The organism is Paraburkholderia sp. JPY465 (assembly GCF_050436725.1).
Classification (GTDB): domain Bacteria; phylum Pseudomonadota; class Gammaproteobacteria; order Burkholderiales; family Burkholderiaceae; genus Paraburkholderia; species Paraburkholderia youngii.
In genome coordinates this window covers 55,390-111,360 of the sequence record NZ_JBNDMT010000005.1, presented here as the reverse complement: position 1 = coordinate 111,360, position 55,971 = coordinate 55,390, and the positions used below count along the sequence as shown (strand labels likewise).

51 protein-coding genes, 16 pseudogenes and 4 other annotated features (2 of these 71 cut by a window edge) are annotated in these 55,971 nt (G+C 59.0%); of the genes and pseudogenes, 27 read left to right on the top strand and 40 right to left on the bottom strand.

Features of this window, described 5'->3' with window-relative positions; genetic code table 11:
• The 8 genes from QFZ94_RS33310 to QFZ94_RS33275 form a co-directional block, all read right to left on the bottom strand.
• A protein-coding gene (locus QFZ94_RS33310) for an IS3 family transposase (RefSeq protein WP_429458928.1) occupies window positions 1-657 on the bottom strand; the annotation gives its coding sequence in 2 pieces (ribosomal slippage) (window positions 1-354 and window positions 354-657; 1,239 coding nt in all); it reaches 581 nt to the left of the window's first position.
• Window positions 251-367: a sequence feature (AL1L pseudoknot), on the bottom strand. It overlaps the preceding gene by 117 nt.
• Window positions 608-1,000: a hypothetical protein gene (locus QFZ94_RS33305; RefSeq protein WP_429462216.1), complete on the bottom strand. Its 393-nt coding sequence runs from the start codon at window positions 998-1,000 to the stop codon at window positions 608-610. The genes QFZ94_RS33310 and QFZ94_RS33305 overlap by 50 nt, the downstream gene beginning before the upstream one ends.
• A 421-nt stretch (window positions 1,001-1,421) precedes the next feature.
• Window positions 1,422-1,961 (bottom strand): hypothetical protein, encoded by a 540-nt coding sequence (locus QFZ94_RS33300; protein WP_410852421.1) that lies wholly within the window; start codon window positions 1,959-1,961, stop codon window positions 1,422-1,424.
• Between the two features lie 54 nt (window positions 1,962-2,015).
• Window positions 2,016-3,242, bottom strand: coding sequence for a helix-turn-helix domain-containing protein (locus QFZ94_RS33295; protein ID WP_429462214.1), 1,227 nt, complete (start codon window positions 3,240-3,242; stop codon window positions 2,016-2,018).
• A gap of 189 nt (window positions 3,243-3,431) precedes the next feature.
• On the bottom strand, window positions 3,432-4,067 hold the full coding sequence (locus QFZ94_RS33290; protein ID WP_429462211.1) for a DUF7486 family protein: 636 nt from the start codon (window positions 4,065-4,067) through the stop codon (window positions 3,432-3,434).
• Window positions 4,068-4,245: 178 nt separating this feature from the next.
• The gene (locus tag QFZ94_RS33285) at window positions 4,246-5,343 is read right to left on the bottom strand and encodes a ParB/RepB/Spo0J family partition protein (protein ID WP_429462208.1); all 1,098 of its coding nucleotides are present in this window, start codon (window positions 5,341-5,343) and stop codon (window positions 4,246-4,248) included.
• Window positions 5,336-6,415 carry a ParA family protein gene (locus tag QFZ94_RS33280; protein ID WP_184143811.1) on the bottom strand — a complete coding sequence of 360 codons (1,080 nt, stop codon included), beginning with the start codon at window positions 6,413-6,415 and terminating at the stop codon, window positions 5,336-5,338. Before QFZ94_RS33280 ends, QFZ94_RS33285 begins: the two co-directional genes overlap by 8 nt.
• Window positions 6,416-7,052: 637 nt before the next feature.
• Window positions 7,053-7,787 carry an IS6 family transposase gene (locus QFZ94_RS33275; protein ID WP_429462106.1) on the bottom strand — a complete coding sequence of 245 codons (735 nt, stop codon included), beginning with the start codon at window positions 7,785-7,787 and terminating at the stop codon, window positions 7,053-7,055.
• A 43-nt stretch (window positions 7,788-7,830) separates the two neighbouring features.
• Between QFZ94_RS33275 and QFZ94_RS33270 the strand changes: the two are divergent.
• A pseudogene (locus QFZ94_RS33270) lies at window positions 7,831-8,607 on the top strand (CpaF family protein); the annotation flags it as partial.
• 19 nt (window positions 8,608-8,626) lie between these two features.
• Window positions 8,627-9,019, top strand: coding sequence for a conjugal transfer protein TrbC (locus tag QFZ94_RS33265; RefSeq protein WP_429462205.1), 393 nt, complete (start codon window positions 8,627-8,629; stop codon window positions 9,017-9,019).
• Window positions 9,020-9,163: 144 nt separating this feature from the next.
• Here QFZ94_RS33265 and QFZ94_RS33260 read toward each other — a convergent pair whose 3' ends face one another.
• A complete protein-coding gene (locus QFZ94_RS33260) occupies window positions 9,164-9,883 on the bottom strand; it encodes an IS6 family transposase (RefSeq protein ID WP_429462203.1) in 720 nt (239 codons plus the stop codon).
• 413 nt (window positions 9,884-10,296) lie between these two features.
• Here QFZ94_RS33260 and QFZ94_RS33255 point away from each other — a divergent pair.
• From QFZ94_RS33255 to istB, 5 genes and pseudogenes are all read left to right on the top strand, one after another.
• Window positions 10,297-10,412, top strand: a pseudogene (locus QFZ94_RS33255) (IS5/IS1182 family transposase); the annotation flags it as partial.
• A 45-nt stretch (window positions 10,413-10,457) separates the two neighbouring features.
• Complete coding sequence (locus tag QFZ94_RS33250; RefSeq protein WP_429462179.1) at window positions 10,458-11,192, top strand: IS6 family transposase; 735 nt, start codon at window positions 10,458-10,460, stop codon at window positions 11,190-11,192.
• A 56-nt stretch (window positions 11,193-11,248) separates the two neighbouring features.
• Window positions 11,249-12,010 (top strand): annotated as a pseudogene (tnpC, locus tag QFZ94_RS33245) (IS66 family transposase); the annotation flags it as partial.
• A 374-nt stretch (window positions 12,011-12,384) separates the two neighbouring features.
• On the top strand, window positions 12,385-13,902 hold the full coding sequence (gene istA / locus QFZ94_RS33240; protein WP_429462201.1) for an IS21 family transposase: 1,518 nt from the start codon (window positions 12,385-12,387) through the stop codon (window positions 13,900-13,902).
• Window positions 13,903-13,908: 6 nt separating this feature from the next.
• The gene (gene istB / locus QFZ94_RS33235) at window positions 13,909-14,697 is read left to right on the top strand and encodes an IS21-like element helper ATPase IstB (RefSeq protein ID WP_429462199.1); all 789 of its coding nucleotides are present in this window, start codon (window positions 13,909-13,911) and stop codon (window positions 14,695-14,697) included.
• Between the two features lie 107 nt (window positions 14,698-14,804).
• Here istB and QFZ94_RS33230 read toward each other — a convergent pair.
• The 9 genes and pseudogenes from QFZ94_RS33230 to QFZ94_RS33190 form a co-directional block, all read right to left on the bottom strand.
• Window positions 14,805-15,212, bottom strand: a pseudogene (locus QFZ94_RS33230) (IS6 family transposase); the annotation flags it as partial.
• Window positions 15,213-15,297: 85 nt separating this feature from the next.
• Window positions 15,298-16,089 (bottom strand): N-acetylmuramidase domain-containing protein, encoded by a 792-nt coding sequence (locus QFZ94_RS33225; protein WP_429462197.1) that lies wholly within the window; start codon window positions 16,087-16,089, stop codon window positions 15,298-15,300.
• Between the two features lie 135 nt (window positions 16,090-16,224).
• Window positions 16,225-17,390 (bottom strand): IS3 family transposase gene (locus tag QFZ94_RS33220; RefSeq protein WP_429462195.1). Its coding sequence is split into 2 segments (ribosomal slippage): window positions 16,225-17,138 and window positions 17,138-17,390, totalling 1,167 coding nucleotides; the frame shifts between segments, so codons are not numbered across the junction.
• A gap of 90 nt (window positions 17,391-17,480) precedes the next feature.
• The gene (locus QFZ94_RS33215) at window positions 17,481-18,062 is read right to left on the bottom strand and encodes a hypothetical protein (protein WP_429462193.1); all 582 of its coding nucleotides are present in this window, start codon (window positions 18,060-18,062) and stop codon (window positions 17,481-17,483) included.
• Window positions 18,063-18,570: 508 nt separating this feature from the next.
• Window positions 18,571-19,458, bottom strand: coding sequence for a caspase family protein (locus QFZ94_RS33210; RefSeq protein ID WP_429462191.1), 888 nt, complete (start codon window positions 19,456-19,458; stop codon window positions 18,571-18,573).
• Window positions 19,459-19,467: 9 nt separating this feature from the next.
• Window positions 19,468-19,665, bottom strand: coding sequence for a hypothetical protein (locus QFZ94_RS33205; protein ID WP_429462189.1), 198 nt, complete (start codon window positions 19,663-19,665; stop codon window positions 19,468-19,470).
• A 1,217-nt stretch (window positions 19,666-20,882) separates the two neighbouring features.
• Window positions 20,883-21,602 carry an IS6 family transposase gene (locus QFZ94_RS33200; protein ID WP_429462187.1) on the bottom strand — a complete coding sequence of 240 codons (720 nt, stop codon included), beginning with the start codon at window positions 21,600-21,602 and terminating at the stop codon, window positions 20,883-20,885.
• 238 nt (window positions 21,603-21,840) lie between these two features.
• Window positions 21,841-22,293, bottom strand: coding sequence for a hypothetical protein (locus QFZ94_RS33195; RefSeq protein ID WP_429462185.1), 453 nt, complete (start codon window positions 22,291-22,293; stop codon window positions 21,841-21,843).
• 272 nt (window positions 22,294-22,565) lie between these two features.
• Window positions 22,566-22,682 (bottom strand): annotated as a pseudogene (locus tag QFZ94_RS33190) (IS5/IS1182 family transposase); the annotation flags it as partial.
• Window positions 22,683-22,818: 136 nt separating this feature from the next.
• Here QFZ94_RS33190 and QFZ94_RS33185 point away from each other — a divergent pair.
• The 9 genes and pseudogenes from QFZ94_RS33185 to QFZ94_RS33145 all read left to right on the top strand — a co-directional run.
• Window positions 22,819-23,512: pseudogene (locus tag QFZ94_RS33185) on the top strand (IS6 family transposase).
• Between the two features lie 230 nt (window positions 23,513-23,742).
• A protein-coding gene (locus QFZ94_RS33180; RefSeq protein ID WP_429458928.1) for an IS3 family transposase occupies window positions 23,743-24,980 on the top strand; the annotation gives its coding sequence in 2 pieces (ribosomal slippage) (window positions 23,743-24,046 and window positions 24,046-24,980; 1,239 coding nt in all).
• Window positions 24,033-24,149 (top strand) — a sequence feature (AL1L pseudoknot). It overlaps the preceding gene by 117 nt.
• 248 nt (window positions 24,981-25,228) lie before the next feature.
• The gene (locus QFZ94_RS33175; protein ID WP_429462183.1) at window positions 25,229-25,657 is read left to right on the top strand and encodes a hypothetical protein; all 429 of its coding nucleotides are present in this window, start codon (window positions 25,229-25,231) and stop codon (window positions 25,655-25,657) included.
• 202 nt (window positions 25,658-25,859) lie between these two features.
• Window positions 25,860-27,031, top strand: a protein-coding gene (locus QFZ94_RS33170) for an IS3 family transposase (RefSeq protein ID WP_429462181.1) whose coding sequence is annotated in 2 segments (ribosomal slippage) — window positions 25,860-26,115 and window positions 26,115-27,031 — 1,173 coding nt in all. Because the reading frame shifts where the segments join, the coding sequence is not laid out codon by codon here.
• A 73-nt stretch (window positions 27,032-27,104) separates the two neighbouring features.
• Window positions 27,105-28,341 (top strand): annotated as a pseudogene (locus tag QFZ94_RS33165) (IS3 family transposase).
• Window positions 27,395-27,511: a sequence feature (AL1L pseudoknot), on the top strand. (Overlaps the previous pseudogene by 117 nt.)
• Window positions 28,342-29,262: 921 nt before the next feature.
• A pseudogene (locus tag QFZ94_RS33160) lies at window positions 29,263-29,613 on the top strand (transposase); the annotation flags it as partial.
• Between the two features lie 39 nt (window positions 29,614-29,652).
• A complete protein-coding gene (locus tag QFZ94_RS33155) occupies window positions 29,653-30,387 on the top strand; it encodes an IS6 family transposase (RefSeq protein WP_429462179.1) in 735 nt (244 codons plus the stop codon).
• Between the two features lie 55 nt (window positions 30,388-30,442).
• Window positions 30,443-30,676: pseudogene (locus QFZ94_RS33150) on the top strand (integrase core domain-containing protein); the annotation flags it as partial.
• Between the two features lie 41 nt (window positions 30,677-30,717).
• Window positions 30,718-30,837 (top strand): annotated as a pseudogene (locus QFZ94_RS33145) (IS66 family transposase); the annotation flags it as partial.
• A gap of 113 nt (window positions 30,838-30,950) precedes the next feature.
• Here the strand turns inward: QFZ94_RS33145 and QFZ94_RS33140 are convergent.
• From QFZ94_RS33140 to QFZ94_RS33110, 7 genes and pseudogenes are all read right to left on the bottom strand, one after another.
• A complete protein-coding gene (locus tag QFZ94_RS33140) occupies window positions 30,951-31,172 on the bottom strand; it encodes a hypothetical protein (RefSeq protein WP_129964327.1) in 222 nt (73 codons plus the stop codon).
• Window positions 31,169-31,933 carry an ATP-binding protein gene (locus QFZ94_RS33135; protein WP_429462176.1) on the bottom strand — a complete coding sequence of 255 codons (765 nt, stop codon included), beginning with the start codon at window positions 31,931-31,933 and terminating at the stop codon, window positions 31,169-31,171. Before QFZ94_RS33135 ends, QFZ94_RS33140 begins: the two co-directional genes overlap by 4 nt.
• Complete coding sequence (locus QFZ94_RS33130) at window positions 31,920-32,585, bottom strand: Mu transposase domain-containing protein (protein ID WP_429462174.1); 666 nt, start codon at window positions 32,583-32,585, stop codon at window positions 31,920-31,922. Before QFZ94_RS33130 ends, QFZ94_RS33135 begins: the two co-directional genes overlap by 14 nt.
• A gap of 71 nt (window positions 32,586-32,656) precedes the next feature.
• Window positions 32,657-33,287, bottom strand: a pseudogene (locus tag QFZ94_RS33125) (IS6 family transposase).
• Window positions 33,181-35,256 carry a replication endonuclease gene (locus tag QFZ94_RS33120; RefSeq protein WP_429462172.1) on the bottom strand — a complete coding sequence of 692 codons (2,076 nt, stop codon included), beginning with the start codon at window positions 35,254-35,256 and terminating at the stop codon, window positions 33,181-33,183. The pseudogene QFZ94_RS33125 and the gene QFZ94_RS33120 overlap by 107 nt, the downstream one beginning before the upstream one ends.
• The gene (locus QFZ94_RS33115; RefSeq protein WP_429462170.1) at window positions 35,228-35,473 is read right to left on the bottom strand and encodes a hypothetical protein; all 246 of its coding nucleotides are present in this window, start codon (window positions 35,471-35,473) and stop codon (window positions 35,228-35,230) included. Before QFZ94_RS33115 ends, QFZ94_RS33120 begins: the two co-directional genes overlap by 29 nt.
• A 3-nt stretch (window positions 35,474-35,476) precedes the next feature.
• A complete protein-coding gene (locus QFZ94_RS33110; RefSeq protein WP_429462168.1) occupies window positions 35,477-35,659 on the bottom strand; it encodes a hypothetical protein in 183 nt (60 codons plus the stop codon).
• A 290-nt stretch (window positions 35,660-35,949) separates the two neighbouring features.
• On the opposite strand from QFZ94_RS33110, the gene QFZ94_RS33105 reads away from it, so the two are divergent.
• On the top strand, window positions 35,950-36,348 hold the full coding sequence (locus QFZ94_RS33105; RefSeq protein ID WP_429462166.1) for a helix-turn-helix domain-containing protein: 399 nt from the start codon (window positions 35,950-35,952) through the stop codon (window positions 36,346-36,348).
• A gap of 24 nt (window positions 36,349-36,372) precedes the next feature.
• Here the strand turns inward: QFZ94_RS33105 and QFZ94_RS33100 are convergent, their stop codons facing one another.
• The 7 genes and pseudogenes from QFZ94_RS33100 to QFZ94_RS33070 form a co-directional block, all read right to left on the bottom strand.
• On the bottom strand, window positions 36,373-37,062 hold the full coding sequence (locus QFZ94_RS33100; protein WP_429462220.1) for an IS6 family transposase: 690 nt from the start codon (window positions 37,060-37,062) through the stop codon (window positions 36,373-36,375).
• Window positions 37,041-37,586, bottom strand: coding sequence for an IS630 family transposase (locus QFZ94_RS33095; protein ID WP_429462164.1), 546 nt, complete (start codon window positions 37,584-37,586; stop codon window positions 37,041-37,043). The genes QFZ94_RS33100 and QFZ94_RS33095 overlap by 22 nt, the downstream gene beginning before the upstream one ends.
• Window positions 37,513-38,043 carry a helix-turn-helix domain-containing protein gene (locus QFZ94_RS33090; protein ID WP_429462162.1) on the bottom strand — a complete coding sequence of 177 codons (531 nt, stop codon included), beginning with the start codon at window positions 38,041-38,043 and terminating at the stop codon, window positions 37,513-37,515. The genes QFZ94_RS33095 and QFZ94_RS33090 overlap by 74 nt, the downstream gene beginning before the upstream one ends.
• A 69-nt stretch (window positions 38,044-38,112) precedes the next feature.
• Window positions 38,113-38,184: pseudogene (locus tag QFZ94_RS33085) on the bottom strand (IS6 family transposase); the annotation flags it as partial.
• Between the two features lie 819 nt (window positions 38,185-39,003).
• Entirely contained in the window at window positions 39,004-39,549 is a 546-nt protein-coding gene (locus tag QFZ94_RS33080) for a RolB family protein (protein ID WP_429462160.1), read from the bottom strand.
• A 735-nt stretch (window positions 39,550-40,284) separates the two neighbouring features.
• The gene (locus QFZ94_RS33075) at window positions 40,285-40,629 is read right to left on the bottom strand and encodes a hypothetical protein (RefSeq protein ID WP_429462158.1); all 345 of its coding nucleotides are present in this window, start codon (window positions 40,627-40,629) and stop codon (window positions 40,285-40,287) included.
• Window positions 40,626-40,919, bottom strand: coding sequence for a toxin-antitoxin system TumE family protein (locus QFZ94_RS33070; protein WP_429462156.1), 294 nt, complete (start codon window positions 40,917-40,919; stop codon window positions 40,626-40,628). Before QFZ94_RS33070 ends, QFZ94_RS33075 begins: the two co-directional genes overlap by 4 nt.
• A 294-nt stretch (window positions 40,920-41,213) precedes the next feature.
• Here QFZ94_RS33070 and QFZ94_RS33065 point away from each other — a divergent pair.
• Window positions 41,214-41,907 (top strand): annotated as a pseudogene (locus QFZ94_RS33065) (IS6 family transposase).
• Here QFZ94_RS33065 and QFZ94_RS33060 read toward each other — a convergent pair.
• Window positions 41,882-42,364, bottom strand: coding sequence for a hypothetical protein (locus tag QFZ94_RS33060; protein ID WP_429462154.1), 483 nt, complete (start codon window positions 42,362-42,364; stop codon window positions 41,882-41,884). The pseudogene QFZ94_RS33065 and the gene QFZ94_RS33060 sit on opposite strands and share 26 nt — an antisense overlap.
• 899 nt (window positions 42,365-43,263) lie before the next feature.
• Window positions 43,264-43,699 (bottom strand): annotated as a pseudogene (locus QFZ94_RS33055) (PRC-barrel domain-containing protein).
• Window positions 43,700-43,997: 298 nt separating this feature from the next.
• On the opposite strand from QFZ94_RS33055, the gene QFZ94_RS33050 reads away from it, so the two are divergent.
• From QFZ94_RS33050 to QFZ94_RS33035, 4 genes are all read left to right on the top strand, one after another.
• Window positions 43,998-44,573 (top strand): HdeD family acid-resistance protein, encoded by a 576-nt coding sequence (locus tag QFZ94_RS33050; RefSeq protein WP_429462152.1) that lies wholly within the window; start codon window positions 43,998-44,000, stop codon window positions 44,571-44,573.
• 183 nt (window positions 44,574-44,756) lie between these two features.
• Window positions 44,757-45,392, top strand: coding sequence for an Hsp20/alpha crystallin family protein (locus QFZ94_RS33045; protein WP_429462150.1), 636 nt, complete (start codon window positions 44,757-44,759; stop codon window positions 45,390-45,392).
• A 135-nt stretch (window positions 45,393-45,527) separates the two neighbouring features.
• Window positions 45,528-45,668: a hypothetical protein gene (locus QFZ94_RS33040; protein WP_429462148.1), complete on the top strand. Its 141-nt coding sequence runs from the start codon at window positions 45,528-45,530 to the stop codon at window positions 45,666-45,668.
• A gap of 187 nt (window positions 45,669-45,855) precedes the next feature.
• Window positions 45,856-48,690, top strand: a complete 2,835-nt coding sequence (locus QFZ94_RS33035) for an ATP-dependent Clp protease ATP-binding subunit (protein WP_429462146.1) — start codon at window positions 45,856-45,858, stop codon at window positions 48,688-48,690.
• 65 nt (window positions 48,691-48,755) lie between these two features.
• On the opposite strand, the gene QFZ94_RS33030 is transcribed toward QFZ94_RS33035, so the two are convergent.
• On the bottom strand, window positions 48,756-49,028 hold the full coding sequence (locus QFZ94_RS33030) for a UBP-type zinc finger domain-containing protein (protein ID WP_429462144.1): 273 nt from the start codon (window positions 49,026-49,028) through the stop codon (window positions 48,756-48,758).
• A 55-nt stretch (window positions 49,029-49,083) separates the two neighbouring features.
• Window positions 49,084-49,554, bottom strand: coding sequence for an NAD(P)/FAD-dependent oxidoreductase (locus tag QFZ94_RS33025; protein ID WP_429462142.1), 471 nt, complete (start codon window positions 49,552-49,554; stop codon window positions 49,084-49,086).
• 87 nt (window positions 49,555-49,641) lie between these two features.
• On the opposite strand from QFZ94_RS33025, the gene QFZ94_RS33020 reads away from it, so the two are divergent.
• A protein-coding gene (locus QFZ94_RS33020; protein ID WP_429462140.1) for an IS3 family transposase occupies window positions 49,642-50,879 on the top strand; the annotation gives its coding sequence in 2 pieces (ribosomal slippage) (window positions 49,642-49,945 and window positions 49,945-50,879; 1,239 coding nt in all).
• Window positions 49,932-50,048 (top strand) — a sequence feature (AL1L pseudoknot). Its footprint overlaps the gene before it by 117 nt.
• A 429-nt stretch (window positions 50,880-51,308) precedes the next feature.
• Here QFZ94_RS33020 and QFZ94_RS33015 read toward each other — a convergent pair.
• A pseudogene (locus QFZ94_RS33015) lies at window positions 51,309-51,867 on the bottom strand (IS5 family transposase); the annotation flags it as partial.
• Window positions 51,830-52,078, bottom strand: a complete 249-nt coding sequence (locus QFZ94_RS33010) for a hypothetical protein (protein WP_429462138.1) — start codon at window positions 52,076-52,078, stop codon at window positions 51,830-51,832. The gene QFZ94_RS33010 and the pseudogene QFZ94_RS33015, both read right to left, overlap by 38 nt.
• Here QFZ94_RS33010 and QFZ94_RS33005 point away from each other — a divergent pair.
• The 4 genes from QFZ94_RS33005 to QFZ94_RS32990 all read left to right on the top strand — a co-directional run bounded on the left by QFZ94_RS33005 (window position 52,044) and on the right by QFZ94_RS32990 (window position 54,540).
• Window positions 52,044-52,439, top strand: a complete 396-nt coding sequence (locus QFZ94_RS33005) for a hypothetical protein (protein ID WP_429462222.1) — start codon at window positions 52,044-52,046, stop codon at window positions 52,437-52,439. The genes QFZ94_RS33010 and QFZ94_RS33005 overlap by 35 nt on opposite strands.
• Before the next feature lie 188 nt (window positions 52,440-52,627).
• Window positions 52,628-53,050, top strand: coding sequence for a hypothetical protein (locus QFZ94_RS33000; protein ID WP_429462136.1), 423 nt, complete (start codon window positions 52,628-52,630; stop codon window positions 53,048-53,050).
• 321 nt (window positions 53,051-53,371) lie between these two features.
• Complete coding sequence (locus tag QFZ94_RS32995; RefSeq protein WP_429462134.1) at window positions 53,372-53,728, top strand: hypothetical protein; 357 nt, start codon at window positions 53,372-53,374, stop codon at window positions 53,726-53,728.
• Complete coding sequence (locus tag QFZ94_RS32990; protein ID WP_429462132.1) at window positions 53,725-54,540, top strand: patatin-like phospholipase family protein; 816 nt, start codon at window positions 53,725-53,727, stop codon at window positions 54,538-54,540. The genes QFZ94_RS32995 and QFZ94_RS32990 overlap by 4 nt, the downstream gene beginning before the upstream one ends.
• A gap of 40 nt (window positions 54,541-54,580) precedes the next feature.
• Here the strand turns inward: QFZ94_RS32990 and QFZ94_RS32985 are convergent.
• Window positions 54,581-54,793 (bottom strand): annotated as a pseudogene (locus tag QFZ94_RS32985) (IS6 family transposase); the annotation flags it as partial.
• A protein-coding gene (locus QFZ94_RS32980) for an IS5 family transposase (RefSeq protein WP_429462130.1) crosses the window boundary here: on the bottom strand, window positions 54,762-55,971 show its 3' portion. The gene runs 113 nt beyond the window's last position; only the last 1,210 of its 1,323 coding nucleotides appear in the window; its start codon lies off the right edge, out of view; it ends in the stop codon at window positions 54,762-54,764. The gene QFZ94_RS32980 and the pseudogene QFZ94_RS32985, both read right to left, overlap by 32 nt.

Genomic DNA, 55,971 nt, shown 5'->3' with positions numbered 1-55,971 from the left:
CTGTCGTACGTACCGTCTTGCCCCGCACCACGCCGCGCAGGCCCATCTGCTTCATCAGCCGCTCGACCGTGCAGCGCGCCACGACAATGCCTTCGCGCTTCAATTGCGTCCAGACCTTGTCTGCGCCATAGACCTGGAAGTTTTCTTCCCACGCGCGCCGGATCTCATCCTTGAGCATCCTGTCACGCTGGGCCCGCGGCGGCACCAGGTCAGGATTGGCGCGGCGAGCCACATGGGTGTAGTACGTCGACGGTGCGATTGGCAGCACCCTGCAGATCGGCTCGACCCCGTAGACGTGCCGGTGATCATCGATGAACGTGATCATCACTTCGGTCGGCGGTCGAGCTCCGCCTGTGCGAAATACGCTGACGCCTTGCGCAGGATTTCATTGACCTGCCGAAGCTCACGTACTTCCCGCTCCAGTTCCTTGAGCCGATCCTGCTCCTGCGTACTCGTGCCCGGGCGCAAACCCCGATCCCGCTCCTCCTTGCGCACCCAGCTACGCAGCGTCTCGCCCGAGCAGCCAAACTTCGCCGCAATCGACGCGATCACTTTCCATTGCGATTCCCGGTCGCCTTGATGTTCCAGCACCATTCGCACAGCCCGCTCACGCACTTCCGGCGAGTATCTTGGGGATTTCTTCTTCGTGTTTTCCATAGCTCCATTTTCTCAAGAAGTGGAGTCTCCGGAAAACCCGGGGCGGTTCATAGTTTCCGTCGCGATCAGACCGACCAGCGCCAAGAAGACAGTAAAGCACGTCGCGCTCGACCTCATGTGCCGCCACAGTCCGGGGTGGCACCAAGAAATTAAAATCCCATTCGTCAAGCAGCGCACGGGCTTCAAGGGCTTGGTCGCTATCAGAAGGTGCGGTAGCGCTGGCGGATGAAGGAAGCGTGATGATTGCAAGTTCCGGCAGCTGCGGGGTCAAGAACACGGTCGTAGTGAAAAAACCAACCAACTCGACGCCAGGGGTATGGTGGACATTAACGTTAGCGGTCACGGCTCCCTCCTCTTCCTCGTCCGGCAACGGCGGCGGCGCAACCACCCTATCTCGGCAGAAATGGCGCACTGGTCTTTAGCATAGGCGCGCGCAGCTTCACCATCAAAAACGAACTCGAGGGTTGCGGACTGAAAGTCGCAAAAGCAGCCGCAGTAGCGGCCCTCCCCTTTGACTGCTACCTGGCGCGAAAGCGCTCACTATGCGCAGGCGGGCAAATTCAGTATATAAGGCCACGAGGGTCGCTAGCGGTCGACCTCCCTGTCAAGCTAATCACCAGCTTGTTGGTTATACAGTCGCCCCCCAACTGACAGAAAAGTGCCAGTAATCTGTCAGTTGCGTTCCATTCCGGTCGGCTCCCGTTAAACCATCAGATAAGTGACACTTTTCTGTCAGTTCCGTAGTTCCCGGCTCTTGTGTTCACTCACCGGACATTGCTTCCAAGCACGGCGTTTATAACGTCCTCCAGTTCCTTCAGACGCGGAGCAACTAGCGCAATGTTTGGTACGTCGATCCTGATGTATTTAGCATTTCCGGCAACAATGCTGACCCGGACAGCTCGCCGCGGGGCCTTCTGGCCCGTCGAGAGTATGGCGAGAATGTCCGCGACTGGCGTTCCAACAGGTATCGCGCTCGCGCGCTTGATGACCTCCGCCTCACCAAACTGTTCGACGAGCACATCAAGAGTCGATGCATTCCTGAAAGTGAGGGTCCGGGTACTGAATAGCGCCAGAACTTCATTGGGTAGGCGGGCAGCTGCGACCGTTCGACAGACCTTAACGGTCGATACACCAAGCTCTTTGGCCATCGCCTTTTGGCTACCCCATATCCCGCGATCCAGTACCGCGCAATAGAAGCGGCCCAATTTGAGCATGGGCGCGTTCGCATCGCACAGCCGCCTGTGCACCGCAATTGCCGTGCGCCGATTCGAAATCACCCCGGGGGAAAACTCTGTGTTGTCCATGTCTTTTTCCGAGCTAGCACTACCGACTACAACCGTAGCGTGCGTGCACCAATGTCAAGCACGAACCTGCCGTCTGAGCCGATCTCGCATAGCTGTCCAGGCAGAGTTGGTCGCGCGCGGCACGGTCTCGCCATCTCCCGCGAAGCGCATAGCGAGACTTTCACCGGTGCAAGCGGACCACGTCCCGTCGGTGATAGCCGCAACAGCCTCGCGAGCCAACGTGAACGGCACGCTACCGGCCCGGTCCCGTGCACGAACAACGAATGCCCCTTCCTCGACCTGCCAGCGCCCGCCGCGCGGATCGGAAAACGTACGCCCTCTAACGGCAGCGAGCTGCCGGAGTTGAGCCTCGAATTGCTCAGATTCCAGACGCTTCTGATCTCGTATGCGTGCCTGCTCCTCCCTGACACGCGCAGTCCGGTCGAAATCGATGGGCTGGGCGATAAGTGACGACAGGTACGCAAACAGCTCTCTTCCTGAGAGGGCAGCGAGGCTGTGTGCGCAATGGCCGACTACGTTTGACAGCTTGGTTCCGGCCTTCTTCGCCTGGGCCATCAGTTTGAACATGCCACTCAAGCTCAGGCCGTTCTTAAGATGGAGCCATGCAAGATCCGAGGGGACTGTCTTCCCGGCAATTTTGCAAAACGGTCCCATGGTGGGCTGTTTCTTCAAAGAAGACTGCTTAGGGGCATTGTTTACGTCTTGCACCGGTGCAAGATCGGGAGCTCGCTGGTCAGTGCCAGGCGATTCGGTGGCTGATTGACGCGGTGCAGCGAAAAACCCGAAGCGAGCTAGCGCACCCGCGGTCAGCCGGATGGTGGCTATCGCTTTTACCGCCCTTCCCTTCCGTCCCTGATCATCTCGCTCGATGATCCCGGCGGCCTCCAATGCAGCAAGCCCGCGATAGACGGTCGCCTCGTTGACTCCGATCTTTGAAGCAATCGATGATTTCTTAATGAAAATGCTTCGATTCGGATCGTTCAAGTTGACGCCGAACCTGATCAAGCAAGCCAATACTCGACGATGATTTTCAGAGAGGTTGATCTCTTTCAAACCTTCGTACACCAAGACCAGTGCATTGGCAATTTTGCCAGGCAATGCATTTGGATCGTTACCAAACGGTCCACTTCGCGTCGCTTCGGTTTCGGCAATATGGGTTGGAGACGCCTCGTTGCAGAGGTGTCCACTTAAAGTTGTGTTGTTGCGGTCAAACTTAGTCGAGCACGGGCGAGCATCACCAGCCGCGAGACTGTCATTGGATGACAGACATAGCGAGTCCATTTCACGCATCCTTTTCGTGAAGTTTTTGTGGAATGCGTTGACAGCTACAGGGACTCTTCCTACACTCTCAATTGCTTACGTTGAGGTGGGGAGAGGGCGCCAACCCTCTTTTGGTCAGAATCCAAGTGCCGCAACATTGCAAAAGCCAAGAACGCCAATTCTTGGCTTTTGTTTTTTCAAGAGCCGTTTTCAGGTCATGGAACTTCTCCAGTCAATTCGACGTAACAAAAGAAAAGGGCCCGTTAAGTCGGGCCCTTTTCTTTTGCTTCTTCCCCTGCGGTGGGGAGGTCGGTAATCCGCAGTACCAGGTGGTGTTTGCACCGGTGCAAAAGCACCGGCCTCTGCCATAGCTTGCACCGGTGCAAATGCGACAGCCTTCGCCAGAGCTTGCACCGGTGCAAATGCGGCAGCCTTCGCGAGAGCTTGCACCGGTGCAAAAGCACCGGCCTTCGCCAGAGCTTGCACCGGTGCAAAAGCACCGACCTTCGCCAGAGCTTGCACCGGTGCAAAAGCGCCAGCCTTCGCCAGAGCTTGCACCGGTGCAAATGCGGCAGCCTTCGCGAGAGCTTGCACCGGTGCAAAAGCACCGGCCTTCGCGAGAGCTTGCACCGGTGCAAAAGCACCGGCCTTCGCCAGAGCTTGCACCGGTGCAAATGCGCCGGCCTTCGCCAGAGCTTGCACCGGTGCAAATGCGCCAGCCTTCGCCAGAGCTTGCACCGGTGCAAAAGCGCCAGCCTTCGCCAGAGCTTGCACCGGTGCAAATGCGGCAGCCTTCGCGAGAGCTTGCACCGGTGCAATCGCGCCAGCCTTTGCTGGAACCTGCATCGATGCAAATCCGCGCGCATTCGTGAGGCCTTGCATTGAGGGAGATCGCGCAGACTTCACTGGACGTCGCACTGATTTAACGGAAAGTTTCGAATCAGTTGATGCCACGGCCGTGACCGAGCCGTCCGAAACCTCGAACGCTCGACCGGCTGCGGTACGCCGCATAAACGGGGCCATATCAGGCGTCGCTCCGAAGTCTGGAAAGCCGAGCCTCCAGCTCCCGCAGAAGATCCTCATGACCGGTGCTGATCAATTCAGAAACGGTTTCGAGGACATCGGAGAGAGCCTTGTGGTTTTCTTGGGACAGACTGGCAGTCGTTGTGAGCTTGAATTCGAGCGCACCACTTTCATAAGTGCGAAACGAGCCGACTTGTGCTGTCCCCGCTTTAATGGGTATCGCGATGAGCGCAGCCTTTCGAGGCTTGCGTTCCCCGTCAGCCGTTTTGACGCTTTTGACCAACGCTTCCACAGCACGACGGCCCTGCTGTGAATCCACAACCTCCTGACACTTCGCCAGGATTTGCTCTTCTGACAGTTCCTCGTCGACGAGCTGCGCTAAGACAGCCGCGACGGAGTAGGGGAACCGGTCCGCATGCGAATGCATGAAGTCCAGAACGGTTGGAGAAAACTTCTTGTATGCGAGCATCCGCGATACTGTCGAAGGTGCGAGCTCGAGCTTTTCCGCAATTGCAGACGCTGTCGCATGTCCTTCTTCAATTAGCATCGCCCACTTGATGCCTTTGTCGATCGCGGAGATAGCCTCCGTTGCGTCTGTTTGCTTAACCGACGCACCGTAAAAGTCGAGCGGATTATTGGGATCGACATCGACTTCGAGAATCCAGGCGGTTTTCTTATTGAGGAGCTTGAGGCCGCGCAGGCGCGTCTCACCATCCACAACGAAATATCGACCTGGTGCATCAGGATTGCGTGTGACTGTAATCGGATGCAACTGTCGGATGGCCGCGATCTGACTTGCGATCTCACGCACTCGTTCAGCAGATCGGTGGACGCGCGCGTTCCAAGGATGAGTGTCCAATAGATCGATAGGGACAATTCGTCCCAACTCACCGCCTTGCGAACCGGAGTCTTCATGCTGATTCGGTTGCGCGTCGGCCGCAGGTGACGGCGAACTCGCGTCGTTGTCCGCGATCAAGTCGTCCAACGAGCGATTTGGCCTTGTCGGAGGCGTATGCAGCACCATACCCTGCTCGCTGCGAGCGCTGTTTCGGCTTCGCAGTTGGGCAACGAAATCCGCGTCGCTTGTACTCTTACCCATCGATGAGTCCCATTCGGTTCAGAAGGGCGTCGGCACTTTCGCGAAGCTCGGCTGCTGCCTGGCTGCTAGGCTTCGAAAGCACGAGCGGGAGCTCAGACTCTCCAGTCAGCGCTTTTGGAAAGTCCTCGCTTCGGCGGATGGAGCGGTCAAGCCAGGAATCGCGGTAGGTCTGGGTAATGGTCATCAATTGACCCATGACCCGCACCCGATTAGGGTCGAAAAAATTCCCAACGATGATAAGTTCAGGACTCCTATCAAACTGATCATGCATGTCCGTCAGAACGCTGGAAAGATACGACAGAGCCTTCGTCGAAAATTTTTCCATCGAGACGGGCGAGATCACATAGTCAGATGCAAGCAAGGCACCGCGAGTAATACGGTTCTTCGCCGGTGCCGCATCGAACAGGATGACGTCATATTCAGAAACGTCAAAGTGTCGATCTTTCTTGGCGAGCCCTTCCTTTACCAGCTTCGCAACAATAAGGTCGGCATTGCGGCCTTCTAGCGTTTCGTACGTCAACATCGTGTCCAGGCGGTCCAGATTGAGGTCAGCCGGAACGACGTGAGGGCCGTATTCGCCATACGGTTTTTTAAGTGCTTCTTGCAGGGTCACACGCCCTGTCGGGTAGTTCGGAATCAGATTGCCGAAGTGATATTCGACGATTCGAGACTGGCTGATCCCAGCCTCGACTGCTTCCTCTGGCGTCAGTTCAGAGTCGTAGCCGAAACTGAGCGTGAGGTTTGCCTGAAAATCGAGGTCGATAATGAGTGTGCGGAGGCCCTTGAGCGCGAAGATGGTCCCGAAGTTACTCGCGAGCGTCGTCTTGCCGACACCGCCTTTCGGCGCGTAGACGGTGGCTACAACCTGCTTTCTCTTTGTCGTCTTGCTGCGCCGGTTTGCGCGATACCGCGCGAGCTCGAAGATATTCTCGATTGAGAACAATCTAGTCTTCGGACCAGCCTCTTGTCGAGCGACCTCAATGCCGGATTCATCCACCATTCGGCGAACTGTATCGCTCGTGGTGGCAAGCAACTGGGCGGCTGCCTGAACCTTAAAGGGCTTTGTCGACAAGGCGTACCTCGAAGCATTATTAATGTTGGCTCGATTGTGTCGCCTGGTAGTTTTTTCTGCAAGGTTTTTCTTTGTTTTTTCGAAAATATCCTTGCACGCAGAGAAAATCTTGGCCGCCGGTACTCCGCTTTGGGTTCAATGGCGTCCCTAGCAAACAGGCGGAAACCGGGAAAGGCAGGAGTTTGGCTAGCGGATTTATGCAAAAATCGCTTTAATAATCCAGCGACCTAGCTAGTTTGTCCATCATCTTTGCAAAGTCGGCAATATGGTGTCTGAGCCGGCTCAGACACCTTTTCGGGTCAATAGCCCGCTTCTGACTGACTGCAGTGCACCTAAGTGTCTGAATAATCGGCGAAACGTTGTTGCACAACCGGCACACATAACCGGAACCATGTCTGTGCAACGCGTGCAATCGCTAATGCAGCCGAACTGCGTCAGTCTAGCGGCGCATAGAGTATGAGAAAGCATTAAAAGCTCACGAATTTCTGCGCCATTCCGCGGTATGTGCCTGAGCCGGCTCGGCCGTCCGTGACCCTCTTGGGCAGCACCGAAAAGCGGTGATAAATCGCATCTCTTTCGCAGGCACTGTCACGTTAAATTGCTCGCGACGTAAAACAGTGAGGGGCAACGCGCTTGCTCAGAAAACGGGCGGAACTTGGGTGATCTCTGTGAAGCGATGCCAGGCGGCGAAGCGTGTAGCAAGCTGTTTGCGATAGAGCGAGGCGCGTAGCAGGTGTCGCTTCAGCGCGAAGTGCTGCCGGATCGGACCGAAGCTCGATAGGAAAGCCTGCGTGCGCTCTGGATCGCGAAAGCCACGCATGCGTCGCTCGCGTTCGCGGGTCGGCTGATGACTGTTTTCGGCCCGGTTATTGACCCGCGCGCTGGCTTTGACAAAGATGTGCTTGACGCAAGCCAGTGCGGGAATCTCGGCTTTCGCCGCCCGATAGCTGCGCAACTGGTCAGTAACGATCTTGCGCGGTACCTCAGAGCACGCGGCAAGCACGCGCCTGAAAAACCGCTTCGCTGCTGCCTTGTCGCGGTGCTTCTGTAGCAGGATATCGAGTTCAGCACCGTGTTGATCGACGGCGCGCCACAACAGGTAAGGCTCACCGCGCAACGTCACAAATACTTCGTCAAGGTGCCATGTGGTGCCGGGCTTGCGACGCCACGCTTTCACACGGTGTGCGAAGCACGCGCCGAACTTATCGCACCAGCGTCGTACCGTTTCGTAGCTGACGATAACCCCGCGCTCGAACAGCAGCTCTTCGATATCGCGCAGGCTGAGCTGGAACCTGAAATGCCAACGCACCGCGCAACTGATGACCGATGCGGGAAAGCGATGACCGTGGTACAGCGATTTTGCATTTTTCATCATGCGATCTTACCCGACCATCTCGATAACGTGACAATGCCCGCAGGGGATCATCAACGCAGGTCACAAGAACCTGCGTATCGCATCGGTGATGCGGCCCACCGCGATCGACGGCAACGCGCTTTCGATCCGCAAGCATCGCGACAAGCACCTCTCGCTGCACGACTACGTGGACATGGGCGCATTCTCGCTCCTGAACGCCCGCAAGGAAAAGGAACTCGACCTCTTCCCGCCGGGCATCCAGGACCACGCTCTGCGCGAGGCGCTGAGCGCGATGGTGCGGGCACGCCGCAATGTCCTCGTCGCCGGCGGCACCTCGTCGGGCAAAACCACGTTGCTCAACGCGCTCAATGCCGAGATTCCTGAAGACGAACGCGTCATCACGGTCGAGGACACGATGGAACTGAAGCTGACCGCGCCCAATCGCGTGCGGCTTCTGTCGAACCCCGACAAGGGCGTGACGACGCAACTGCTCGTGGCCCTGTGTCTGCGCTTCCGGCCCGACCGCATCATCGTCGGCGAAGTGCGAAGCGGAGAGGCCTATGACTTCATCCAGGCGCTGAGCACCGGCCACGACGGTGGGATGGGCTCAATCCACGCCAACGACGCGCGTGGCGGTCTGAGCCGACTCGAAAGTCTCGCGATGCTCGGCGTGCCGCCTGGCAGCCGGTGGGAACTGGCAGATATGCGCAAGGCGGTGGCCGACTGCTTCCACTACGTCATTCATCTTCGCCGCACAGGCGAGCTGCGTCACGTTTCCGAAATCCTCGAAATCAAGGGTTTCAGGGACGGCGACTACGTTCTCAACCGCGTTTTCTAACCCATCGGAGTGACATTGAATGAAGAAGTATCTGTCTGAATTTCTCGCTACCGAGCGCGAGCGCACGCAAGCGTTGAGCCGCTTTATCTGGACACGCTTCCTCACCCGCCGTGAGCTGCGTTCGACCGTCGTTGCTGCTTCGCTCGCCGCATTCGCGCCGTTCGCGTCGGCCGTCGACCTGACCGACCTCGGCTCCGCGACGGACGTCATCTGTCTGATCTCGTCCTACATTAGTGGCCCGTGGCTTTACGGCATCGGCATCGTGCTGATCATCGTCGGCGCGGTCGCGATCGGCAACTCGGAAAGCACCATCGGCAAGATCATTTCGACGGTCTTCGTCGGACTCGGGCTCGCGGCGTGTGCGATCCCGATCGTGAAGAACCATCTGCACATCAACTACACCTGTACCTGAGCTCACATGCGTAAGCCCACACGCGTGAGCCGTTCGCTTTCGCTGCCGCGCCAGATGGGTGGGGCAGATCGTGGTCTCGCGATCGCCAACGGCACTGTCACGTTAATTTGCTCGCGACGTAATAGTGGGGGGCAACGCGCTTGCTCAGAAAACGGGCGGGACTTGGGTGATCTCTGTGAAGCGATGCCAGGCGGCGATGCGTGTGGCAAGCTGTTTGCGATAGAGCGAGGCGCGTAGCAGGTGTCGCTTCAGCGCGAAGTGCTGCCGGATCGGACCGAAGCTCGATAGGAAAGCCTGCGTGCGCTCTGGATCGCGAAAGCCACGCATGCGTCGCTCGCGTTCGCGGGTCGGCTGATGACTGCTTTCGGCCCGGTTATTGACCCGCGCGCTGGCTTTGACAAAGACGTGCTTGACGCAAGCTAGTGCGGGAATCTCGGCTTTCGCCGCCCGATAGCTGCGCAGCTGGTCAGTAACGATCTTGCGCGGTACCTCAGAGCACGCGGCAAGCACGCGCTCGAAAAACCGCTTCGCTGCTGCCTTGTCGCGGTGCTTCTGTAGCAGGATATCGAGTTCGGCACCGTGTTGATCGACGGCGCGCCACAACAGGTAAGGCTCACCGCGCAACGTCACAAATACTTCGTCAAGGTGCCATGTGGTGCCGGGCTTGCGACGCCACGCTTTCACACGGTGTGCGAAGCACGCGCCGAACTTATCGCACCAGCGTCGTACCGTTTCGTAGCTGACGATAACCCCGCGCTCGAACAGCAGCTCTTCGATATCGCGCAGGCTGAGCTGGAACCTGAAATACCAACGCACCGCGCAACTGATGACCGATGCGGGAAAGCGATGACAGCGATTTTGCATTTTTCATCATGCGATCTTACCCGACCATCTCGATAACGTGACAATGCCCTGATGAGGCATACTTCGCGACGCTGCCAGCGATCAAATCGGCAGCATGATCGCCCCGGACGTTCCACTTAAAAATCTCGGGACCCTGTCCGAACAAGCGGCACCACCTCTAATGGGACCTTGCTAAAAGCCTTTGGCCTTGCCGAAGGGGAGCGTTATAGTGCGTATAAGACCGTCCTTTCGGTACCGTTGGGCGGCTCCTCCGACCGAGATTCTTCGAATATCCATTCGTCGGCTTCCCGACAAATGTGCGTGTTCTTAAAAGGACAGTTTCGGCCCTTCGGCTCACCGGCTCGTTCGGCATCGGGGTTTACAAATGCTGCGATGAATCTTGCTTTATCAGCACCAACCAGTGAATACGCGAAATGGACGATGCGGTGTGGGACCATTCGACGTCCCGCAAGAACCGCGCCCGGCTGCTGGCACGATGTCACTCGTGGGTTTGTTCAACGAGACAGTGGAGACGGCTCATGCGCGCGGCTAACGGCATTGTCACGTTATCGAGATGGTCGGGTAAGATCGCATGATGAAAAATGCAAAATCGCTGTACCACGGTCATCGCTTTCCCGCATCGGTCATCAGTTGCGCGGTGCGTTGGCATTTCAGGTTCCAGCTCAGCCTGCGCGATATCGAAGAGCTGCTGTTCGAGCGCGGGGTTATCGTCAGCTACGAAACGGTACGACGCTGGTGCGATAAGTTCGGCGCGTGCTTCGCACACCGTGTGAAAGCGTGGCGTCGCAAGCCCGGCACCACATGGCACCTTGACGAAGTATTTGTGACGTTGCGCGGTGAGCCTTACCTGTTGTGGCGCGCCGTCGATCAACACGGTGCCGAACTCGATATCCTGCTACAGAAGCACCGCGACAAGGCAGCAGCGAAGCGGTTTTTCGAGCGCGTGCTTGCCGCGTGCTCTGAGGCACCGCGCAAGATCGTTACTGACCAGCTGCGCAGCTATCGGGCGGCGAAAGCCGAGATTCCCGCACTGGCTTGCGTCAAGCACGTCTTTGTCAAAGCCAGCGCGCGGGTCAATAACCGGGCCGAAAACAGTCATCAGCCGACCCGCGAACGCGAGCGACGCATGCGTGGCTTTCGCGATCCAGAGCGCACGCAGGCTTTCCTATCGAGCTTCGGTCCGATCCGGCAGCACTTCGCGCTGAAGCGACACCTGCTACGCGCCTCGCTCTATCGCAAACAGCTTGCTACACGCTTCGCCGACTGGCATCGCTTCACAGAGATCACCCAAGTCCCGCCCGTTTTCTGAGCAAGCGCGTTGCCCCCCCACTATTACGTCGCGAGCAAATTAACGTGACAGTGCCCGAGCCCGTTGTGCTGTTCGAGTACCAGCCGGGGCGCGGCCAGGAGCATCCCAAGAAGTTTCTCGGCGACTACAGCGGCATGCTGATGAGCGACGGCTACAGCGCCTGGCGCACGCTCAAAAAGGCAACGCACTTCGGATGCGTCGCGCACGCCCGGAGGCTGTTCGTCAAGGCGGACAAGGCGGCCGAGAAAAAAACGGACTCCGGCAAACAGAAGACACCTAACGCTCGCGTGGCGAAAGCGCTGGAATACTTCCAGGCCCTGTACCGTGTCGAGGCGCTCGCCAAGGACGAACTGCCTGACGGCCAGACGCGCGCTGATTACACATATGGCCTGCGGCAAAAGCATAGCGTGCCGGTGCTCGATGCCTTCAAGGCGTGGCTCGATGAGCTGGCACCCAAGGTACTGCCCCAGAGTCTGCTCGGCAAGGCAATCGCCTATACACGCAACCAGTGGCAATATCTGAGCCGCTACGTCACCGATGGTTGCGCCGCCATCGATAACAACGTTTGCGAACGAGACATCAGGCCGTTTGCCACTTCGAGGAAGTCATGGCTGTTCAGCGACACAGTTGACGGCGCAAAAGCGAGCGCGACAGTGTACAGCCTGATGTTGACGTGCAGAGCCTGCGGCGTCGAGCCGTACGACTACCTGCTACACGTACTCACCGAACTCCCGCAGCGCGCGCCGGATGCTGATGTAACCGACCTTCTGCCGTTCAATTACGCCCGGCAGCAGCAGGAAAAGGAAGGGACCGGCTGACGAACTGAATGGGCGTCGGCATGCTCGCCCACGTGCAGGCTCATCACCCCGATGCGGACATTGCCGGTTGACCCCGACCATCGCGATTCGGCTACGCTCGCCCGTCAGTTGCAAACAATTCTTTATTCGGTGTGTGTCACTGACCGGCATATTCGAGCCATTCCGGGATCGGCGTAATCGAGCCACCGGATGATCGCCGCAATCGGGCCACTCGATGATCGGCGTATTGGAGCCACCGCAGGATCGGCGTAATCGAGCCACGTAGCAGGCTCAGTGTTCTGTCGGGTGCCAGCCCGAAACGCATTTCGAATTTCCGCAACCCGGTACCTTCAGGCTTTTTGCCCGGAGGGCCGATGAGTCGAAGGAGGTTCGAAGTGTTTGAGTATCGACAGGTACTGGCGCGCATGCGTCAGGGTGATTCCGACCGCGACATTGCCAGCGCGCGCCTGATGGGGCGTGGGAAGCTGAAGACCGTCAGGCAAATCGCGCTCGCTCGGGGCTGGCTCGATCCCGGTCGGCCCTTGCCGGACGACGCCGAACTGGCAGCGATCTTCGGACACAATCCGAAGCTGCCGCGTAGCTGCGTCTCCACGATTGAACCGTTTCGCGATCTGGTCCGCGGCTGGTTTAACGCCGACGTGCAGGGCACGACGATCTTCAACGCGCTTCAGCGCAATCACGGCTATACGGGCAGCTATTCTGCAGTGCGGCGCTTGCTGCTGCACCTGAAGGCCGAGCGCGGCGCGAGAGCAACGACGATCCTGGAGTTCGCTCCGGCGCACGCAGCGCAGCTCGACTTCGGTGCCGGTCCCGTTTTGACACACGAATCCGGCGTACCGCTCAAGACATGGTTCTTCGTGATGACGCTGTGCTGGTTGCGGCACCAGTATGCAGAGCTCGTGCTGGATCAAACGGTCGAGACGTGGCTGGCCTGCCACCGGCGCGCCTTCGAATGGTTCGGCGGCCGCGTGGAGCGCGTGATCATCGACAACGCCAAATGCGCGATTACAAAGGCGTGTATGTACGATCCCGAGGTACAGCGCTCGTACGCCGCGCTGGCCGAGGGGTACGGCTTCCGGATCGATGCATGCCCTCCACACGATCCTGCGAAGAAGGGCGTCGTTGAGGCCGGAGTCAAATACATCAAACGATCCTTCTTGCCGCTACGCGAATTCCGCGATCTCGCCGACGCCAACCGTCAATTGCGCGACTGGGTGATGCAGCAGGCCGGCACGCGCGAGCACGGCACGACGCGCGAGCAGCCGCTTGCACGTTTCGCCATCGAGAAGCCGCTGCTCGCCGGACTGCCCGATGTGCCGCCAGTGCTGGCCGTATGGTGCGAGGTCAAGGTGCATACCGACGGGCACGTCGTCTACAGGAAGGCACTGTACTCGGTGCCGTTCACTCTCGTCGGCAAGCAGTTGTGGCTGAAGGCGACCGACACGGTCGTACAGGTGTTCCACCGCCATGAACTCGTCGCGACCCATCCGCGGCTGCGCACGCCCGGCGATCGCCACACGGTGCGTGACCACCAGCCGCCTGAAGCGCAAGCGTGGCTCGAGCACGATCCACAGTGGTGCCTGGCGCGGGCAAAGGATATCGGGCCGGCCTGCCACGCGCTCGTTCTCGCGATGTTCAACGACAAGGTGCTCGTCAACCTGCGCGGCGCGCAGGGCGTCGTGAGGCTTCGCGAGAAGGTCGGCGATCAACGGCTGGAGGCTGCGTGCGAGCGTGCGCTCGTGTTTGCCAGCCCCAGGTACCGCACCGTCAAGACGATCCTCGACAAGGGTCTGGACAGCCAGCCCACTGCAGCACCAGCGCCGACGTCTGCCGATACCTACCTGAACGGCGGCCGCTTCGGCCGTGACCTCCATTCCCTTCTGATCCATTGAACGTCCATGAATCCATGTCCAGAACTGAACACGATCCTCAAGCAGTTGCGCCTCTCGAGCATCCTCGACTCGCTCGAGCAACGCAACCGTCAGGCCATCGACGGGCAACTTGCCTACACGGATTTCCTCTCCATGCTGTTGCACGACGAGGTCGCACGGCGAGAGCAGAAGAAGCTCGGCGTGCGGCTCGCCCGCGCTGGCTTCTCCCTGGGCAAGACCCTCGAGAACTTCGACTTCGACCGCGTGCCCAAACTCAACCGCGCTCACATCCATGATCTCGCCACCGGCCGCTACAGCGACGAGAAGGTCTGCGTGCTGATGGTCGGCCAAACCGGCGTCGGCAAGTCGCATCTCGCGCAAGCCTTGGGCCACTGCGCCGCACGCCAGGGCCGCGATGTCCTGTTCATCACGCAAACCGAATTGCTCAAGAAGCTGCATGCAGCAAGGGCGACCGAACTCTATGAACGCAAGCTCCAGCAGTTTGTGCGCGTGCCGGTGCTGATCGTTGATGACTTCGCACTCAAACCTCTTCGTGCGCCCAACGACGAAGACTTCCATGACCTGATAGCCGCCAGGTATGAGCGCGCGGCGACGATCTTGACGTCAAATCTCGACTTCAGCGAATGGGGAGACGCGTTCCCCGACAACCGCATCCTCGGTGCTGCCACGCTCGATCGGCTACGGCATGGCGCCTACCGTGTCGTCATTGAGGGTGAGAGCTTCCGCAAGCCGAAACCGATGCCCGAAAACGGCGAAAACGCGGTTGCCAAATCAGGCAAAAAAACGCATTCTTGAGTCCCTTCGAAATCGCGTTTCGGGGCCATTCCAGGTGGCCTCATTACGCCGATCATCCCCGGCTCGATTACGCCGATCCGTGACAGTGTGCTGAAATCACCGCTTACAACGATCTTGCGCGGTACCTCAGAGCACGCGGCAAGCACGCGCCTGAAAAACCGCTTCGCTGCTGCCTTGTCGCGGTGCTTCTGTAGCAGGATATCGAGTCCAGCACCGTGTTGATCGACGGCGCGCCACAACTGGTAAGGCTCACCGCGCAACGTCACAAATACTTCGTCAAGGTGCCATGTGGTGCCGGGCTTGCGACGCGACGCTTTCACACGGTGTGCGAAGCACGCGCCAAACTTATCGCACCAGCGTCGTACCGTTTCGTAGCTGACGATAACCCCGCGCTCGAACAGCAGCTCTTCGATATCGCGCAGGCTGAGCTGGAACCTGAAATGCCAACGCACCGCGCAACTGATGACCGATGCAGGAAAGCGATGACCGTGGTACAGCGATTTTGCATTTTTCATCATGCGATCTTACCCGACCATCTCGATAACGTGACAATGCCGGTCGCACGAATACGAACTTTGCTAGACTCCGGCTGGCCCACCTTTACTGGCCGGCGTATCGCCGATACGCCAGTGTCAGCCTCGCGTCATATAAGTTACGTGTGAAATTTGACCCGTTGTATCCCTTCGCGAACGCAGCCCAATTCCCACCTTTCAGCGCAGCTAGCAAGCTGGCATCTGCTGCGACGAATCGCACAAAAGCGTCCAACTGATCGGCTTCGCTTCTTTCCATTCGTGCGACGAACTCGCCAATGCCCGAATAACCCAGACGCTTCCAATGATAGCCCATCACCTGAAACGCCCCCCAACTCGCTGACTCGTGTGCGGCACGGGCATCGACCAGCGCGGCATCGGCTAGGCGTTCATACTCGGCCGCGCCACCGCGATAGCCGCCGCGCATCTGTGAGCAGATGTTCGGATTAGTGGCGGCGATCGGTGCCGGGGGAATGCCGCGTGAATCTAGTCGTTGCCAGAAGATATGACGCTCGAACAGGATTTTCGGCCGGCCATCAAATAGGAAACCCGAGCCCGTCGATTCCACTTCATTGACGGCTCTTACACAGGCGACCGGCACTGCGAGCCGTTCGGCGGCCATTTCAATATCAGCATCGCGCAAGTGCTTAGGGTCTCGCCAGCCGTTTGCGATCGCCGCGAGCGTTTTCGGGCCCGCGATCCCGTCGATGACAAGGCCAACCTTCGCCTGCACGGTCTTAACGGTCGCTGCTGTCGCGTCATCGTAAACGCTCGTAAGCTCTAGCTGATAGCCGCAGCCCATGAGGCATCGTTGCAACAGGCCAACCTCGTACCCACAGTCGCCGAGACGATACGCTTTCATAAATGGTTACTCAGCAAAAAACAGCGCTGACACTGTCGCGCATGGCAAATACTCACGCCGGTCTGTGGGCTGGTTATGGCCTAATGCGAATACGGTGCGAGCCACCTTCACAAATGGATGCGCAATCCGCGCTTTTCATTCTTTAAACGGGAGTCCGTCGGTAATATTCAGGACGCTTGAAAGAAACGGTTCCTCTACACAGGCAGGCACGTCCGCACTTGCACGATACTTAGTGGCGAACTCCGCTGGCGAGAGGTAATTAAGAGCGCTGTGAGGTCTGTCCTCATTATATTGCCGACGCCACGCCGAGATGATCGACCGAGCGTGAGAAAGATCAACAAAGCGGTGCAAATTAAGGCATTCATCACGAAATTTTCCGTTGAACGATTCGATGTACGCATTCTGCGTTGGCTTGCCAGGCTGAATAAATTTCAACGCAACTCCATTTCGGTACGCCCATTGGTCCAACTCCAGGCTCGTAAATTCTGGCCCGTTGTCCGTTCTCAGCGCTCCAGGATAGCCCCTAAAACGAGCTGCGCAGTCCAACGATCGAGCCACATGCGAGCCCAAAATGCAGCGGTCCGCGACAATGTCAAGAGCCTCTCTGGTGAAAACATCCACGATGGTCAAGCACTTCAGACGTCGCCCATTTGAGATGGTGTCCATTACAAAATCAATCGACCAAATTTCATTGGGGCCGCTCGGCAAAGCGAGCTTCTCACGTTCAACCATGACGCCGCGGCGCTGCCTACGCCGCCGCAAAGGCAAGCCAGCCTGCTGATAAAGGCGATACACCCGCTTATGGTTGACGTGGATGCCTTCGCGTTCAATCAGTGCATGCAGCCGCCGGTAGCCGAATCGGCAGCGCTCATGCGCCAGTTCCATGAGGCGCGCCGTCAGCTCCTTGTTCTTGCAGTCCGGAGTCGCTTTGTAATGCAACGAGCTGCGAGAAAGCCCTACAAGCCGGCAAGCGTGTCGCTCCGAGATGTCGACATTTTTCCGGATCGACAGCACTGCCTCGCGCTTGGCTTGCGGGCTCAGAGCTTTGCATTGATGGCGACCTTCAACGCCTCTACTTTGAGTGTTGCGTTGGCTAGCAACTTATTAAGCCTAGCATTCTCGGCGTGCAACGCCTTGAGGCGACTGGCGGCCGGTATCGCCATGCCTCCGAACTTTGCACGCCACGCGTAGAACGATGCGTCGCTGAAACCATGCTCTTTGCATAAATCTTTGACCTTTTTACCTGCTCGGGCTTCTTTCAGAAACCCGATGATTTGCTGTTCCGTAAAGTGCTTCTTCATGTTCGTCATGCTATCCGAAACTGAACTGGACGACGGCGGGCCCTGACTCACCGTGTCGGAGAAGGGGCCATAAGCGATACCGGCACAAACTCACTGCGTGAAAGTCATGGCCTGCGGCGGATCACCCTTGCTTTGCAGATAGCTCAGTCCAACCTGCGAGGCAATGTTGATGGCGTCGCTGAGGCAGCTTTTTCCAATCGCAGGTGACATCTGGCCCGCTCGATAGCCTTTGCCTTGAAGGAAGCTCAACGCAACGGAAATGGCCAAATGAAAAGCATCGCAAAGCCAACCCTTGGCGCCGACCGATATCGTTTTGGGAGTTTGATACCCCTTGCTTGCTATGAATGCATGCGCTACCTCGCCGGCGGTAGAGATTGCATCGCTGATACTGTTCTTCCTGTACGTGGCCGACGCCTGGTTGAACTGGTTATCCTTGTCTAGTAAGGATATCACCGTGGGAATGGCCACGCTCATCGCCAAGCGCAACCAGTCGTTGTCGATGGGCAACCCCGTCGGTTCGGCTGAGCGCTGTCGACTCCAATGATCTTCCGCGTTCACGGCCTGCATCCCCGAGAGGGGAGTGCCGCTACCGACGACTTGTGGGGCCGACTGCCAATAGCCGCTATGCGGCATCGCCGCCGCTGCCATCGCGTCAGTTTCGGTGTGCGACAACCTATCCTCCGGGTTCGTGGTCTGCATCCCCGAAAGGGGAGCACTGCTACCGGCGACTCCTGGGGCCGACCGCCAATAGCCGGTATGCGGCATCGCCGCCGCTGCCATGGCGTCAGTTTCGGTGTGCGACAACCTATCCTCCGCGTTCGTGGTCTGCATCCCCGAAAGGGGAGCACTGCTACCGGCGACTCCTGGGGCCGACCGCCAATAGCCGGTATGCGGCATCGCCGCCGCTGCCATGGCGTCAGTTTCGGTGTGCGACAACCTATCCTCCGCGTTCGTGGTCTGCATCCCCGAAAGGGGAGCACTGCTACCGGCGACTCCTGGGGCCGACTGCCAATAGCCGGTATGCGGCATCGCCGCCGCTGCTATGGCGTCAGTTTCGGTGGGCGACAACTCGATCGATGGTTTTGACGTTGAGAACATGATTCGGTCCGGTGTGTGATCTGTTCAAGATAAGCCCGCTTTTCAACAGGTCCCATATTGCTTTTAACGCACCGAGCGTGTGCTACAACACGGTGCTTGCCACTTTGAAAGTGAGAAAGCCCCTATCTGCAAGGTTAGGCGGGGCCGCCGGCTCCTTGACGATGGGGGTCTGTTCGATCCCGGCCTGGCGCAGCTTCTCACCCGTCGCCTCGATCAACTGTGCAGACGTGCAATCGGTGCCCAGCAAGCGGACTGAATCGAGCAACGAGAAAGTGAAAGCTGACAGACCATTGGTTGACGGGAGGGACGACACTGCTTGTTGATCTGACAGGCATGCCGAGATAAGGAGGGCTTTCGAATCCGAACTTTCCAACGTGACTTTCTCAAAACTACCAACTTCCGCGTTGCCACAGAGTCCGTTTGTGACAGCAGTATCCTCGATATCTTGAACGGTAGGCGGCGTAATATGGCCGAACGGAATGTGAGCAACCGAAGCCGGAACGAATGCCGTGTCGTGCGGGTGCCAACATTTGGTTCGAAGTGTCTGCATATTGCCTTCTAGGTCGACCCAGGATTTCAACATTCCACCCGAGAAGCACGAATCCAACACAATAGTAAACATGCCTGCCGGAACATCCTTGGTCAATTCTGCTAGTTCATAGTCAAAAAAGAATTCTCCGTCATGAGAAACAAGTACCTCCCTATCAGTATTGTCGACTGCCAGTCTGTATCCATGTCCCGAAAAAAAAAAGACGAGACGGTCGCCAAGTGAGACGCTGGACACTAGTGCATTGACGTTGTCGATGAGATTCTTCTTTGTGGCTCCGTCATCCTTCAATACTTGAATTTCCGTGAACCCATATCCGTTCTCAAGCATCTTAGAGAACTCTTCTGCATCTCGATCGCAGCCTGGCAACTGATTGAGAGATGGATAGTTACTTATTCCTACCACTAACGCACGGTTAGCCATGCATACCTCCTATGGAAAGCCGGAACCGAGCGTCTGTACCGGGATCGCATCGGCATGCAGAACTTCGTGCCGCGAGATGTCCTGCCGCGCATTGACCAGCGGCTGCAACCGCACGGCGGGTACGCAGACCCCGAGGGTCTGTCGCGAGATCGCCAGACAGGGGAGCGCAGATTCCGTCCTGCCGGTAACGTTGCAGGTGATTTCCATCTTTGGAGAACTGCGTAAGGGCCAGCAGGCCGGCGGTGGGGGAGACCTGCGGCGGCATCGGCGCAAGAATAAGCATCTTGCGCGCTTTGGAGGCCCACTCTCTGTGGATATGCAGTTCGGCCATGAACATTCTCGGCGTATAGTTCAGCTTCTCACTGACGTCCTCGGTGACACGAACTCGCCCACAGCCGGATTGGCACGTCCCGGCATCTGCCTCATGATGAATGTCGGTTTCCTCGACGCCGAGCTTACACATGGTCGGGAAGGGCGGGCGACAAACCTTGATTCGGTGGTCAGGTAACCCACATCTTGACCCGGATGGGGACGAAGCGCGGCTGCGGCAGCTTACCGGAACGCGACTCGTTTGCGATGGTCTAGCATGCGTTCGCGCTCCGCGATGCCTAACAGATTCGCCGGCATGGCGCGCTCGTCTCCGTGGTGGACGCCGCAGACAGTCACACTCTCGCGGGCCTTCCTGCATCCCAGCCTGCACATGGTTGCCGCTGCTGCCTTGCAGCGCACGGGCAGCCGTGCATCGGCGCGCGAGCAGTTTCGATATGGCGGGCCATTGTTGGCATTCTTCCCAGCCGTTCATGCGTTCTCGTCCTAGTCATCATCAATCAATAGCGCGGCGGCTGAAGCCAGGGTCGCTTCTTCTGTGTAGCTGGGCTCAAGTCGTTTTATGCGCTCCCGGGTATCCTTTGTATCGGTACGAGCAGCACACATCTACGCTGCTTTGGTGAGGGGCAAGTCACAGCGACTGTGTGCAGACCCGGTGTCAACCGGTTTGTTGAACAACATGCTGCCTCACTACTGCAGGACTCGCCCAGAGGGCAGCGAAATAAATTTGCGCTTGACGAATATCGACGCGCCATCATTTGGCAGCGACATGCCCCACTTCTAGCAAACCTATTGCCCCCGCTTTGCAACCGTCCCCTTGATGTAGTGGATGGCTTGCTGAAATCTATCCGGCGTTGTCTGGGAGTTCCCGCGCCACGATGTGACCTTGCCCTGTTTCACGGACTCCATAGCTGACCTCTGGCCGCTGGCCCTCCGTGAGCGGCGAGTCAAATTTTTTTTTGAACGGCATCCGGATGACGCAGTTCAATTTCGAATGCAGTCTCGGGCATTGTAAAAGCCAAGCCAGTCGACGCTTTCATCGGCACTGTCGCGTTAAATTGCTCGCGACGTAAAACAGTGGGGGGCAACGCGCTTGCTCAGAAAACGGGCGGAACTTGGGTGATCTCTGTGAAGCGATGCCAGGCGGCGAAGCGTGTAGCAAGCTGTTTGCGATAGAGCGAGGCGCGTAGCAGGTGTCGCTTCAGCGCGAAGTGCTGCCGGATCGGACCGAAGCTCGATAGGAAAGCCTGCGTGCGCTCTGGATCGCGAAAGCCACGCATGCGTCGCTCGCGTTCGCGGGTCGGCTGATGACTGTTTTCGGCCCGGTTATTGACCCGCGCGCTGGCTTTGACAAAGATGTGCTTGACGCAAGCCAGTGCGGGAATCTCGGCTTTCGCCGCCCGATAGCTGCGCAACTGGCCAGTAACGATCTTGCGCGGTACCTCAGAGCACGCGGCAAGCACGCGCTCGAAAAACCGCTTCGCTGCTGCCTTGTCGCGGTGCTTCTGTAGCAGGATATCGAGTTCGGCACCGTGTTGATCGACGGCGCGCCACAACAGGTAAGGCTCACCGCGCAACGTCACAAATACTTCGTCAAGGTGCCATGTGGTGCCGGGCTTGCGACGCCACGCTTTCACACGGTGTGCGAAGCACGCGCCGAACTTATCGCACCAGCGTCGTACCGTTTCGTAGCTGACGATAACCCCGCGCTCGAACAGCAGCTCTTCGATATCGCGCAGGCTGAGCTGGAACCTGAAATGCCAACGCACCGCGCAACTGATGACCGATGCGGGAAAGCGATGACAGCGATTTTGCATTTTTCATCATGCGATCTTACCCGACCATCTCGATAACGTGACAATGCCGTTGCACGTGCTCAAGGAGCTGCCGCAACGGCTGCCCGACGCGGATGTGACGGACCTGCTGCCATTCAACTATGCGCGGCAGCAACAGGCCAGGGCACAGGACGGCTGACCCATCCAGCGCGCCTCGGCCGTGCCCCTATGCGCGCCCCTCAGTTGCACCATTCTCCGTTCGGTGTGCTAAAGCTGCCGCTTACCGCTGATCAGTGTCCCCGTATCCATTCCAAAACTGCGCGGCAGCGTTGGCCATGGCTTTATCTTTTTTCCGTAGATCGCGCTCGAGCGCGCTGATGCGAAGCCGAGTAGCCTTTGCCCCACCTAGTTTGACCTGTCCAAAGGCTCGCAGCGCGTCCTCGGCAGCAATGCTCCATAAATTGAACTCCATCAAACTCACCTTTTTTTCCCTCAACCACTCGTTCCTGCCCTTTATGTTGTCGCCGCAATTTATCGCCCCAGACAGCACCTCAAGCATTTTCCGCGGTGTCCATCCCAGCGCACGCGCGCTCTTGGCCATCGCTTGCGCGCGCCACATCTCAAGTGTGCGCAATGGCACACCCGTTTCCATTGAAACCACATCCAACGGTTTAATCGACGACAATATTTCGTTTGTTATCCGGTCCTTTTCGTCTTGATTAAGAGTCGGCACCTTTATCTCTCATTGCCCCCACGGTTCAAATACTATCGGACCACATCCATGCCGCTGTTGTGGGGGGGCAACCCACAGCGATTGTAAGAATGCAGCGCCGCTGATAACCAGATTGCTGTAGAACATGGTGCCCCATTGTTACAGGACTTGCCCAGAGCACAGCGAAATGATCAGTGCGGAAGCGAACTGCTGTCCGCACCTGTTTCCTCGCTTCGAGACGGCTGTATTACGCGAGCCGATCCTTACTTGACACAGGGGCCTAAGAGACGGTTTCATAAAGACTGCTGAACGCGTTGAAGAGTGTTCCAGCAGATCAGGCAACAGCCAAGTTTGAGGAACGCTTCGTGAATGTCAGCGCGACGTTCGAAGCGAATACGTAGACGACGGAAAGGCACTGTCACGTTAAATTGCTCGCGACGTAAAACAGTGGGGGGCAACGCGCTTGCTCAGAAAACGGGCGGAACTTGGGTGATCTCTGTGAAGGGGCATTGTCACGTTATCGAGATGGTCGGGTAAGATCGCATGATGAAAAATGCAAAATCGCTGTACCACGGTCATCGCTTTCCTGCATCGGTCATCAGTTGCGCGGTGCGTTGGCATTTCAGGTTCCAGCTCAGCCTGCGCGATATCGAAGAGCTGCTGTTCGAGCGCGGGGTTATCGTCAGCTACGAAACGGTACGACGCTGGTGCGATAAGTTTGGCGCGTGCTTCGCACACCGTGTGAAAGCGTCGCGTCGCAAGCCCGGCACCACATGGCACCTTGACGAAGTATTTGTGACGTTGCGCGGTGAGCCTTACCAGTTGTGGCGCGCCGTCGATCAACACGGTGCTGGACTCGATATCCTGCTACAGAAGCACCGCGACAAGGCAGCAGCGAAGCGGTTTTTCAGGCGCGTGCTTGCCGCGTGCTCTGAGGTACCGCGCAAGATCGTTACTGACCAGCTGCGCAGCTATCGGGCGGCGAAAGCCGAGATTCCCGCACTGGCTTGCGTCAAGCACATCTTTGTCAAAGCCAGCGCGCGGGTCAATAACCGGGCCGAAAACAGTCACCAGTCCAGAGCGCACGCAGGCTTTCCTATCGAGCTTCGGTCCGATCCGGCAGCACTTCGCGCTGAAGCGACACCTGCTACGCGCCTCGCTCTATCGCAAACAGCTTGCTACACGCTTCGCCGACTGGCATCGCTTCACAGAGATCACCCAAGTTCCGCCCGTTTTCTGAGCAAGCGCGTTGCCCCCCACTGTTTTACGTCGCGAGCAATTTAACGTGACAGTGCCGTCGTGAGACCTTCAACGGACCCCATAGTCTTTCAGTCGGCGCATTAAGGCCCCTGTGTCAAGCAAGGATCGGCTCGCGTAATACAGCCGTCTCGAAGCGAGGAAACAGGTGCGGACAGCAGTTTGAACCGCCCCGGGTTTTCCGGAGACTCCACTTCTTGAGAAAATGGAGCTATGGAAAACACGAAGAAGAAATCCCCAAGATACTCGCCGGAAGTGCGTGAGCGGGCTGTGCGAATGGTGCTGGAACATCAAGGCGACCGGGAATCGCAATGGAAAGTGATCGCGTCGATTGCGGCGAAGTTTGGCTGCTCGGGCGAGACGCTGCGTAGCTGGGTGCGCAAGGAGGAGCGGGATCGGGGTTTGCGCCCGGGCACGAGTACGCAGGAGCAGGATCGGCTCAAGGAACTGGAGCGGGAAGTACGTGAGCTTCGGCAGGTCAATGAAATCCTGCGCAAGGCGTCAGCGTATTTCGCACAGGCGGAGCTCGACCGCCGACCGAAGTGATGATCACGTTCATCGATGATCACCGGCACGTCTACGGGGTCGAGCCGATCTGCAGGGTGCTGCCAATCGCACCGTCGACGTACTACACCCATGTGGCTCGCCGCGCCAATCCTGACCTGGTGCCGCCGCGGGCCCAGCGTGACAGGATGCTCAAGGATGAGATCCGGCGCGCGTGGGAAGAAAACTTCCAGGTCTATGGCGCAGACAAGGTCTGGACGCAATTGAAGCGCGAAGGCATTGTCGTGGCGCGCTGCACGGTCGAGCGGCTGATGAAGCAGATGGGCCTGCGCGGCGTGGTGCGGGGCAAGACGGTACGTACGACAGTGAGCGATGGTTCGACGCCGTGCCCGAAGGATCTGGTGAAGCGGCAATTCACGGCCGAACGGCCCAATGCGCTGTGGGTTTCAGATTTTACCTATGTATCGAGCTGGCAGGGCTTCGTCTATGTCGCGTTCATCATCGACGTGTTCGCCCGACGCATTGTCGGCTGGCGCGTGTCGAGCTCGGCGCGCACGGACTTCGTTCTGGACGCACTGGAGCAGGCCTTGTACGAACGACAGCCGGCGCAGCAGGACGGGCTGATCCATCACAGCGACCGCGGCGTGCAATACGTATCGATCCGCTATACGGATCGGCTGGTCGAGGCGGGCATCGAGCCGTCGGTGGGCAGCGTGGGCGACTCCTACGATAACGCACTGGCTGAAACGATCAACGGCTTGTACAAGGCAGAGGTCATCCATCGCCTCGGACCGTGGCGCAATCTGCAGGCCGTTGAAATGGCGACGCTCGAATGGGTGGACTGGTTCAACAATCGTCGGCTCTTCGGCCCCATCGGCAACATTCCACCCGCGCAGGCCGAAGCCGCTTATTATGCAAATCTCGCTGGGTCTGCCGCCGTGGCATGACTCAAGCAAAATAGTCTCCGGGAAACCCGGGGCGGTTCAGTTCGCTTCCGCACTGATCATTTCGCTGTGCTCTGGGCAAGTCCTGTAACAATGGGGCACCATGTTCTACAGCAATCTGATTATCAGCGGCGCTGCATTCTTACAATCGCTGTGGGTTGCCCCCCCCACAACAGCGGCATGGATGTGGTCCGATAGTATTTGAACCGTGGGGGCAATGAGAGATAAAGGTGCCGCGTTATAAACAACCCTTGAAGGACCAGATCGCGAGCCGCTTGATACCGCCGATAAATGCCACGTTGGAAACGGTTTCAATGGAAACGGGTGTGCCAATGCACACACTTGAGATGTGGCGCGCGCAAGCGATAGCCAAGAACGCGACTGCGCTGGGAATAACACCGAAGCAAATGCTTGAGGCGGTGTGTCGGGCGATGCAGATGCCCGACGTAAAGCAGAGGGAGGAGTGGTTGAAGGCAAGTAAGCTGAGTTTGATGGAGTTCACTTTATGGAGCATTGCTGCCCAGGACGGGCTGCGAGCCTTTGGACAGGTCAAACGAGGTGAGGCAAAGGGTACCCGGCTCCGCATCAAGGTGCTCGAGCGCGATCTACTCAAGAAAGATCAAGCCATGGCCCACGCTGCCGCGCTGTTTTTGGATGGGTACGGGGACTCGATAACGTGACAATGCCCTTTGGTCCTGTCGAAGGGGAGCGTTAGTATTGACGGAGCTTGGGGCGCGAATTGCCCCGCGCGTCAGAACGTGGCTCGCCAGTACCGAACAATTGTCCAACGACATCCGGAGCACGGCGGGAGAGCCGTGAGCTTGCCCGCAAAAAATGGATCCCTTGCTGAGTATGTAAAACTCACGCAAGGAGGAAGGAAAGATGGGTAATCCGAGAGCACGGTATACGCAGGAATTCATGATAGAAGCCGTGCGCATGGTCCGTGGGGGCCAGAGCATGGCGGCCGTGGCGAAGATACTGGGCATCAGCCCGAAGACGCTGCACAACTGGGTGAAGGCCGATGCCGCTGGCAAGCTGAACGGCGCAGGCAAGCAGGTTTCTCCGGAACAGATGGAGATTGCCCGGCTGCGCGCGGAGTTGGCACGCGTGAAGATGGAGCGTGACATATTGGAAAAAGCCACGGCGTACTTCGCAAAGGTGTCGGATTGAAGTACGCCTGGATTGAGCTTCACAGCCGACAATGGCCGGTTTCCCTGACCTGCCAGGTGCTGGGTGTCAGCCCCAGCGGTTACCACGCCCGCAAGGCCCGGGACGTCGATACGGACCGTCCTCGGCGACGCATCAGCAACGATGCCCTGCTGGTCCACATCAAAGCCGTGCACGCGAAATCCAAAGGCGAGTACGGCTGGCCGCGCGTGTGGAAGAAGCTGCTTGCTCAAGGCATTCGCGTCAGCAAGGACCGTGTTCAGCAGCTCATGAAGCTGCACGGCATCAAGGCAAAGACGAAACGCCGCTTCAAGGCCACTACCGACAGCAACCACAGCCTGCCGGTCGCACCGGACCTGCTGCAACGTGACTTCTCTCCCGCACGTCCCGACCAGGCCTGGAGTACGGGCATCACCTATATCTGGACCGACGAGGGCTGGCTGTATCTGACGGTCATCCTCGACCTGTTCAGCCGTCAGGTGGTGGGCTGGTCGATGCAGCCGCACATGCGCACGGAGCTGGTGTCGGACGCGCTGCGTATGGCGTGGTTTCGTCGCCGTCCGGAAGCGGGCCTGATCGTCCATAGCGACAGGGGTAGCCAGTATTGCAGCCATGATTTCCAGGACCTGCTCAAGGGCTACGGCATGCGCAGCTCGATGAGCCGTCGAGGAAATTGCTGGGACGCGCCGACCGAGAGCCTGTGGGGTTCGCTCAAGCGTGCGCGCATCCTCGGCCAGCGCTTTGCAACGCGTCGCGAGGCGATGGATGAAGTGGTCGATTGGTTGAGCTTTTACAATCATTCGCGCTTGCACTCGACGTTGGGCTACGTCAGCCCGATGCAATTCGAGCAGGACTGGTACGCCGCCCACAACCAACGGGTGGCATAATCTCCGCTCAGTTAAGGGATCCGAAATTCGCGGGCAACGTCACGGAGACTCCACTTCTTGAGAAAATGGAGCTATGGAAAACACGAAGAAGAAGTCCCCGAGGTACTCGCCGGAAGTTCGTGAGCGGGCTGTGCGAATGGTACTGGAACATCAAGGCGATCGCGAATCGCAATGGAAGGTGATCGCGTCGATCGCAGCGAAGTTCGGTTGCTCGGGCGAGACGCTGCGTAGCTGGGTACGCAAGGAAGAGCAGAATCGGGGGTTGCGCCCAGGCACGAGCACGCAGGAGCAGGATCGGATCAAGGAACTGGAACGGGAAGTGCGTGAGCTTCGGCAGGTCAATGAAATCCTGCGCAAGGCGTCAGCGTATTTCGCACAGGCGGAGCTCGACCGCCGACCGAAGTGATGATCACGTTCATCGATGATCACCGGCACGTCTACGGGGTCGAGCCGATCTGCAGGGTGCTGCCAATCGCCCCGTCGACGTACTACACGCATGTGGCCCGCCGCGCCAATCCGGGTCTGGTTCCGCTGCGGGCCCAGCGCGACAGGATGCTCAAGGACGAGATCCAGCGTGTGTGGGAAGAAAATCCAGGTCTACGGCGCAGACAAGGTCTGGAAGCAATTGAAGCGCGAAGGCATTGTCGTGGCGCGTTGCACGGTCGAGCGGCTGATGAAGCAGATGGGCCTGCGCGGTGTGGTGCGGGGCAAGACGGTCCGCACGACAGTGAGCGATGGGTTCGACGCCGTGCCCGAAGGATCTGGTGAAGCGGCAGTTCACGGCCGAACGGCCCAATGCGCTGTGGGTGTCAGATTTTACGTATGTATCGAGCTGGCAAGGCTTCGTCTATGTCGCGTTCATCATCGACGTGTTCGCCCGGCGCATTGTCGGCTGGCGCGTCTCGAGCTCGGCGCGAACGGACTTCGTTCTGGACGCACTGGAGCAGGCCTTGTACGAACGACAGCCGGCGCAGCAGGACGGGCTGATCCATCACAGCGACCGCGGCGTGCAAGACGTATCGATCCGCTATACGGATCGGCTGGTCGAGGCTGGCATCGAGCCATCCGTGGGCAGCGTGGGCGACTCCTACGATAACGCGCTGGCTGAAACGATCAATGGCTTGTACAAGGCAGAGGTCATTCACCGCCTCGGGCCGTGGCGCAATCTGCAGGCCGTTGAAATGGCCACGCTCGAATGGGTGGACTGGTTCAACAATCGCCGGCTCTTCGGCCCCATCGGTAACATTCCACCCGCCGAGGCAGAAGCCGCTTATTATGCAAATCTCGCTGGGTCTGCCACCGTGGCATGACTCAAGCAAAACAGTCTCCGGAAAACCCGGGGCGCTTCACGATCCGGCAGTACTTTGCTTTGCCCAGACATCAAATGAAAGCGGCAAGTCATCGTGCCGCACTCCAGGAACGCTTCGCCACATGGTACGGTTGGACTGGAACTGCCTCAATCGGTAAGGCTATTTAATAAGGAAACTACCATTACTGGTGCGCGTACAGTCTACGTTCGTCAACTTGACAAAGCCGCTTCGCGTCTTCATTTCCCGCTTCGCGGTCGGTCGTGGACGACTTTGACGAATCTGATACTCTATTTCTGAGCCGCTTGGCACACGACCTCTATTTTTGTTGTCCCACAAATCTTCCTGGAGAGAAACAATGGCGGCATTAGTCCACGACAGCGCTCAGTTGACGTCTACTGATCCCACCGCACAGTTGGATTGCCGGGAGGTCTGTCCCAGTCCAGATCAGATTGGGGCAGACAAAAAGCGGTGGTTGGCCAACTTAGACCTAGATTACACAACAGTAGCGAAAGGAGAAGAACAAACGAGTCCGGAACAAGCGGCAGGCACCCTAAGCTCGTATATGGGAAATAACGGGTGGAGACGGATGGAGGCGGGTGGTCTATATTGGCTCGCAGAAAACACCGACGGCAACGTACCGCCAAATGTCTCAGAGGCGGCGAGATACATGATGCGAAACCCAGACGTCTTTCGCCAGATCGAAACGCACTTAACAGGAACTATCGATGGTATAGCTACTAGTGGGGACCTCAACTGGGCTGCAATGGGCGGGCTGAACCAGCGGAACTGACCCGCGAGTTATTGTCGAAAGTGGTGTACGCGGGATCGGGGGAAATTTGAGAAGGCGGTGGCGGTTTAGCTGAGAATGTTGCTTGTCGAAGGCACAACCAGCGAACCCGGCGAGAGCCGGAACCGACCACCATGAAGAAGATTACAGAAGAAGCGACTGGCAGTAAATCGGAAACGAAGAGTGTGCTCGATGAGCTGATCCAGCAAGGCGCGCGGCAGATCATCCAGCAGGCAGTCGAAGCGGAACTGGCGACTATGCTTGAACAGTACAGCAACGTAAAGTCCATCGATGGCCGGCGTGCCGTGGTACGCAACGGTTATCTGCCAGAACGCGAGGTCGTCACAGCGATCGGTCCGGTCACGGTACCGAAAGTCCGGGATCGTTCGGGTTCGGGCATCCATTTCAATTCGGCGATCGTACCGCCGTACGTGCGCAAGTCCGCGCGCGTGTCGGCAGCGCTGCCGTGGCTGTACCTGCGAGGGCATTGTCACGTTATCGAGATGGTCGGGTAAGATCGCATGATGAAAAATGCAAAATCGCTGTACCACGGTCATCGCTTTCCCGCATCGGTCATCAGTTGCGCGGTGCGTTGGCATTTCAGGTTCCAGCTCAGCCTGCGCGATATCGAAGAGCTGCTGTTCGAGCGCGGGGTTATCGTCAGCTACGAAACGGTACGACGCTGGTGCGATAAGTTCGGCGCGTGCTTCGCACACCGTGTGAAAGCGTGGCGTCGCAAGCCCGGCACCACATGGCACCTTGACGAAGTATTTGTGACGTTGCGCGGTGAGCCTTACCTGTTGTGGCGCGCCGTCGATCAACACGGTGCCGAACTCGATATCCTGCTACAGAAGCACCGCGACAAGGCAGCAGCGAAGCGGTTTTTCGAGCGCGTGCTTGCCGCGTGCTCTGAGGCACCGCGCAAGATCGTTACTGACCAGCTGCGCAGCTATCGGGCGGCGAAAGCCGAGATTCCCGCACTGGCTTGCGTCAAGCACGTCTTTGTCAAAGCCAGCGCGCGGGTCAATAACCGGGCCGAAAACAGTCATCAGCCGACCCGCGAACGCGAGCGACGCATGCGTGGCTTTCGCGATCCAGAGCGCACGCAGGCTTTCCTATCGAGCTTCGGTCCGATCCGGCAGCACTTCGCGCTGAAGCGACACCTGCTACGCGCCTCGCTCTATCGCAAACAGCTTGCTACACGCTTCGCCGACTGGCATCGCTTCACAGAGATCACCCAAGTCCCGCCCGTTTTCTGAGCAAGCGCGTTGCCCCCCACTGTTTTACGTCGCGAGCAATTTAACGTGACAGTGCCTGGGCGACTCCTACGATAACGCGCTGGCTGAAACGATCAATGGCTTGTACAAGGCAGAGGTCATTCACCGCCTCGGGCCGTGGCGCAATCTGCAGGCCGTTGAAATGGCCACGCTCGAATGGGTGGACTGGTTCAACAATCGTCGGCTCTTCGGCCCCATCGGTAACATTCCACCCGCCGAGGCAGAAGCCGCTTATTATGCAAATCTCGCTGGGTCTGCCACCGTGGCATGACTCAAGCAAAACAGTCTCCGGAAAACCCGGGGCGCTTCAATCTGAGCCGCTACGTCACTGACGGGCGAGCCGCAATAGACAACAACGTCTGCGAGCGCGACGTCAGGCCGTTTGTCACGTCGAGGAAAAGCTGGCTGTTCAGCGACACAGTTGACGGTGCATAAGCCAGTGTTGGCGGCGGCGTAAATCCGACACCAGACGGCGGCGCAAGGTTGAGTTAAACACTGGACCATGCGCCGCAGGCATTGCCGCCCGCAGGGCGAGTAAAGCAGGATCAGAACCCGCCCTCGACGTCGTCGATATCGGCGTCGGTGGGCGGTGAACGCTGCACGCGGATCAGCTCGTGTAACTCAGCGCCGTAACGCATCCAGATGCGCGCGCGCAGATCGCTGAGCAGCTCGAACACGGCGAACGCCTGCTGGGGTGACCAGTCGGCGTCAATCAGGAAGTCCAGCCCGCGAGACAGGCCCGAAGGCAGGTGCGTGCGGCGGCTCACGGCTTCTTCTCCGGGCGCGCAGCGTTACGCCTCCTGGAGCGCTGCTCGGCCCGCTCGCGCGCTTCCTTGACGCGATACGACTCGCCCTCGATCGCGATGACCTCGGCGCGATGCACGAGGCGATCGACCAGTGACACGACGCAGGCTGCATTCGGGAACACCTCCGACCATGCTGCAAACGGTTTGTTCGTTGTAACCACTGTGCTCGCGGCGCCGTATCTGCGGCTCACCAGCTCGAACAGCAGGTCGGCATGGCGGTTCGAGTACGTAAATCGACACTCGCACTGAACCTCGCGTACCAGTCGCTCATACACGGCTACACGGCGCTCTTTACCACTGCTGGCCAGATGCTCGGCGAACTGGCCGCACTCGACAGTGACTCGGCGCTGCGCCGGCGCCTGCATCGCTACGCTTCGCCCGAAGTGCTCCTGATTGACGAGGTGGGCTACCTTACCCACGCCGTTCGGCCCGATCAGCACGACGTTGGACTTCTCCCTGACGAACTCGAGCGCCATCAGTTCCTCGAGCGCGCCGCGGTCAATCCGTTTGGGCCACGCCCAGTCGAAGTCTGCCAGCGGCTTGAAGTTGCCCAGGCGGGCGTCGCGGATTCGTCGCTCGAGCGAACGGCGCGCGCGTTCCTGCTCTTCCCACTGCAGCAACGGCTCGACCCATGACGCGTCGGCGATCTCGCTCCAGTGCGCCAGCAATCCATACATCCGCAACGCATTGGCACGCTCCTGCAACTGCTCAGTCCTGTTCATCATCGGCCTCCCGCGTGAGCTGGTCATAGATGTCGAGCCGGTGTGGCGTCACGCGCCTGTCCTTGTCGCGCACGTGTTCCGGCAGCTTGATGGCGATGGGCGGAGGGGCTCCCCGGGCAGCCCGCCGGCGCTCCAGCGCCAGGCGCACCGGGTTCTGGTGCGGCGCGGCGCCGCTCGCGAGGGTTTCCTCGATCGCGGCCTGCAGTTCGGCGGCGCCATACCGGTCGAGCAATCGCAGCAGCTGCGCGGTAATGTTGCCCAGATTGCTGCCGCGTTCGGCCGCGCGCAGCATCAGTGTCCGGGTAGCCGGCGCGGCGTGCGCGAGATGGTCCAGGCCGCGGTGGTGGCGAGCCTCACGTTTGTGCTCCACCAGCGCATCGATGTGCGTCGCGATCTCGATCTGCGCGCCGCGGTCGTAACTGCGAGCATGCTCGGCGACGATATCGGCGCCATCGAGGATGCGCACCTGATGCGGGTCGGCACGAACCGTGAGCGTGCGTCGCACATGCGTGTGCGGTATCGAGTAGTCGTTCAGGTCGAAGCGCACATAGGGCGTCTTGCCGGCTGTCACGGCAAGCTGCAGTTCGCACGGGTACGGGTTCTCCGGCAATGCGAGCAGGCTCGGCTTCTCGCGCTCGAAGGCTTCGCGCACAGTGATGGCCGGATCGGCACTGTCACGTTAAATTGCTCGCGACGTAAAACAGTGGGGGGCAACGCGCTTGCTCAGAAAACGGGCGGAACTTGGGTGATCTCTGTGAAGCGATGCCAGGCGGCGAAGCGTGTAGCAAGCTGTTTGCGATAGAGCGAGGCGCGTAGCAGGTGTCGCTTCAGCGCGAAGTGCTGCCGGATCGGACCGAAGCTCGATAGGAAAGCCTGCGTGCGCTCTGGACTGATGACTGTTTTCGGCCCGGTTATTGACCCGCGCGCTGGCTTTGACAAAGATGTGCTTGACGCAAGCCAGTGCGGGAATCTCGGCTTTCGCCGCCCGATAGCTGCGCAGCTGGTCAGTAACGATCTTGCGCGGTACCTCAGAGCACGCGGCAAGCACGCGCCTGAAAAACCGCTTCGCTGCTGCCTTGTCGCGGTGCTTCTGTAGCAGGATATCGAGTCCAGCACCGTGTTGATCGACGGCGCGCCACAACTGGTAAGGCTCACCGCGCAACGTCACAAATACTTCGTCAAGGTGCCATGTGGTGCCGGGCTTGCGACGCGACGCTTTCACACGGTGTGCGAAGCACGCGCCAAACTTATCGCACCAGCGTCGTACCGTTTCGTAGCTGACGATAACCCCGCGCTCGAACAGCAGCTCTTCGATATCGCGCAGGCTGAGCTGGAACCTGAAATGCCAACGCACCGCGCAACTGATGACCGATGCAGGAAAGCGATGACCGTGGTACAGCGATTTTGCATTTTTCATCATGCGATCTTACCCGACCATCTCGATAACGTGACAATGCCGGTCCCGGATACTCTCTTCGCTCGATACGCTGATTAACTCCATCTTCGGCCCCTTCCGTACAGTTATTTACACAGGTCCAAGGCGCGCGATGATCGCGCTTCAAACCCAACTCCAAACCCTGAACCGGCCGCGTCGCATAGCCCGCGCGTGCGCTTGCGGCCGGGCGCATGATTTCCCACGTAAAGCGCTTCGATCCGACCGTCACCGTGCGCGGTAGCACGTCGATCCAGTTGCCAATGACGTCGCGCACCTTCGCCACCTCGAAATACTCCACGCCGACGGTTACCGGCGCGCCCGCCTCGCCATAGTGCCCGATCTTGTCGGACGCCGCGCGCGCCAGCCGTACGCGGTAGTTGCGCCCGCACGCAACACCACCCTGCGCGTGCACGTAGTGCTCCCACGCGACCGAAGCGTTTTCGCGGCCTTCGAAGGTCGCTACCCTGTTCACCGCGTTATGCGCCGCGATCACGTGCTTTGGCGCATCGGCCGGTACGCTCTGAACGCGGCGCAGTTCGCGCCACACCGTAACCGGTGGTCCGCCAATCTGCTGAAACTGGCGAATGCGCCAGCGCGTCGCCCACGCTTCGACGCGCGCCGATGTCTCGAGCGAATCATTTCCCTCGAGATCCTTCTTGAGCCGGTAGCCGTCGATGTTTTTCGCCACGTACTTTGCGATATAGCCCGCAGCGGTGCCTTTGGCGGGATCCATGGTTTTGAAGTCGCACCGTTTCTCCTGCGCGCCGGGTTCATCACCATCGACCGCGAGCGCGTAGCGGCGCACCATCGCGCGAACGGTCGCCTCATGCTTCGGTTCGTAGAAAAACAGGCAATGCCAGTGCGGGGTTCCGTCATGCTGGGGTTCAGCAATGCGGAACCCGTAAAGGTTCACCTGTCGCCGCGCGAGCGCTGCCCGGATGCGCGCCCATACCTTCGCCAGATAGCGCTGTGCTTCGTCCGGGGTCGTGCCGTCCCATTCGCCGTTGCTGCGCGAGCGGCCGCCGCGCGCGCCGACGGTCGTCATTCGGTGCATTTTTGACGGGCACGTCATGGTGAGGAACAGCCCCGCATGCCCGGTCGCGATGGCGATGCGCTCAAAGCCGTTGATGCGTGTCATCAGTTCCGCGCGCCGGATTGCCGCGTTCGCCGGTCCCTTCGCGGCGAGCTCCGCCAGCGTGAATTCCTGTTCCGTTTCGACGTTGCGCGCGCTGGTTGCCGCGAGCGCGGCCGCGTTGCGTTCGTTCTGCCACTGCCGGTCTAGCTTCGACACGTCCGACACGTAGCACTCCCGGCCGCGCCCGACGATGCCCAGCCTGATTGCCGCCGATTCGCGCGCCATCGCATGCGCGCGGCGCATCCGCCCCTTCCACCAGTGCGCCGCCACCATGCGCCGCACGGCGGGCACGTCCTCATAGCGCTCCGCTTCCGGTGCCGCGATGCCATCCGCCACACAGAGCCGCGCGAGCGCCGCGCGCTGTTCGAACGCATCGAGCTCGGCCGGGCTTGCCGCCGCGCCCGCCGCGCGTACACAGTCGATCAGGGTCTCGGTCGGGTATTTCTGCTGCTCCGCTTCCAGCGCGATCAGCTTCACGCGGCACCGCTCCGCCGCGTTCCACGCCGCATTACAGAGTTCGCTGTCGGACGCATCAAGCGGCAATGCTTTCGACACGGGCCGCATCAGCGCGACGTCGGCGCGTAGCTGCTCGTTGGCCTTGCGCCGTGCAATCCCTTCGCCCGTAGTCGCAAGGGGATTGAACGAAGCACGGCGTTTCTCCCACGCCGATAGCAGACGGGCCGCCCACGGACGCGGAATATCCGCGACCAGTGAAGCGGCCCATTCATGCTCCGGTGTGAGTCGTGTAATCACAGGTCGAACGCCATCTGATCATGCGGCACGAGAAAAACTCTCGCCTCGCATTCGACGGCGCAATACCCTCTAGCACCTGCGAATGCACCGCATTGGCTGGGCGCGGCCCGACCGCGCACACGATGCCGCGCCACCCGTCGATGTAAGCGTACAACTCGCCGGTCGCGTCGATGCGTACACGGTCGCCGGTGCGGAATTTCGAGAGTAGCGCGACCATGTTTCAGCCCAGACGGGTCAGGTCGTCCGCGTGCGCTGTCGCGAACTTCACCGGGTTTGATGCGTCCGCATCGAGGCGGATCGTGTAGGCGTCTGCCGACCGGTCTGCCGCCTGAATCACGCCCGCACGCCCTGCGTCCGGATGCTTGCTGTCGGCCTTGATCAACACGTTATCCCACGGTTGCATGTGTGCTACTCCTGAAAGAATTGAGCGCGCGCCGGGTTGGTGTCGTGCGGTATCGGGAAATAATCGGGTCGAGCGCCTCACTCCGCGCTCGGTCGCTCGCCGGTGAGCGGCGCGGTGCCCATGCAACGGCAAAGGGATCAGTCGTCACAGTGGGTTCAGGCTGTTTTAATGCGCCCCGACGCACGTAACATTACGTCACGCTGGTGTAACTAGTCAATACCGCGAGACGTTGCATGCCATTGACGAGTTGCGTAAGGTAAACGCGGGTTCTCTTGACAAGCGGGATATGCATGAAAACGACAGTGGAATATCTGGACGCGGCTAAGGCGCGGTTGAGCATTGATTCCGACTATGCCGCCGCCAAAGCGCTAGGCGTGACGCGTGCCGCGGTTAGTCGGTATCGAACCGGTACGGGCACTTTTGATGACCTGACCGCCGCGCGCGTGGCGGAAATACTTGGCGTCGCGCCGATTGAAGTTATTGCCGCCGTGAACTATGAGCGAACCAAGGACGTTCGCGGGCGTGCAGTGTGGGAGTCGATCTGGGGAAAAGCGGCGGGGGCTATCGCGCTGAACTTGATCTTGTGCGCGGTTGGAGTGTCGGTAACCCCCACTTCCGAGGCGGCGGAATCAAGAAGTGAAACGATGTCCGTGAATCGGCACTGTCACGTTAATTTGCTCGCGACGTAAAACAGTGGGGGGCAACGCGCTTGCTCAGAAAACGGGCGGAACTTGGGTGATCTCTGTGAAGCGATGCCAGGCGGCGAAGCGTGTAGCAAGCTGTTTGCGATAGAGCGAGGCGCGTAGCAGGTGTCGCTTCAGCGCGAAGTGCTGCCGGATCGGACCGAAGCTCGATAGGAAAGCCTGCGTGCGCTCTGGATCGCGAAAGCCACGCATGCGTCGCTCGCGTTCGCGGGTCGGCTGATGACTGTTTTCGGCCCGGTTATTGACCCGCGCGTTGGCTTTGACAAAGATGTGCTTGACGCAAGCCAGTGCGGGAATCTCGGCTTTCGCCGCCCGATAGCTGCGCAACTGGTCAGTAACGATCTTGCGCGGTACCTCAGAGCACGCGGCAAGCACGCGCCTGAAAAACCGCTTCGCTGCTGCCTTGTCGCGGTGCTTCTGTAGCAGGATATCGAGTTCAGCACCGTGTTGATCGACGGCGCGCCACAACAGGTAAGGCTCACCGCGCAACGTCACAAATACTTCGTCAAGGTGCCATGTGGTGCCGGGCTTGCGACGCCACGCTTTCACACGGTGTGCGAAGCACGCGCCGAACTTATCGCACCAGCGTCGTACCGTTTCGTAGCTGACGATAACCCCGCGCTCGAACAGCAGCTCTTCGATATCGCGCAGGCTGAGCTGGAACCTGAAATAAGTGTTCAGGCGAAACTGATTTGAAATTTGGTGCCATAGCCAGCGAGCAGTTTGCGAACTTCATCGTCGATGGTTTCCTTCGTCCAGGTGACGAAGTTGCGCCAATGGTATTTGGCCTGCTTCCAGAGGATCTCGATCATGTTCAGTTCGGGACTATATGACGGCAGGTAGAACTGCATGCGATGCTCGCGTAACCAGCGCTCATGGACTTCAAAATCGATGGCATGATGGATCGAAGCGTTATCGAGTACCACCACTGTCGGACGTTCATCGCCCTGTCGGGCGACCTGCTCAAGGAACTCGATGACAGCGTCGCCCTTGATCGATGAACTCGCGACATGGTAAGCAAGTGTATTGGCGCCGAAGTCGAGCGCGCCGAGCACCGAGCGCCGGCAATGGAAGCGAGGTTCGACACAATGAGGAAGGCCGCGCGGTGACCAGGCCCTTTGCACGGGAGGCGAGGCAGCAAAGCCGGCTTCATCGAGATAGACGAGTCGGACCGCGTTGACACGCGCGGCGCATTGCAGCTTGTCCAGTGTGGCCGATTTCATTTCGAAGTCTTCCTGGTTGCGCTTTTTTCAGCGAGAAGCGGTTTCGCTTGAAGGAGAAACCATTGCGCCGAAGGGCGACCGACAAGGTTTCCAGTACGCACGGTATCGGCTTGCCATGCGCAGCCTCAATGCGTTTCGCGATTTGCCCGAGCGTCATGGACTCCGTGCGTGCAACTTCCATCGCCGTAGCGAGCATCGCCTCGGACAACGCACGAGGGCGACCGCCTCCGTGACCGGACAGCAGACCACACAAGCCTTGTTCCTTCCACAAGCGGGACCAGTTGTAGATCGACTGCGCACTGACATCCAGCGCGGCCGCGGCCTTGGGTGCACTCAATCCATTGTCGAGCAGCAGCAGGCCCGCAGCACGTGTGCGGATGTCTCGATGCCTATGGTTCACGGACATTTGCTGCAAGGTACGCCTTTCAACTTCGCTCAGCTTGATGATGCACTTCATAGAACGGGGTTCGAGTTGGAATCCTTACTCAAACGCCCGAACTTCCAAACCGTTTACCCGGAACACTTACCAACGCACCGCGCAACTGATGACCGATGCGGGAAAGCGATGACCGTGGTACAGCGATTTTGCATTTTTCATCATGCGATCTTACCCGACCATCTCGATAACGTGACAATGCCCTTTGGACGCACCATGCGTGTGCTACAACACGGTGCTTGCCGCTTTGAAAGTGAGAAAGCCCCTATCTGCAAGGTTACGCGGGGCCGCCGGCTCCTTGAATGGGGTCTGTTCGATCCCGGCCTGACGCAGCTTCTCACCAGTCGCCTCGATCAAAGTTCCGCCTTCGGTCGTCTGCGCATTGCCAGAACCTTTTGGCCTTGTCGAAGGGGAGCGTTATAGTGCGTTCACACGAAAATTGGAAAGCGATCTTGAGACGCGGTAGAGCTGGCGTTCACTACATTACTGAATGATCGTTCAGTGTCACGTGTGGCTTCAGGCACCTTAGTCAGAATCATATCAAAAAAACCGCCCGAGTTCTGGAAATTTAAATGCGACGACGTGAATCGCGGTCACATCTTAAAAGACTACGTTTTATGAAGTGCAATCGAATTATAACTACCATAATTGCATTATTGGATTGGCAATGAATTGCATAAATTTATAATGACAATACCGAACTTGGATACTCATAAGATCATAATATTTTTAATTTATAATATATAAAATACAGTTGCGCCGACCGCTGTCTCGACGGGGCTTAGGCTTATTTCGTGAAGTAGCAAAGCACTCATATAGGTGCGAACAAAACACAAAAGACATAAAAACAACGTAAAAAAGCAGCTTGATTAACAAAAGGGGACGATGCACACATGACGGACGCACGACAGAACGGGGAAGACAATCTCAATCCATGCCAAGCCCAACATCAACTGTAAGGGTTCTTTCTAAGACACCCCTTTAATCAGGTATCACGGGCGTATTCGCGATGATGTCAAATGTTAAAGGGCGCGAGCGATAGTAAACACAACCGTTTACACCCATGTAATCAGTCACCGGAATAGTCAGGACGTGTTCGATATCATCTGCGTCGACCTCAGAGCATCCCATGCGATGGTATTCAGCTACTATTTTGGTCTTGGTGGACCTGGCGTCAGTTGGCGCAATATCCAGCGCCACAAACTTCTTCATCTCGTCTTGCCAAGAACACATCCAGTCTGGAATATCTGTAAGTCCACCACGAAGCGCACATTCATCTGCGCGAGATTTCGGCAGATAGATGTATGCCAGTTCTGCGGAATCTCCGTCCATTTGAATGCATTCTAGTGGGCTGGCGAACAGTGGACTGTTAATGCACGGGTTGTTTTCGAACTCTGCTAATATGGCTTTATCGATGTCGCAGCCAGCATCGCGCACCCTTGCGACCCAAGATTTCTGTAGCCGTTTTAGTGTCTTCAGATAGTCGTCGTTGTAATCCTTCACCGCCAGCTCGATATGGGCAGACACCAGTCCTTTCCAATACTTTCGGGGTTGCCAGACAAGGCGTTGATATGGGGGTATCTCTGCCATCAGGAGTTTGTTTGATATTGCCTCTGGATCTGGTATGCGAATGTCATGCCTTTATATAAAATGGATTGGATGCTTGTGACGTCATTGCGTTCGGGGATTTCGTGATATTTTATACTTCCGTGCAATGCGTTGTTGGCCTTTCGGTGCCAGATAATAATACCGACCTCTTCCATGGTTCAGTCGGTCATATTCGGCTGCCCTTTCAATTATGCGAATGTCATGCCTTTGTATAAAATGGATTGGATGCTTGTGACGTCATTGCGTTCGGGGATTTCGTGATATTTTATACTTCCGTGTAATGCGTTGTTGGCCTTTCGGTGCCAGATAATAATACCGACCTCTTCCATGATTCAGTTGGTCATATTCGGCTGACCTTTCAATTTTTGTGATTGATAATAACGTGATCCTTTGAAAATTTCCTTTTCAAAGGAAGCTGTTTTTTGGCCCTTTGAGCTGCTGTAGACAAGTCATCCTTGAATGGGACGTTTTTTTGGTTTAACTAGCATCTGACTGGCTCTCTTTGAAGGGGACAGGTCAGTGCGGATTGAACTGGTGGATCCGAGCCAAGAGGCATACATAAGGCGCGCACATGTCGCTAGCCGGATTAAACGCCATCATCGCCTCATAGCCAACGATCAGAATCAGGCGCATCAACGGCCGTGTGCGATTCGGTCACAACGAAACCTCGGCGTTCACCGCGTCCCACGGCGCGGTCAGACGGCCTGCTTCGCGCACAATAAGGCCAGCGTTCTCGAGCATCACCACGTCCTCGTAGACACGCTTGTAGTCCCGATCCAGCGCAGTTGCCAACGCCTTCACGCTCTCTGCGCCTTCGCGATGTAGATGACGAAGCATCTCAAGGCGCTTCGGCGACAGTGCAGCCAGCATCTCCTCAAGAGACAGAAACGTCACGTGCCGCTCTTCGAAATCCTCGCCTGCCTGCACACGGTTGAACGCCGCCGCGAATCGACGACCCATATCCCGCGCGCCACCAACATGCACGTTCATTTTGCTCATGATTCACCTCGCTCACGTTCAACATCATCTAGAAAATCAGCCACCATCTGCTCAGGCGTCGAAAATTTGTACGGCTCTTCCCGATCCCGGTAGTGCCGGTGGTCACCTTTGCCTCGCTCGTTGTCGTAGCCGATGATTCGCTGACCAGCCCGACCATAAAACAGGCTGTACTTGAGACCGTGCGGTCGTTCGCCGTCGCTCTCCGGTAATCGCCAGATGCGCATTTCGAGAATGGCTCCATCCGGGTAGATGGTTCGGTCCTCGAACAGGAGGGTGGCTTTTTTGTTCATATGGCGCAGGATGCCATACCGCTCTTATGGCGTCAAGCGCCATAAGAGCACATGGTTACTCGGCGACGCGGTTCTGCGCTACGTAGTCGAGCCTGATCAATGCGGAGAGCCTTGCGTGGCAGAGCTTTGAGGCCGAATTGGTGTTGTGAGATTTGCAGGATCCTGGCACATTATTGATCAGGCAATAAAATGTTGAAATCAAGCCGCATAACGGACAGGATCATGCTGGAAGTATCGCCGGATGCGTTCGGGTGGCATTGTCACGTTATCGAGATGGTCGGGTAAGATCGCATGATGAAAAATGCAAAATCGCTGTACCACGGTCATCGCTTTCCTGCATCGGTCATCAGTTGCGCGGTGCGTTGGCATTTCAGGTTCCAGCTCAGCCTGCGCGATATCGAAGAGCTGCTGTTCGAGCGCGGGGTTATCGTCAGCTACGAAACGGTACGACGCTGGTGCGATAAGTTTGGCGCGTGCTTCGCACACCGTGTGAAAGCGTCGCGTCGCAAGCCCGGCACCACATGGCACCTTGACGAAGTATTTGTGACGTTGCGCGGTGAGCCTTACCAGTTGTGGCGCGCCGTCGATCAACACGGTGCTGGACTCGATATCCTGCTACAGAAGCACCGCGACAAGGCAGCAGCGAAGCGGTTTTTCAGGCGCGTGCTTGCCGCGTGCTCTGAGGTACCGCGCAAGATCGTTACTGACCAGCTGCGCAGCTATCGGGCGGCGAAAGCCGAGATTCCCGCACTGGCTTGCGTCAAGCACATCTTTGTCAAAGCCAGCGCGCGGGTCAATAACCGGGCCGAAAACAGTCACCAGTCCAGAGCGCACGCAGGCTTTCCTATCGAGCTTCGGTCCGATCCGGCAGCACTTCGCGCTGAAGCGACACCTGCTACGCGCCTCGCTCTATCGCAAACAGCTTGCCACACGCATCGCCGCCTGGCATCGCTTCACAGAGATCACCCAAGTCCCGCCCGTTTTCTGAGCAAGCGCGTTGCCCCCCCACTATTACGTCGCGAGCAAATTAACGTGACAGTGCCGCGCAGAGCAATGTGCGCCGAGATGACATCGGCAAAAGCGTCGGTGCAGGCAGCGTCGATGAGATCCGCACGATGCAAAGTAGCCAATGTGTCCGCAGCCTCGCGCAGGAACGGATCCCAGGTCCTGGACCATTTCGGAACTGCGCCAAAGGTTTCTTGCGAGACTTGCCCGAGTATCCCTGGTTCGAGTGCGATAACCCATCCCTCTGGATCGTCGTCACCGACCGTCGCCAGTTGTGCCCCCGCCGGAACAACGGCCACAAAGGGTGAAACTATCCGGATGGAGTGGTTTATCCCGAGGTCGTCGCAGCCCCCTGCCTGCACAATAGTGTGACCTGTCGGTATAAGGAGCCGCGGCCCCCGCACCGGTTCCAGCCCGCCATTGCTGACAGCGACGTTCATCGGTTGGCAGCGTAACGGGTGATTCGGGGTAGACATTGTCGTTTGCGTCATGACAAGTGGAAATCTCCGTGTTGCCTCGTCGCATACCCAAACTTACATTGAATGCAAGGAAGTAAGGCCGATTCGTCAGATGGGAAAAAGCTACCCGACTTCGTTGATGGAGTTGCTGCTGAGCCGTATCGCTGGGTAACTCGGGACGACGCCCGACGCGCTGTTAGCAAGGATTATGAGCATCCCTCGCTCCTGAAGGCATTCCGCAAGTTGACGCTCGCGCCGAATCAGCAGCGTTCGAAAGCAGTCCGGCGTGCGAAGCGGCATGTCGTGCGCACGCGCATCCGCGATCAGCGTCGACGGACGTGGCTTGGGGTAAGGCGCTCACGCTTGAATCGAGGATCCTGATCGTCGCGGCCCGACCCCGTATGCGGGCTCAGAGATGACACACCCTGTCTAAAGGCTGCTCGAAGACGGTCTAAAAGGTACGGGACGCGACCTGGGTGCGTTGCCTGAGACGGTTGACCTACGACCCCGAACTGTCACGAGAATCGCCGCCCGGGGTGTCTTTCGTGAACGGTCTCAATGCCATTGCGCATGAGGCGCAGGGCTTGTATGCCTATGGCGGCAATCCCGTCATGCCGCTTTAGGACTGAGGACGCAACACCTGGATTGGCGACCGGATTACGCGGCATCGGAACGAGCCCTAAACCGGGTTAGCGCACAGCGATTGCTTCTGCTGCACATGGCGGTGCGGCTCTGTGCTGGGGTACGGGGAATGGCGCTGCGTCACAAGCTTTGTCGTACTCGTGGCGCAAGCTTCAGGCTGCCGCGCGCGACCGCATTGCCTTGTGCACTGGCTGTGCCGCGCGGCAAACGCATCCACCACGGACGATGCGGGACTGATGTCAGTGATGTTCGCTGTAGTTGGACCTTGGCGCCGGTGTGGCGCGTACCTTCGCGTATTGAAACTCAGGCAGGGCCTTGATCGCATCTTTCGTCGCACCGGCAAGCACCAGTTTGCCATTGTTGAAATCGAGCTGCTCGATCGGAATGGCCACGTCGTGATGCGACACGCCCAGAAACTGGTTTGCCGCAATAATTGCAAACGATACCGATCGATCCGGTGCCACAATAATGTCATGAATAACACCGACACGCTCACCCTTCTCGTTGAAGACCGGCTTGTCCATGAACGACTTTCTCACGCTCCAGCCTGCCACGATTGCGGCCGACTCTTCCACACTGACACCAAGCGGCTGGGCGCCGGCCACCTGGGCGTGCGCGTCTAGAGGGAGTTCCGAGCGACGACGCGAGCAGCCATACAAGCAGATGCTTTTTCATGAGATTCCCTTTGTCCTCTTCGCGGTTTCACGGTGCGACACCGGGCCAGCAGTGAACAGGCTATTGCTGAACCGTGAGTAGCGTAACTTCATGTTAGGACGCCTAAAGGCAAGCCGCTATAAAAAAACGATGATGGATCGTGGTATTTCGGCTCATCCGGGCCGCCAATCTGCACGCCATATCGTGGGCTTCATGAATGAACGGAGGATTGCGGAAAGCATGGCAGAAACGCGAAAGAATCGCAGAAGCGCTAAGCCTAGAATGCAGTTCATCATCTAACGTAGAGGTGGAGTCAGACATGGATGAACTGCTTGGGCGGGCCTGGTGGATGCTCATTGTGCGCGGCACCGTAGCACTGCTGTTCGGCACTCTGGCTTTATTCTGGCCCGGTCTTACGCTTCTACTGCTTGTCACTCTCTTCAGCGCTTACGCAATCGCCGGCGGCGTTGTCGCGATCGCCGCGGCCATTCGCGACCGCGCGACGCACGGCGGCTGGTGGGTACCCTTGCTGCTCGGCATCTGCAGCATCGGCGCCGGTGTCATAGCGGCGCTCGTGCCGGGCATAACCACCCTCGTGCTGGTCGCCGTAATCGGCGCAAACGCAATTATCACTGGCGTATTCGATCTGATCGCAGCAGCCCGGCTGCACAGGCGCCTTCGCAATGCGTGGATGCTGGTGCTGACTGGAGTGCTGTCCCTGCTTTTCGGCATCTTCGTGCTGCTCTTCCCGGGCGCCGGCGCACTAGCGCTCGTCTGGCTGATCGGCGTGTATGCGTTGTTCACGGGGGCGCTGCTGTTTGTACTCGGCATGACTGCCCGTGCCTGGCATCATGGCGGCCTGGCCGGCGAGCCACACGCGCCAATGCATCCGTAAATGCACCACTCACGGGCACTCCGGGAGTCTCAAGTTCAGGGCCCGCGTCCGCACGCGCGGCGCGCACGCACGCCATGCCGCGCCTGCTGTGACCTTCGCATCCGGAGGTCGAATGGACCGCCCGTCATTTCCAGGCTCTGGCCGCGGGTCTGCCACAGGCCTGCCTCACGTAAGGAGAGTCACATGCATCTTGATCTCGAAAAATGGAATCCATTCCGGTTTCTACGCTCACACCCGGCGCAAAAAAGCGCATCGGGCGACGCCGCTGGGCCCCGCACCAGTCAGCAAAGCGCGCAGCAAAATGGGCAACACACTGGCGGCACGCAAACGGGTAACGGGCCACCGACGGTAGCCGCTGCGGCGCCGGTAGCACTTGCGCTTGCCAGCTGGCCGCTGCCTGATCCGATTCACCTGTTTGCCGAATTGATCCGCGATCCGTTCGGAGGTCGTGGACCGCTCGGAAGCTGGTTCGGCGACTTCAGCGCCAGCGAGTTTCAACCGCGTATCGACGTCACCGACGAGGGCGACGCACTACGTATCGTCGCCGAATTGCCGGGCATGACCCGCGACGACGTCGAACTCGAAGTAATGGAAGACATGCTGATCATCAGCGGCGAAAAACGCTTGGAATCGACGAGCGAAGAGCAGGGATGCTATCGGGTCGAGCGGTCGTTTGGACACTTTCAGCGCGCGGTCCCGCTGCCCACGGGCGTCGATCTCGATCGGGCAGAGGCCAGATTTGAAAACGGCGTGCTGACGCTGCGCGTCCCCAAAGCGGCCGGCGAACCGGCAGCGAAGCGGCGCATCGAGATCAAATAACACCGTCCGCGCTTCGCGATTGGGCCTGCCGTGAAATAACCCGCATGAATCTCGTGGCGCCGCTACGCTCGTTCGGACCCCGGAATAAATCGACGAGGCGATTAGTAGACTTTCCAATTCTGGCAATGGGGCGACTTGCTCGAGCTGGAGGAGGTGCTGCCCGGCAGCGACGAACGACCCGAAGAGGCAGCGAGCGAGCGTGAAGTGCGCTCGCTCACGGGCAAGCTGCCGGGCCCATTTCCCAATGGGTGGCGGCTCACGGTGCTGCCCGTATAAGAAGTGGACGATGTGCGCTTGCCGCATGTCGCGGTACGCCCGATACGGACGAAGCTACCGTGCGGCGCGGGCCCAGCGCCCGAACAACGGAGCATCGGAATAAGCAGCGAGATTAGATATTTTCCACCCACCCCAACCCATTACCCGCGCGGCAAGCAATGACCGCATGGACGAAAAGGAGATCATCATGGCCGAGTGCATCGTTTGTGGAAAGCCCGCAACCTCGCAGATCACGATCACCGAAAACGGCCAGCGCCGTCAGCTGACGCTGTGCGATGAGCACTACATGGAATTCATGGCGCGCAATCAGCGCCGCCTCTCGCCGCTCGAGTCCCTCTTTCACGGCGGACTGTTCGACAGTCTGTTCGACGATATGTGGCCGCAGATGGATACCGGCCGCGGTAGCCGGACACGCCTCGGACGCTCGCCCGGACAATCCGGCGGCGCGGATCAGGGTAACGGCGCCGGTAGCGGGCAAATGGGCGAGTCAGCGGGCGGACACCCAGGCGGCCGCGCGCGCCGGCATCGCCGGGCGCGTGAAGCGGTGGACCTGCAGACGTACCTGAGCCAGAGCGGTCTGGACCGCCTGCAAGCCGCGGCGCAAGCCGCAGCCGAGTATGGCAAGAACGAAGTCGATACGGAACACCTGTTGCTGGCGCTCGCCGATAACAACGTGGTGCAGGAAATTCTGCGCGAATTCAAGCTTGATCCCGAAGAGATCAAGAAGACCATCGACCAGACTGCGCCGCGCGGCACTCGCAAGGAGTCGGGCGACAACGTGCAGATCGGCGTGTCGCCGCGCGCCAAGAGTGCGCTGGAAAATGCGTTGAGGACGTCGCTGGAACTGGGACACAGCTACGTCGGACCAGAGCACATTCTGATTGGGCTCATCGAGGAAGAAGACGGCTTTGCAGGTGAATTGCTGCGCAAGCTCGGGCTGTCGCAGCAATCGATGCGGCAAAAAGCAGTCAAAGTGGTCGGTAAGGGCGCCGAAGACGGCAAGATGGAAAACCGCTCCACCACGCCCACGCTCGACAGGTACGAGCGCGATCTCAGCGCGCTTGCGCGCCAGGGGAAGCTCGATCCGGTGATCGGCAGTGACAAGGAAATCGAAACCACCATTGAAGTGCTCGCGCGGCGGCGCAAGAATAATCCGGTGCTGATCGGCGAACCTAGGGTGGGCAAGACCGCTATCGTCGAAGGTCTGGCGCAGCGCATTGCCCAGGACCAGGTGCCGGAAGTGCTGCGCGGCAAGCGCGTGGTCGAACTGAATATCAATAGCGTCGTGGCTGGCGCGAAGTATCGTGGCGAGTTCGAGGAGCGCGTCAAGCAGGTACTGGATGAGATCATCGAGAACCAGGATCGTCTGGTTGTATTTATCGACGAACTGCATACGATTGTCGGCGCGGGCCAGGGCGGCGGCGAAGGCGGCCTCGACATCGGCAATGTCTTCAAGCCGGCGCTCGCTCGCGGTGAGCTGCACCTCGTGGGTGCGACCACTTTGAACGAATACCAGAAATACATTGAAAAGGACTCGGCCTTGGAACGGCGCTTTCAGCCCGTGATGGTGCCTGAGCCTAGCGTCGAGGAAACGATCGAGATTCTGCGTGGCCTGCGCGACCGGCTCGAAGCACATCACAAGGTGAAAATTACCGAAGAGGCGATCGCCGCAGCGGCAAAGCTTTCGGACCGCTACATCGCCGCGCGCTTTTTGCCCGACAAGGCAATCGATCTGCTCGATCAGGCCGCGGCCCGCGTGCGCATTTCGTCGAATTCGCGTCCGCAGTCATTGCACGATGTCGAGGCGAGCATCCGCCGCATCAGGCAGGAACAGGACGCGGCCAGCGGTGCAAAGCAATTCGATAAGGCCAAAGAACTGGAAGGACAGCTCGTCGCAGAACAGAAGCGCCTGCACGAAGCCACCGAAACATGGAAGAAGGAGCGGGGCACCAGTTCGCAGGAAGTGACGGCCGAAGACATTGCGCAGATCGTTTCGTCGCTCACCGGCGTGCCGCTATCTGAACTCACGGCCGAGGACCGTGAAAAGCTGTTGCGACTGGAAGACCATCTGAAGGAACGCGTGGTCGGCCAGGATGAGGCCGTCTCCGCGGTCGCGAAAGCGGTTCGGCTTTCGCGCGCCGGTTTGACAGAGGCCGGCAAGCCGACTGCGAGCTTCCTCTTTCTTGGGCCTACGGGCGTGGGTAAAACCGAACTCGCGAAGGCGCTTGCCGCTTCGGTGTTCGGCGACGAGAACGCGCTGGTGCGCATCGACATGAGCGAGTATTCCGAGCGTCATACGGTGGCGCGGCTGGTTGGCGCGCCCCCCGGATATGTCGGCTACGAGGAAGGCGGGCAACTCACCGAGCGCGTGCGGCGCAGGCCATATTGCGTGGTGCTGCTCGATGAAATCGAAAAGGCGAACTCGGAGGTACACAACATCCTGCTGCAACTGTTCGACGAAGGTCGGCTCACCGACGGCAAGGGACGTCTGGTCGATTTCACCAACACGATCATCATCGCGACCAGCAATATCGGCTCGCAACTGATCCAGGACAACATGAAGGCCGACTCGAAGCAGCTCGACTATCCTGCACTGCGCGACCGGTTGATGGAAATGCTGCGGCATCATTTCAAGCCCGAGTTCCTGAACCGGGTCGATGAAGTCGTCGTGTTCCATGCGCTCGGCAAGGAGCAGATCCGCCGTATCGTAGACCTGCAACTTGCGCGCGTACGGCGTACCGCGCTGGCCCAAAACATCGATCTGTCGTTTGACGACGCGTTGCGCGATCATCTTGCGCAGATCGGCTATGACCCCGAGTTCGGCGCGCGGATGCTCAAACGCAAGATCCGTCTCGAGGTGGAATCGCAACTTGCCGATGCGCTGTTGGGAGGCGACGTGCGCGACGGCGACAAGGTCAAGATGACTTGCGATTCGGGTACGCACTCCGTGCGTGTGCAGAAAGGAGGATCGCCCACGGAAACGTCGCGTGAGGCGTCGAAGCCGGCACCGGCGCATGCTTGACGCGGCTGCGCTGCTGGCATCCCGAAGAGAAGAACGCGAGGCCGCCCGCCCGGGCGGCCTTGCCGTCAGGATTCAAGCTCACCCGCGACGATTTCGTCGCGATAGCACCAGATCCACGTTTCGCCGGGCTCGATTGAACGCACCAGCGGATGACCGGTCGCGTGAAAATGCTTGCTTGCATGGCGGTTGGGCGACGAATCGCAGCAGCCGACGTGTCCGCAAGAAAGACAAAGCCTCAAATGTACCCACGGCTGGTTGAGCTTCACCCAGTCCTCGCAATAGTCGATGGACGTGTGGAGAATCCGGGCTTCGCCCAGATGCGTGCAACCAGGGGTCATGATCGTGCTCCTCGGACAGGTGCGCGCAGACGCGCGCGGATCAAGGTTGCGCTTCTCAAGCGCTATTGAGGTAGCGATGTACCAGCGCCACAGCCATTGCCCCCTCGCCAACTGCCGACGCCACGCGTTTGATCGACGCATGACGCACGTCGCCCGCGGCGAATACGCCGGGCATGCTCGTTTCCAGATGCAGCGGCGCGCGGTCGAGCGGCCATTTCAAGTCCGTTCGATATTCCTGCAGATCGGGACCGGTCACGAGATAGCCGGCTTCATCGCGGACGACGCCGACTTCCTTCGCCCATTCGGTCTGCGGCACACCGCCGATGCAGACGAATAGCCAATTCGTTTTGACCGTGCGGGTCTGGGCGGTTCGCACATCGGTCAACGTGATCTCCTGCAACACGTCGCTGCCTGCGAGGGCGGTAACTTCGACGCACGTGCACACTTCAATGTTCGACGCCGATGTAATGCGATCCACCAGGTATTGTGACAACGTGTTCTTAAGCGATGCGTCACGCACGAGCATGAAGAGACGCGGTTGGCGGACTGCGAAAAATGCATGGTGAACCGCCCCGGGTTTTCCGGAGACTCCACTTCTTGAGAAAATGGAGCTATGGAAAACACGAAGAGGAAATCCCCAAGATACTCGCCGGAAGTGCGTGAGCGGGCTGTGCGAATGGTGCTGGAACATCAAGGCGACCGGGAATCGCAATGGAAAGTGATCGCGTCGATTGCGGCGAAGTTTGGCTGCTCGGGCGAGACGCTGCGTAGCTGGGTGCGCAAGGAGGAGCGGGATCGGGGTTTGCGCCCGGGCACGAGTACGCAGGAGCAGGATCGGCTCAAGGAACTGGAGCGGGAAGTACGTGAGCTTCGGCAGGTCAATGAAATCCTGCGCAAGGCGTCAGCGTATTTCGCACAGGCGGAGCTCGACCGCCGACCGAAGTGATGATCACGTTCATCGATGATCACCGGCACGTCTACGGGGTCGAGCCGATCTGCAGGGTGCTGCCAATCGCACCGTCGACGTACTACACCCATGTGGCTCGCCGCGCCAATCCTGACCTGGTGCCGCCGCGGGCCCAGCGTGACAGGATGCTCAAGGATGAGATCCGGCGCGCGTGGGAAGAAAACTTCCAGGTCTATGGCGCAGACAAGGTCTGGACGCAATTGAAGCGCGAAGGCATTGTCGTGGCGCGCTGCACGGTCGAGCGGCTGATGAAGCAGATGGGCCTGCGCGGCGTGGTGCGGGGCAAGACGGTACGTACGACAGTGAGCGATGGTTCGACGCCGTGCCCGAAGGATCTGGTGAAGCGGCAATTCACGGCCGAACGGCCCAATGCGCTGTGGGTTTCAGATTTTACCTATGTATCGAGCTGGCAGGGCTTCGTCTATGTCGCGTTCATCATCGACGTGTTCGCCCGACGCATTGTCGGCTGGCGCGTGTCGAGCTCGGCGCGCACGGACTTCGTTCTGGACGCACTGGAGCAGGCCTTGTACGAACGACAGCCGGCGCAGCAGGACGGGCTGATCCATCACAGCGACCGCGGCGTGCAATACGTATCGATCCGCTATACGGATCGGCTGGTCGAGGCGGGCATCGAGCCGTCGGTGGGCAGCGTGGGCGACTCCTACGATAACGCACTGGCTGAAACGATCAACGGCTTGTACAAGGCAGAGGTCATCCATCGCCTCGGACCGTGGCGCAATCTGCAGGCCGTTGAAATGGCGACGCTCGAATGGGTGGACTGGTTCAACAATCGTCGGCTCTTCGGCCCCATCGGCAACATTCCACCCGCGCAGGCCGAAGCCGCTTATTATGCAAATCTCGCTGGGTCTGCCGCCGTGGCATGACTCAAGCAAAATAGTCTCCGGGAAACCCGGGGCGGTTCAAACCATTGTGTTCGATTTGCAGAAGGACCTCGCCAGCGACTTCCATTAGGGCCTGCAGGCGCATACCGACCTGCGAAAAACGGGCCGGACATAAGCGTGCTCCCTTTACCTGAAAGCCAAAAATCGCAACACTGTTTGCAATCCGGGAGGCGTCCACATAAGACCTTCCTTAACTTGACTGAGCCGCTCATTCGCTTCCGCAATGATCGTTTCGCTATTGCTTTGGGCGACTCTTGCAGCAATGGGGCACCATGTTCCTCGGTAATCCGGTTATCACCGGCGCTGCATTCTAGTCGTCGTTGTGGGCGCCCGCCATAAAGGCGAACGGACGTGATCCGATAGACCTAAATCCTGAGCGCGATAGGAGATCGAAGTGCCTAAGAGCCGCTTACACAAGTCATCAACGAAGCGCGAGCAGATAACGGCAGCAGCCAGGGAAAGCAAAGCACTATGAATGTCGAGACGCCGTTCGAAACGAATGCGCAGTTTGCCGAAACCGGCAAACCATGCATGCGTGCGCTCGACCACCCAGCGATGCCGCCCGAGCCGCTCCTAGCTTTCCACGCCGCGACGGGCAATACGGGCCGTGATTCCGCGCTGCTTCGGGTAACGCCGACAGCGGGCAAAGTCATAGCCCGTGTCCGCACGCAACTTGCCCGGGCGTTTGCGGGGCTGGCCATTAAGATCCGAGACTGCCGGAATGGCATCGAGCGTGGTCTCGAATGCCATCGAGTGTCGGTTGGCGCCCGTGACCGTGATGGCCAGTGGAATGCCGCGCGCGTCTACAACGATGTGCCGTTTCGACCCGAGCGTTCCCCGGTCTGTCGGGTTGGGGCCGGTTTCCTGGCCCCCCGGGGGCTGGCAACACTGGCAGCATCGAGGCTCGCCCGTTCCCGTCAATCTGGTCGTGCTCACGCATCCGGCGAAGCATTGCCAGATGCAGTCGTTTGACGGTTGCGAACAGTTTGTGAAAAGGCAGGAAATACGCGACGCGCTGCTCGCGCTACGAGGAGACCAAATGTCGCACTGACAAAAGCTTTTGTCAGCCGCTCTAATTGCGAACAGAAGTTCCGGGACGAGGTGGCAAAATGCTTGACCGCAGCACCGGCACAGGAGATCGGGCCGATGTCGGATTTTTGGAACGACGGCGTGAAGTTCATCGCGACCGCCCTCGGTGGGATCGGCACGTTTTGGGTCGGTGGCCGAATGTGGCGGCAGATCGACCGGCGTCGCCAAGCGGAAAGCGAAGGAGGCGCGGAGATCGTCAAGGCCGACGCGGCCGGCCAGGTCGAAGCGATCGCCTGCTTCGAGCGTCTGGCCACGCTGGCAGAGGAGAGGGCTGGGCGGGCTGAGACGCGCGAGCTTCTGGCTGTGAAGCGCGCCGATCGCGCCGAAGAGCTTATGCGCGCCGCCGAGCGCTGCGCTGAGGAGGCGGAATTGCGAGCGCGCAGCGCCGAGGCGGAGGTCGAAGATTTGAAGCGCCCTATCACCCGTGGTGATCGGCGATCGGGGAGCGACTGATGAGGCAAATTTGTGACTGGACCTGGCGGATCTTCATTGCCCGCCTGCTTCGGCTCCAGTCGCGTGCGGGCCATCGGCTATCCGATTGCATCACGCAGCCGGACATGGCCGCGTTCGCGGCCGCGCAATTCGGGGGCTGAACGCACTTTCACTTCGCCGTCATCGCGGCATCACCTTAGGAGAGCAACTTGAACTCGACCCAGTTATTGAAATTCGTCGCCTGCGTGCTGGCATTCGGCGCGTGGGCGGCGCTGGTGATGATGGGCAAAGCCAACCCCGATCAGCTGGTTGCGGCGTTAGCGCTGACCATCACGGGCCTCGGTGTCCACGGGGCCAGTACATCCACACCCGGCACCGCAGCCACCGCGCCCCTGTCGGCCCCGGAACTGCCACCCGAGCCTCCGTCATATCCGGCGGCCTCCGCCGTCGCGCCCACGACGTCCGCGCCCGGCCCCGCAGCGACCACGCTACTGTCGCCCGCAGAACTGCAATCCGAGCCGTGGTTATATCCGGAGGTGTCCGCCGTCGCAGCGCCAACCCCGGCACAAGTTCCGCTGGTTGCACCAACGACCTTTCTAGCCGCTGCGGCTGCTCAGCCGACGTTCCAGTGATCCTTCGCGCGCTCGCGCTGCTCGCGTCCAGTGCAATGTCCGGATGCGCGTCGCACCGGTATGCCGGGATGGCTTGCTATGAAATCGAACCGATCACTCAAAGCTGCGGCATCGCGACCAGTTGCTGCATGTCAGGGTGTGGAATGGCAAGAACATGGGGACCGTTGACGCGAGCTTCACGCGCTCGGCAAGCGGCGATTACAGCATCTCGCTCCGGGAGACCGACGTTCAGGCCTTTCAGAGGCAAGTGGCAGCCGCCAGCGCAGCCGTGACGGCAATGGAAAATCCTCAGGTAAAAGATCCCTCATGAAACGCAAATCTATGCTGCTCGCGGCAGGGCTTCTTGCGGCTGTCGCTCTCGTCGGTTGCAAGTCGCTTCCGACGCAAACACTCGCGCAGATCGCGGCGAATGTCTGCCTAGGCGTCCAGCCCGAGATTAACGTGCTCACGAAGTCGGGCGTCTTTACTCACGGCACAGAGGCCACGCTGACCAAGCAGGTGCAGCCGGATGTCGACGCGGTTTGCGCGTCCGGCTCCGCGGTGACGACTGTCAACACCCAGAAGCTCGTGCAGCCGACCGTGCCTGTAGTGGTGATTGTCACCGGCATTGATACCGTGTTGTCATTGCAACCCGCGACGCCGGCGCCGACGACGGCGAGCGCGGTACTCGAATCATGAGCAAACGAATTCGCGTCGCATTGAGCGGATCCGGCTTTCGCCTAGGCGCGCATCTCGGCGCGCTGCAGGCGATCGTCGATGCCGGGTATGAAATTGTCGAGCTGGCGGGCACATCGGGAGGCTCGATAGTCGCGGCGATGTTCGCCGGAGGCATGAAGCTGACGGACATGCGTGAGCTCTGCATGAGACTCGACTGGTCGTCAATAATGCGGTTCTCGCCGTGGGCCGTATTGCGCCACCAGGCACTCTGCAGGGGGAAAGCGCTGGAGGCGTTCCTTGAGCGCGGAACGGGCGGCCGGACGTTCATCAACTCACCGCTCGATCTGAAGATCATCGCGGCGGATCTGCTGACGGAGCGCGAGTTCCTGTTCAGCCGCGCGACGACGCCCACGGTCCCGATCGCCGTCGCAGCGCGCGCGAGCGCGTCGATTCCTCTGGTCTTTCCGCCAGTTGCGTGCTCCGGCGCGTTGCTTGTTGACGGCGGCACCTGCGACAACGTGCCAGCCAGCGACCTGACGGTCGACGACGTGCCGCGCGTGGGCATTTACCTGGTGTCCGACGACACTGCACTGCGCCCCGGCAATCACGGCCTGCGCACCCTCGCCCCGCGGATCATCGACCTGATGCTTGCGGCAAACGAGGCGGCGCACGTCGAGCTGGACGCGAAGAACGGAGCGACCATCGTGCGAGTGCAAACGGGCTATGCAAGTTCGTTCGACAGAAACATGGCGCCAGCGGTGCGCAGGCGGCTATACAACGACGGCTATGCCGCAACGAAGGCTGCAATCGGCGCGATGGCACTGTCACGTTAAATTGCTCGCGACGTAAAACAGTGGGGGGCAACGCGCTTGCTCAGAAAACGGGCGGAACTTGGGTGATCTCTGTGAAGCGATGCCAGTCGGCGAAGCGTGTAGCAAGCTGTTTGCGATAGAGCGAGGCGCGTAGCAGGTGTCGCTTCAGCGCGAAGTGCTGCCGGATCGGACCGAAGCTCGATAGTCGGGTCTGAATAATTCGTTTTGGTCGGCGCTTGCCCTCAAGCCTGGAAGGCGACGATGATTGATCGGCTAAGCCAGGCGATCAGAACAAGGGCGTAAAAAAGCCTCAGCTTTCTGAGGATCATCCTCAGGTTGTGGCCAGCGCCGCACAGCACTGCGTGTATTGCATCGCCGAGTGCGCCTTTGAGCCAGTTCCGGTCGAGTTTGCCGTCGGCCTTCATGTGACCAATGGCAGGCTCGATTGCGCTTCGCCTTTGGATCATCGCGCGCAGGCCCCTCGTGATTCCGCGTCGCAATCCCGGGTGGTAGATCTTCACTCCCTCGACAGCGACACCCTTGTAACCGCGATCCACAATGGCGACGTCGGGCTTCACATCGCTCAAGATCGCCGCCTGCTCCAACGCTTCAGCCAGCGTGTGACCGTCGTATGGGTTACCGGGCATCGAGCGGGCGCCAACAACAAGCCCTTCCTTGTGTGTCGTCGTGATCGACACTTTCACACCGAATTCGTAGGGCGTGCGGGCTTTGCCTTTCGCCAAACATTCAACTTCTGGCGCATGCAGTGCGTACAGCTTGTTTTTATCCTTCTGCTTCTGAGACAGGATCCGCCTCGTGCGGCTGATCAATTCCTGCAGCGCGATGCGCCCAGTGTCGGCGACTGAATCGAGCTGACGCTCGACATCACGCATCACCCGCCCAACGCGCGAGCGCAACGTGCGCAGCGCCTTCTTCATGCGCTTGTACTGCTTCGCATGCGCGTAGCGGCCAATCTGACGCGCCAGGTGCGGCGCCTCGCGGTTGTAGTTCTGCCGCAGCTTCAACCCGTGCCGTGCCGCAGCCTTCACGAGATGTTCGCGACACCGTTCGAGCAGACGCGAATCGGTTGGATGGGCGACCGCCTTTTGCATGACCGTCGTGTCAACGATGACGCGCTTTGCGCTTGAAGCCTTGATCACGCCCGCGCGCTTCGCCGCTTCGATCGTCTCGGCCAGCAGTTCTTCAACTCCGGCCTCACCCAGGCGCTTGCGCCAGCGGGTCAGGCTCGACGGATCGATCGGCGGCTCCGTCTGCAAAAACGTTTCGCCAGTAAAGACCTGCCAATACGGGTTTTCCACCCATTGCCAGACCACTTCCTCGTCCGACAGATCGAACGCATGCTGCAGATACAACAAACCAGCAATCAACCTCGGTGAGGTGGCCGGCCGACCTTTGCGTGAGACGAAGCTCGCGCTCATCGACGCATTCAAT

Excerpts from the sequence above, each read along its gene's own strand:
- QFZ94_RS33075 (WP_429462158.1), bottom strand. The coding sequence starts at position 40,629 with ATGAGCAAAATGAACGTGCATGTTGGTGGCGCGCGGGATATGGGTCGT.
- QFZ94_RS33225 (WP_429462197.1), bottom strand. The coding sequence starts at position 16,089 with ATGAAAGCGTATCGTCTCGGCGACTGTGGGTACGAGGTTGGCCTGTTG.
- QFZ94_RS33110 (WP_429462168.1), bottom strand. The coding sequence starts at position 35,659 with ATGCAACCGTGGGATAACGTGTTGATCAAGGCCGACAGCAAGCATCCG.
- QFZ94_RS32995 (WP_429462134.1), top strand. The coding sequence starts at position 53,372 with ATGCTGCTCGCGGCAGGGCTTCTTGCGGCTGTCGCTCTCGTCGGTTGC.
- QFZ94_RS33105 (WP_429462166.1), top strand. The coding sequence starts at position 35,950 with ATGAAAACGACAGTGGAATATCTGGACGCGGCTAAGGCGCGGTTGAGC.
- QFZ94_RS33095 (WP_429462164.1), bottom strand. The coding sequence starts at position 37,586 with ATGAAATCGGCCACACTGGACAAGCTGCAATGCGCCGCGCGTGTCAAC.
- QFZ94_RS33260 (WP_429462203.1), bottom strand. The coding sequence starts at position 9,883 with ATGCAAAATCGCTGTCATCGCTTTCCCGCATCGGTCATCAGTTGCGCG.
- QFZ94_RS33210 (WP_429462191.1), bottom strand. The coding sequence starts at position 19,458 with ATGGCTAACCGTGCGTTAGTGGTAGGAATAAGTAACTATCCATCTCTC.
- QFZ94_RS33060 (WP_429462154.1), bottom strand. The coding sequence starts at position 42,364 with ATGAACGTCGCTGTCAGCAATGGCGGGCTGGAACCGGTGCGGGGGCCG.
- QFZ94_RS33295 (WP_429462214.1), bottom strand. The coding sequence starts at position 3,242 with ATGGACTCGCTATGTCTGTCATCCAATGACAGTCTCGCGGCTGGTGAT.
- QFZ94_RS33155 (WP_429462179.1), top strand. The coding sequence starts at position 29,653 with ATGAAAAATGCAAAATCGCTGTACCACGGTCATCGCTTTCCCGCATCG.
- QFZ94_RS33070 (WP_429462156.1), bottom strand. The coding sequence starts at position 40,919 with ATGAACAAAAAAGCCACCCTCCTGTTCGAGGACCGAACCATCTACCCG.
- QFZ94_RS33030 (WP_429462144.1), bottom strand. The coding sequence starts at position 49,028 with ATGACCCCTGGTTGCACGCATCTGGGCGAAGCCCGGATTCTCCACACG.
- QFZ94_RS33005 (WP_429462222.1), top strand. The coding sequence starts at position 52,044 with ATGTCGGATTTTTGGAACGACGGCGTGAAGTTCATCGCGACCGCCCTC.
- QFZ94_RS33050 (WP_429462152.1), top strand. The coding sequence starts at position 43,998 with ATGGATGAACTGCTTGGGCGGGCCTGGTGGATGCTCATTGTGCGCGGC.
- QFZ94_RS33135 (WP_429462176.1), bottom strand. The coding sequence starts at position 31,933 with ATGAACAGGACTGAGCAGTTGCAGGAGCGTGCCAATGCGTTGCGGATG.
- QFZ94_RS33025 (WP_429462142.1), bottom strand. The coding sequence starts at position 49,554 with ATGCTCGTGCGTGACGCATCGCTTAAGAACACGTTGTCACAATACCTG.
- QFZ94_RS33250 (WP_429462179.1), top strand. The coding sequence starts at position 10,458 with ATGAAAAATGCAAAATCGCTGTACCACGGTCATCGCTTTCCCGCATCG.
- istB (WP_429462199.1), top strand. The coding sequence starts at position 13,909 with ATGAATCCATGTCCAGAACTGAACACGATCCTCAAGCAGTTGCGCCTC.
- QFZ94_RS33115 (WP_429462170.1), bottom strand. The coding sequence starts at position 35,473 with ATGGTCGCGCTACTCTCGAAATTCCGCACCGGCGACCGTGTACGCATC.
- QFZ94_RS33200 (WP_429462187.1), bottom strand. The coding sequence starts at position 21,602 with ATGCAAAATCGCTGTCATCGCTTTCCCGCATCGGTCATCAGTTGCGCG.
- QFZ94_RS33010 (WP_429462138.1), bottom strand. The coding sequence starts at position 52,078 with ATGAACTTCACGCCGTCGTTCCAAAAATCCGACATCGGCCCGATCTCC.
- QFZ94_RS33090 (WP_429462162.1), bottom strand. The coding sequence starts at position 38,043 with ATGAAGTGCATCATCAAGCTGAGCGAAGTTGAAAGGCGTACCTTGCAG.
- QFZ94_RS33205 (WP_429462189.1), bottom strand. The coding sequence starts at position 19,665 with ATGGAAATCACCTGCAACGTTACCGGCAGGACGGAATCTGCGCTCCCC.
- QFZ94_RS33290 (WP_429462211.1), bottom strand. The coding sequence starts at position 4,067 with ATGCAGGTTCCAGCAAAGGCTGGCGCGATTGCACCGGTGCAAGCTCTC.
- QFZ94_RS33275 (WP_429462106.1), bottom strand. The coding sequence starts at position 7,787 with ATGAAAAATGCAAAATCGCTGTACCACGGTCATCGCTTTCCCGCATCG.
- QFZ94_RS33285 (WP_429462208.1), bottom strand. The coding sequence starts at position 5,343 with ATGGGTAAGAGTACAAGCGACGCGGATTTCGTTGCCCAACTGCGAAGC.
- QFZ94_RS32990 (WP_429462132.1), top strand. The coding sequence starts at position 53,725 with ATGAGCAAACGAATTCGCGTCGCATTGAGCGGATCCGGCTTTCGCCTA.
- QFZ94_RS33265 (WP_429462205.1), top strand. The coding sequence starts at position 8,627 with ATGAAGAAGTATCTGTCTGAATTTCTCGCTACCGAGCGCGAGCGCACG.
- QFZ94_RS33300 (WP_410852421.1), bottom strand. The coding sequence starts at position 1,961 with ATGGACAACACAGAGTTTTCCCCCGGGGTGATTTCGAATCGGCGCACG.
- QFZ94_RS33045 (WP_429462150.1), top strand. The coding sequence starts at position 44,757 with ATGCATCTTGATCTCGAAAAATGGAATCCATTCCGGTTTCTACGCTCA.
- QFZ94_RS33035 (WP_429462146.1), top strand. The coding sequence starts at position 45,856 with ATGGCCGAGTGCATCGTTTGTGGAAAGCCCGCAACCTCGCAGATCACG.